Source organism: Alteromonas sp. ABV2_168 (genome assembly GCF_056161165.1).
Genome location: NZ_JBSWYQ010000014.1, coordinates 1 through 57,671, shown reverse-complemented (window position 1 = coordinate 57,671; position 57,671 = coordinate 1). Strand labels below are relative to the sequence as shown.

Here is a 57,671-nt window from a genome sequence, read left to right as displayed (position 1 = left end):
GGCATTCATGACAGCGGAATGGAAGGTACCAATTCACAGCAGCAAGCCAAAGACACTTTACAGCAGGCTATCAATACCCAGCGTGCACAACTTGAAGCGGTTTTTGGAAAGCCCGCTGAAACGCTTACGCAAATGTTTACGCCTTACAAAGAAGTACTCTCACTGTACGAAATGGGATTATCTGTGCCTGACGATGTCACACTGGTGTGGCCTGATGATAACTACGGTTATATCCGCCGGCACAGCAACCATGCTGAACAAACACGGTCAGGCGGAGCAGGGGTGTACTACCATTTAAGCTATTGGGGCAGACCCCATGATTATTTATGGCTGAGCAGTACCCACCCCGCGTTAATACAGTTTGAAATGCAACGTGCATTTGAAAATGGTGCTGACCGTATCTGGATAGCCAATGTGGGTGACATCAAACCCCTTGAATACAATATGGAATGGTTCTTACATCTCGGGTGGTACGGGCCGGATAAAGTGTCTGACGCAAAGATGTTCGCTTCTTATCAGTTGGGCAGAGACTTTGCGATTTCTGAACCCCGATATGCCGCAGAGCTATTATTTGACTATTACCATCTGGCCTTTATCCGTCGCCCGGAATTCATGGGATGGAGTCAAACCGAACCCACGACACAAACCCAATTATCCGGCTGGGACGGCAAAACCATTGAAAATCGTCTTCAGCAATACCAAAAGCTTGAGACATCCATTTTTGAACTGGGCAAAGGCATTCAGCCAGAAGAGCAATCAGCCTGGTTTCAACTTATGAGCTATCCGGTGCAGGCGGCATCAGAAATGAATAAAAAGTGGCTGTTCAGACACAAAGCTGCTTTTACAGTCTCACAATCTGTAGCTGATAAGCTGATGGAAAAAGCACTGGATGCACATAACACTATCGACGGGCTAACTCAGCAATATAACAGATTGTCTGACGGCAAATGGGCCGGCATGATGGATGCTGCACCGCGCAAACTGCCGGTTTTTAGCAAGCCGGAACTGATTACGTTGACGGATGACGAAAAACAAAAGCGAGAAAGAGTCAACAACGGATCCCAAAGTAAGCAAATCAAACCGGCATCAGTAAAGTTCATTTCACCTGAGGGTTACAGCTGGCAGGAAGTGAGAGATCTGGGCTATTCCGGCAAAGCATTAACACTTTATCCGCTGAAGCAACAATACTTCTCAGAAAAGGCCGCTGTTACTTACCAGTTCAACCTTGATATTGCACAGGATGTAACGTTAAACGTTGCCACGTTACCTGTGCATTCCAATGATTTTTCTCATGAGATTGCAATATCTCTGGCACAAAAACCAGTGACGATATTCACGCTGAACACCATAGGACGAAGCGAGCAGTGGAAGCAGGGCGTATTGAACAACCGCATTCACAATAGTGTCAATCTGGGAAGGCTGAGTAAGGGTGCTCACAATGTGACCCTTTCAGTGAATCAAAACGGTATTGTCATTGATGAGGTCTGGCTATCTGAACGTGGTTCTTAATAAGAGAATAGGGCACAATGCCGGCTGTTTTTCAAATAGCGGAGTTCTTATGTCTTTCAGTAGTGTTGAAGCGTTAACCTCTCAACTGGCCAGCGCACCGGATGAAATTGTATTCAGCGATGTGATTTCGTTTGTTGACGATAACTACATTTTCACGCCTTCGGCTTTTAGTAATGGCACAGTAAACAATGAAACGAATCAAAATAACGGGTCCTGTAAACTGTTGGCCCTCGGCCAGCTATTAGGGTTAACACAGGCGCAGACACTCGCACTTTTTGGCAGTTACTACCGTGATGATGTGCTTAAGCATCCTGAAGGTACCGACCACGCAAATATTCGCAATTTCATGGTCTCAGGATTCGACGGTTTGCAGTTTGATACGTTTCCCTTAGCGGAAAAATAAAGCGCCTGTTTATCTAACCCCGGCGCTTTTGTCCCTTGGTTAGTCTGGCCATGCCGCCTTGTTTAACAGCCGCCTGCTGGCCATAGTGACCGGGCATTTCCGGAGAGCGCCAGCCTCCGGCAAGCTGCATTTCAGGTAGCGTGGCGCCATTTTCTGCCAGTGAAACCGCCGCTCCCACACGACCGCTGTGAGGGGTGATATTTTCCTGAATACCAGCAAGTGCAGCAATGCGTTTCCAGGTGCGATAAATGCTCGAGTATTCCAGCTTCGGGGCCTGTTTGAAATTCGCACTTTCATCATAAGGCAACAGAGCGTGGCCTCTGTTTGAGACGCGGCGGAACAACACGCCTTTGTTTATCCTTCGCGGATCATCTTCACTTCGCTCAACTTTTTGCTGAGCGTCATAATTCGCTTCAGCAACATACTCGTCAATCATATCCAGCGTATTGGGAGAAATGTACCTGTACTGGCCTTTGCCGGTCTGGTCACTTTTTGATGTTAAGACGAGCAGGGCGTTAGTACGCTTATTAATGTCAGATATACAAACGCGAACGACTTCATCGGCCCTGAGCAGCGCGTCGAACATCAGATTAATCATGGCCAGATCGCGCATTTCCAGCAGTGTGTCCGGGATCACCCGATCATTAATTTTTTCCAGCAAATCCAGTGTCAGCGGTACCGCCTGATGGTGACTGAACTGGTATTTCTCATTTTCAGCCAGCGACAGCCGGATGAAGTCTTTAAGATAGACAGACTGCACAATGGGGTTCGGTAATTTGGCAATACCCAGAAATTTACTCAACGCACTGAGCCTGCGTTTGATGGTGCGGTAAGCCAGTGGTGACTGACATAACATCTCTACATAACGTTTGACACAGAGTTCGTTATTTTCAAATGAAGCATTGAATCCGCTCAATCCGGATTGCTCACAGAATATAACAAACTCGTTGAAATCGCTGATGTAAGCACGCTGCGTGTTACGGGGTAACCGTGAGAAAATATCATTGAAGTACTGATTCACAGCATCGCGGTAACAGTCTGTAAACTGTAACTGCTGAGATGCCGGCAACTTCATGTCAGCTCCTTAAAATATACAGGTATTTAAACGGATGGCACGCATGAAGGGTAAAAGCCGGCATACGTGGGAGTACGATGCCGGTAGTATATCTAAATTGATATTTGCTGTATATAAATACAGCTCTTGTGTGTTTCGGGCAGGGAAAGCCTATTCAGCGCTATCCCGTAAAGTAAAACCCGTCAGCCATTCAAGGATCAAATCTTTATGATTGTCAGCCCATTGTTGAGACACGGTTTCAATATCCTCACCATTTTCTACAGCGGAGAGCATTGTCACCAGTTCCGCGTCATCAATCACAAACCGGTTTAACAGCTTCAGCAGCTCGGGGGAACGCTCTTCCAGTTGTGAACGAAAACCCAGTTTGATTTCACTTTGCGGCCAGGAGGTACCTGTGCTGAGTTTATTGAGTCCCTGAGCTTTGAAAATGGCTTGCCATATTGCGGCGTCATGTGCAGGCTCTTCAACGAAATGTACATGGCGGTTTCCAAACAATGCATCAGGGTAATAGCAGAAGAATAAGCCCGGTTGTTCATTCTGATTGTTGCGGTTAATCAGCTGCTCCAGTAAGTCCAGGTCAAACACGTGATAGTCATAATACGCATCCAGACCATAGGCGTTGAGACGTCGCTCCTCAATTGCCACTGATGCCCAGCCTTTGGCTCCCACCCAAATATCACCACGTCCATTACCGGACAAGTCAAAACGTGAAGCGTTTTCCGGAGTAACCAGATCGTTTACTGCTAACGTTGCCGGCGCTGTAAAATCGGTATAGCAGAGGCCTTGTTTTCCCATGCCGGCGCTTTCACCCAATTTAACAGTTTCGAACGCCCGCACATACCGGCGGATCAGGTCGGCATTGTTAGCCAGCCAGATATCCGGATGCACATCAATGTCGCCGTCGTGCTGGCCCATCTGTTTAAAGGCTTGCTCATGAGTAACGTTGATGAGCTGTGCCCGCGACTCTGTGTGTTCATTAATAATCGTGGCAAGAATATGAGCTTTAACTTGAGCGGTCGGCCAGTCCAGTAAGGCAATATTCAGTTCTGCGTTATTTAAATCGCGCTTCGACAGAATGGGCGCTGACTCATCCCGTTTCACATCATCCAGCGTTTCATATAAAAAGCCGTAGCCGAATCCACAAAACAAAAACACAAAAATACTGAAAATCCAGTAACTGTGACTCACGGTTTCGGGACCGACCGTTTTCAGGCTCAAAGTACGCTCTACAGCTTCATGCTGCACGTCAAACTCCGGGGCGTCTGATTTCTGCTTAAATTCGTCTGCATATTCCAGTAAGTCACGGCACACCAGCGCGTGATCGTGGCGTATCTGGATATACTGATTCCGTTCATTAATAACCAGAATGAGAAATATAACCGAAGTAGCCAGAATGAGCGCAAACAATGCCGTGGAGAAACTTTCAGGACGAAATATGAGTGAGAAGAAGACGTTCGTTGCGCCAAGCAAGATGAGAATGACCAGTTCTTCCGGTGGAATTCTGTCACTTTCCATGGTCATCAGTTTCTGACCCACCTGGAAATTATCCAGCAAACGCTCTCGATATATCGGAGTATTTTCAGTACCGGCAATCAGTACTTTCTTAATGTCCTGAATTTCCAGCTGAGCATTGCGCATATCCTTTGCGCCGTTAAAAGCCCGTAAGAACACGTATAAATGTTTAACGATATAATTATTTATCAGTGCTTTGTACTTCTCAGCAGATACGCCGCCGGACGGTGAAGAGGAGGGGAGTTGCATCACCGAATCATTAAACTCTACCAGCAAACGTTCCCGTTCCCGGTTAAGGGAAGTTGTCCGCTCAAGAGCAAAGGTACCCAACAGAACAAAAAAGACCGTGGATACAGCGAGTAAATCGTAATACGAGTCAATGGGATAAGTTGGCGCGAATAACACCCATATCCCCACCATGCATACGGTACTGAAAAGAATGAGCAGCGATGAACGCAGAGGAAAGCGCAGCCCGAGAAAAATATTGGCCGACACAATAAGAACGGATGCAACCGCTTCATATTGATTGAGTAATCGGCCCTGTAACAGAGCAAGGATCACTACCGCGCCAACAGGCATGAAATACCAGAACACGCTGACAGACGCATTCGTCGCTGAAAACACGGATAAGTCGTAGAGCAAACTTCCCAGTGCCAGAATAGCGATACCGGCAAAGGCCACCAACGCATAATCCATATAATCAAACTGATTTGCCGTATCGCCAAACAAAAACAGGATGGAGAGCATACCGGGGGCAGCTACACAACGAACACCTGATTCCGTCAGTAAAGCTTTATTCAATGAACTGAGGTTGAGAGCATTTTTATCTGAGATAGCAGACCAGGCATCCATGCATTTCATGCGCATATAGCAGTTAATTGCCATAGCAAGCCCGCCTGATGCCGCCAGTAAAATGGTATTTATCATCGGACTTTCCAGCAGCAGCCAGTCTGCAATATCCAGATTCGGGCTCATCAGAACGATGAAACCGGCAAACGCTGCTGCAGAGAAAATATAATCGTTCGCCGTGGTTGTTCTGTGCTTTTTACGCAACGTGCTGTCTATGTAAAAAAATACAATTGGCCAGGCTTCGAATATGAGAATGGCAATAACATCAAATTCCTGCGACATGTTCAGTGCCGCATATAAAAGCAGATGGTTTGCACAGATAAGGGCACCGGAAAACAGCGTGGGTACAAGCAGCGCCGGTGTTTTGAAATGGACTGCAATATCAGAGAAAAAGCCTTGTTGCCGCTTTGCAAACATGACCATGACGACCACAAGCGTAGAAATAGCAGCCAGCGTATGCGAAGTAGCAGCGACAAAGATTGGGCTGGAGCGGTCTATCAGGTAGTTAACCACCGGCGGATAAAGCATCCACAAAAGAATAGAGGCGCACATTAACACTATGGGTGAACGCATAAATTGAATGACGAGATGCTGCAAGAAGATAGCTCCTTTATCCTGTATTTTAGCGGCGGGAGATAGACGTTTATCTACTCAATGACCTTTTAATCTGTTGAATAGTATCATGTTTTACTTTTGTTTATTTTCTAATTTCTTTGAATTGAAGGTGTATGTGTATGTGTATGTTCAAACGGGGGCTGAGAACTTTATGGATTTAAAGAACTAAAACTCACTGGAAGTGTATATGGTCGTTTTTGGTGTTGCAATCATGTTAAGTCCGACCTTGGCTTGTTCTTCAATTGTGTGCATATATTTTAAAATTGAACATTTCGTTTACATTAGCCATTCATTCACATATTATACCTTTGTCTAGGGTTAACGTTTTACCTTAGTTTTGCTCCCAGATTCGAGTGCTCAATTCAAACTGGGATCAATAAATTGTTGCAGAATACAAACCAGTTTCCGCTAATTTATTCAAGCGGTTCGCGGGACAGGTCAGACGCCGGACATGAAATCCATTTTTATATATAAAAATGAAAAATTTAATTTGCAAGGGTAAACGTATAACCTTGAGTCCTATTTAAATGCGGTGATGCATTCGAGTGATTCTGCACATATTTTTGACACATTGAGGAAGCGGGGCAGACGTTTGCCCTCTGAAGGAGACATACATGACTGCAAATACAAAATTCAATAAGAATAATAAAAAAAGAGTTTTTCTGAAAAGTTCTTTATATTTGGCAATACTTTCTTCTCTGGGCACGCCTCTGGCTATGGCGCAAAGTGATGAAGCAGAAGCGAATGCCGGAAACACTGAAGTCATTGAAGTGCGTGGATTCAGAAACTCGCTGAAAGAGTCTATGCTCAACAAGAAAGCGTCAGATGTGGTATCTGACGGTATTTCGGCAGAAGACCTGGGTAAGTTTCCCGATCAGAACGTCGCGGAATCGCTACAGCGCATTACCGGTGTAGCCATCGACCGTAGTGGTGGTGAAGGCCAGTTTATTACTGTTCGAGGATTTGGTCCGCAGTTTAACACCGTTCTGATCAACGGTCGCCAGATCGCCACGGAAAACCAGGGGCGAGAATTCAGTTTTGATACCTTACCGGCAGAACTTATTAGCGGCGCTAATGTATATAAAAGCCCGGTTTCTTCGCTGCAGGCAGGTGGTATCGGCTCCACGGTTAATGTAACTACAGCCAATCCATTCGATTTTGACGGGTTTGCCGGTGCAGCCAGTGTGAAGGGCATGTATGAAGAGATTTCGGAAGAAACCTCGCCTCAGATTTCCGGTTTGATCACTAACCGGTTCATGGATGACAAGCTCGGGGTGCTGGTAGCCGGTTCCCTGCAAAAACGTAAAGCGCAGACCAATATTCTTCAGGTACGCGACTGGCGCTCGAATGTCAGCCTGACCAATCGTTCTCAAACTGATGACCCTCAGTATGCAGATTCTGAGCAGTTCAACGGCGTATACGTTCCGCAAAACTTTGACCAGATTGTAGATCTGGCGGATCGTCAGCGCACTAGCGGGAACGTAGTGGTGCAATATGCGCCGCAAGACAACATGATGATCAAAGTCGACGCGCTCTACTCTAAATTTGAAGTAGGCTCCCGTCGTAACACCGTTGGTCACTGGCTGTCGGACAGCAACCTTGATAATCTTGAAGTGAATGAAAACGGCACCGTTACCTCTCTGGACAGCACATTAGTAGATGGCGTGGGTGGTGCAACCGACTTCATTCAGAGCAGCGACTCCCGTGACGTGGAGATCCAGGCGTACGGTATCAACTATGAATGGCTGGTAAATGACTACTTCACAGCAACCTTCGATATCTCAACGTCGACGGCGAAAAACAATAGCGGTGGTAATAACTACTTTACTGTAGTGGGCTACAACAACTCTTACAGCCTGGACTTTTCCGGTGAAACGCCCACGATTGATATCGAAGGCGGTACAGACGCGCTGACCAACATTCCGGCCGGTCGTATGCACGTCACCAACCGTGAAGGTTACGATATTGAAGACACTATCGATGAATATCGTGCGGATTTCACCTGGTTACCTGATTCCGGTAATGCGTTTTCGAAAATGGAATTCGGTGCGTACTATCAGGATCGGAACAAAGACAACAACAGTCTGACGTCCAGCCTGTGTAACGTGTACTGTGGTTATCAAACTGATATTCCGGATGACTTGCTGTACATCTACTCACCACAAAACTATTTCTCAAACGCCAGTCAGCAGTGGATTGCTTACGATCCTGAAGCGTATTTTGACTATGCCGTGTCAGACGAGGCAATTCAGCAGGTAGCGGATAACACCGGCCAGACTTTTGATGAAGTACGTGCCATCGTTGATGCTGAGGGCCTGAACAGCCCGTCGCTTGCCGGCAATTCATTCTCAGTGAATGAAGAAGTCATCAGCCTGTACGCACAGATGTATTTCAGCCTGTTGATTTCTGACATGCCAGTGGATATTAACTTCGGCCTGCGCTACAGCGAAACCGATACCACCACAACCGGTTACGGTCGTGAACTGCTGGACGTGGTGCCTGTGCCAAACGACCCGTCTGACTACAGCGATGTGTATGCCACCAACGAAGGTGTGCCGATTGCAGAGTCCAACAGCTATTCTAATCTGCTGCCTAACATTAATGCGAAGATGGATCTGACTGATGATTTGATGCTGCGCGTTGGCTTCTCTGAAACGCTGACCCGTCCAACCATGAGCGATCTGGTGCCGGTGTTCAATGTCTCGGTGACCCGTCCGAATAACCTGCAGGCAGATTCCGGTAACGCTGATCTGAAGCCCTTCCTGTCGACTAACTTCGACCTTTCACTGGAATGGTACTATGCCGATACCAGCTACCTTTCTGTAGCGGCGTTCAAGAAAGAAGTGGAAGACTTCATTGTGGCGTCGTTCGAAACCCGCACCCTGAATCTGGCAAGTGGTGCTTACGATTTCACCGTTCGTCTACCTGACAACGGCGAAACAGCTGACGTGAATGGTCTGGAAATCGCGTGGCTGCACACCTTCGACAGCGGTTTTGGTATTCAGGCTAACGCCACTATCGTAAACAGCGATGCATCACTGGATAGCGAAGACAACAGCCAGGTGTTCGCGCTGGAAGGTCTGGGTGATTCACAAAACATCATCCTGTTCTATGAACAGGGTCCAATGCAGGCTCGTGTGGCTTACAACAACCGAGAAGGTTTTATGCAGGATCTGGTTAGCCCGCTGGGTGGCACAGAACCGCGCTTCACTGAAACCTACGGTCAGTTCGATGTCAGTGCCAGTTACGATATCAACGAAAACTTCACGGTTTTTGTTGAAGGTATAAATGTAACTGGTGAAGAGTTACGTCGTCACGGTCGTTACAGCGAACAGTTCATTCAGATGATTGATAACGGAGCACGTTATACCGTGGGTGTACGCACCAGCTTCTAAGTTCTCAGCTCGACAAAGGCAGGCACAGCAATGCGCTTGCCTTTTTTAGTTTTTCTCCATGCTGCATTTCTGACAGGATAGCTATGTTTAAAAGATTCCTTATACTTTGTACTGTGTTGACGCCATCGGCAGCAGTTCTGGCTCAGTCCGGAAACGCTGACCTCCCTGACTGGCAAAATCCGCAGGTTTTACAAAAGAACCGTCTCGCGCCACGGGCGCATTTTTTCGCATTCTCAAAAGATCCCGGGAAATTTGTTTCAACGCCCTGGGATAGCAATGATTACCTGTCTCTTAATGGCACATGGCAATTTAAAATGGCGGAAAATCCGCAGGCCGCGCCGGATGATTTCATGCGCCCTGACTACGCTGAAAAAGGCTGGGGCGAGATCCCTGTACCGGGAAACTGGGAACTAAACGGCTATGGATATCCGAATTACGTGAATATCCGCCTCGATTATGGTCCGGAAACGCCTTCTGGCCAAATCCCTTCCGAAAATAACTCCACCGGTTTATATCGCAAGCACGTTACCTTGCCGGATGACTGGACCGGTGATCGTGTTGTCGCTTATTTCGGCGCAGTTAAATCTTCTTTTTCAATCTGGGTAAACGGCGAGTACGTGGGTTATTCCCAGGATTCAAAAACCGCCGCCGAATTTGATATTACTGACAAATTAAAAAGCGGCGATAACCTCATTGCGCTGAAAGTGCATCGTTGGTCTGACGGCACGTATCTGGAACTGCAGGACATGTGGCGGTTATCCGGAATTGAACGGGATGTGTATCTGTATCGCACGCCCAAAGAACAACATATCCGCGATATTGAAGTCGTGTCCACACTGGATGACAGTTACCAGCAAGGTGTACTTTCTCTGAGCACCGATATAGAAACCGATTCTGACGTCACGTTGTCACAGTGTAATGTCAGCTACCGTCTGCTGGACGATGACAAGCTGGTCTGGCAGGGCGACGGGGAAGGTGCTGACTGTTCGGCGTCAGCCACTCTTGCCAATGTGCAGAAGTGGACGGCTGAAACACCGAATTTGTATGATCTGCAAATTATCGCCGGCGAAGGTGAAACAGCACAATATGCCTGGCAACGCATCGGCTTCCGACGCAGTGAGCTGAAAAACGGCAATGTGTTGATTAATGGTGAGCCTGTTCTTATTAAAGGCGTAAACCGTCATGAGCATGATCCTCGCACCGGTCACGTAATCACCCGTGAATCGATGCGCCGCGACATATTATTGATGAAGCAACACAATATTAATGCCGCCAGGAATTCACATTATCCGAATAATCCTGCCTGGTATGAACTGGCTGATGAGCTCGGACTATACCTGGTTGACGAAGCGAATCAGGAAGCTCACGCGTTCGGTGCCACTGATAGTAATTACGATCCTGAAAAACACATCGTGAACAACCCTACATGGAAAGACGCCTTTCTTGACCGCGTTCGCAACATGTATGAAGCCAGTAAAAACCATGCTTCGGTGGTAATTTTGTCTGTTGGCAATGAAACCGGTGATGGCCCGAACACCGAACAACTTTATCACTGGCTGAAAACCCGCACCGATCGTCCGGTTATGTCAGATCAGGCGCGCACCAAATCTCACACCGACATGTACGCCAAAATGTATGCGTCTATTCCGCTGCTGGAAAATTATGCGCTGTCAGATCCAACCCGTCCGATGATCCTTTGTGAGTATGAACACGCAATGGGCAACTCGGTGGGCGAACTTTATGATTACTGGCAGGTTATTCGTAAATACCCGGCGCTTCAGGGCGGCTTTATCTGGGACTGGGTTGATCAGACTATCGAAACAACTGATAAGAATGGCAACACCTATCTGGGGTACGGCGGTGACTTCGAACCTGAAGGCGTTTACCACGATGAAAACTTCAGTGCGAACGGTGTAATGAATGCGAATCGCGAACCGCATCCCCACGCTGAAGAAGTGAAATATGTCTATCAGGATGTGGAAGTATCGTTTGCTGGTAGCAGCGAGCGTCAGGTCAGGGTGTTCAACCGCCGTTACTTTACCTCGCTGAATGATCTTTCATTAAACTGGACGCTGGAGGAGGACGGCAAAACAGTGGCTCAGGGCGACATTGATAATTTAGATATCGCTCCGCAACAGTCAGGCACGTTTACGCTTCCTGCATTTACCAGCAAAACCCGGGAAGGGAAGCGCTACTATCTGACGTTCCGATTCTATCCAAAGCAGAACAGCGAGCTTTATGCCAGCGATGTTGCGATAGCGACTGAACAGCTTCCATTGGCGATCAATGCTATGGCGGCCGCTCCGTCTCTCGGCGAAGGTAAATTACCAGCCGTGAACGCGGCGTCTGATGCCATTACTGTTACAGCCGGAAAGCAAGCCTTTACGTTTGATAAGCAAAACGGCTGGCTGAGTCAGTGGAAAGCAGACGGTGATAAACAGTTGGCATCCCCTATGGTGCCGTGGTTCTGGCGGGCACCTACAGATAACGATTTTGGTGAGAAGTATCCAGAAAAAGCAAAGGTATATCAGAAGCTTTATGAAGACGCGACACTGACTTCGATTTCCTCCGGAAAAGAGGGAAACCGGATTGTTATCAACACTGAACATGCACTACAAGCAATAGAAAGCCGTTACTTCACCCGCTATGCCATTGCCGGCGACGGTACAATGGAAGTCAGCGTGAATTTCTATGCGGCCGCGCACAAGAAATACCCTGAGTTGCCGCGCATTGGCTATCGTCTGGAGTTAATTGGAGAGTACGACGAGGTTAGCTGGTTTGGTAAAGGGCCCCACGAAAATTACCGGGACCGGAACCACTCGGCTGTGTTTGGTCGCTACTCACGCTCTGTTGAACAGTTAGGTCACGACTATGCCCGACCGCAGGAGAATGGTCATCGTGCCTTTGTGTATCAGGCAGACTTCAGCGGTGGTGATGCGGAAGGTTTCAGCGTATTCGGTGAACCAACATTTGGCTTTAACCTGGCGAAAGACAACCTGTTTGATTATGACCAGTTCGAAAAGCAGGGGCTTCACGGCTATCAGATCCCTGAGTCTGAAAATACGTTCCTGTATATCGACTACCGCCAGCGCGGCGTAGGCGGCACTAACTCCTGGGGAGAGTCGCCGCTGTATCGCTACACGCTGCCATGGCGTGATTATCAGTACAGTTTTGTGCTGAAGCCTTCTGCGAATTAACAAACGAGTAGATTGAGAGCGTTTGTAAGTAGTTTTCTAGGCTCCAGCTAAAAATTTTAAGCCCGCTAAAGCGGGCTTTCGTTTATCTGCGGATAAGCTGAACTTGTTCTAAAAATTACTTAAGTACATGATTAAAATAAATAATTATACACATCACGCATGATAACTGGAATTATCATGCGTGATGAATTCATAGATGAAAAGTACCTGTTTGCAAGGAGTCTGTATATCTATCCAGTATCTCGAAAATATTTGAATATCTCTGATTTCAGGCTTCGTACAAACGTTCAAGTGCCTGGTGAATGATTCAATAAAGAACTTTTGAAACAATTCAAATCAAGCCATCACACGCAAAACATCAGATTTACAGTAATTACCACATAACACCATTTTGCCGATATATTGGCACATCCACAGTTTATCGTATGGATCAGATTTACTTATACGGCGTTTACCGTGTATGAGTCTGGTAATGTCCGGAAAGCTCTTATCGGCATTAAACTTGGAAAACTCTTAAAATCCGGCAGCGCAGATTCTGACAAGCTGTTGGAAATTCATACTTCAAAAGTCATGTTTAACGCCTGAAAACGAATCGTGCGCTACGTGAAATCTGCAAGGTTTGTGGTCGCAATTTTTCTCAGATTTCACGTAGCGCCGCGTAACAATCAGGCACTTTGTTAACCAAAAATCCGCACATGCGGAGAATATCAATTTAGATAAGCTGCATGCTGAGTAATAGAAGGCTTTCAGGGAATCAAAAGAACGCTGAAGTCTGGTGTCAGAAGTTTCATTTATCGTAGACAACGGTAACGGCAATGGAAATGGAAATGGAACTAAGCCACTGTAAATCGCTAATACAAGCGAAAGGAGCATGTGAAGCATTCGTTTCAAATGCTTTCTGTTGGTGCGCATGATTCCTGCAGATATGTGAACCGCAACGAAAGGCCAACGAGCACAAAGCTGCACGGCTGTGTATTAGCCAATATCTCAACAGCCGGAAGCGACACTGTGCCGCCCCAATCCGCATTAACACTTAATTACGCATAATGTATATTTACTAGTCTGCCCTTGGGGACACAAAATAAGGACTCTTTTTGCGGATTTCTATGCCGTATTTTGATGCCAGTTCTTTGGCATGTCTGTAGTACGTTTCCCTGCTCATCAGAAAATACGGGTCAAACCCTAATAGCCATGTGATGTACGTCCCTCTTAGCCTGCAAGGCATGCGGACCAAAAGTAACTGTTGTTCAGTGGTTAAAGTGACGGGTTTATTCATCTCATTTTTTTGCGCATTTTTTGCTATGTAAATTTAGATGTTATGCGTAACCTGCTTAATAGCAAAAATAACACCTTTGGAAAATAATAAATTGGGTTATCATCAGATTGAATTAGATTTTACTTTTTGATGGCTTTCCAATGATTAAGCTATTGAATAATATAACTAAAAATATAATTGCTTAAAAAATCTACAGATTTGAAGGATAACCAGTAGTAAACTAGTTTTTCAGACAAAAAAAGAGGAGATATTTATAGATAATGACTCTAAATAAAGAGAAGCTTCGAGAGTTTAATGTTTCAGGAACGGCAATTCGATGAACATATTAAACCACGAAGCTTTGATAACGCTGTTTTTAAACGATACGCGTACTTACTACGCTCTCTTAGCTCTGATTCTAGCATTACGTCTGTGTAAACTGCTAGAGTCTTACATAAAGCGAAAAGAGAAATAATGTACAAAGGTCCTCAATATGAGGGCTTTTTTATGCCGCTTGCGGCATGTAGTGAGCTTTGCGAACGGTAGCCCTGCGATACTGAACAAAGGTACTATCCAAAATCGGACATCCCTGTTCTAAAACGGACATTAGCCCATCCTTGTCCTGCTAAACCAAGTTGCAGTGCATGAGCGACCTATCGAAAATCGGCTTTAAAGATAGTTCGTCCGTGCCACTGGCTTTAAGATTCTGGTTGTTTACTCTGTTCAATGAGTTTAGCAATTTCAACATCTGGGTCGAGCCCTTGCTCCTCATAAATCTTGCGGATCACTTCACCTCGGGGGTCTGGATCCTTTTTATAAATAGCATCAATCTTATCGATAAATTCTTTGTGGTCTTTAACTTCACGCCACACAATGACAGCTGTTCTCATGTCCATACCAGAACGGTAATCGATTGAGGCAATGAAATCCTCCAATGACATAATTTCGTGCTCTGGTTTATTAAACAGGTCATTTGCAGAGCAGCCTAATGCTTCCATCACCTTTTTAAGCGTTGATGATTTAGGGTCTGTATCGTTGTTCTCAATCCGCGAAATCTGAGTTAGCTGAATGCCAGCAGCATTAGCCAACTCAGACTGTGTATAGCCTGCACGAAGCCTTAAAGCCTTTACATTTTCACCTATAGACATTGTTTCCATCCTGATTTACACATATAGATGAAATCATACACCACGTTTATGCAATGAAATTGTTGATTTGCTCTTTATGTGAATTTATATTTCACATATAGGCGTATTGACAGGTTTTAGGATGCAAACCAAATTCACCAAGTCGGGGAGTCTAGTAATACCCGACTTTAGTCTCAAAATGAGACTCTGCAGGATACAACACGATGATTGATTGGGTGCGTGCCACACTCCCGATCGTTCACGCTCCGCTTAATGCGGGCGAAGTGTTCTGCACGAATGAAAACGGTGAAATCGAATGGCGCACCCCAAAAAGAAAGCAAGCTGTCGGCAGCTATGAAAAGAAAATCTCTATCAAAAGCGTAGGCGCTGACGGGCAGGGAAACGCAACGCATTTATGGATAAGCGGCAACCCTGCCAAATTCCTTCAAGGCCATAACGTGTTTGGCTCAGATGACCTTACGGCTCTGGTGTACGACACGTTCAAAATCATCATCCGGCAACTTGGTCTGACACCGCAAATATCAGAGATCGCACAGATCCGTGATGGTGCTTACGACATCGGAATGATTGACGTAAATTACTCATTCGAACTTCCAACGAAAGCTGACGTTCTGGCATTTATACGTGCTATGGAATTTAAAGCGAAAACCCGTCATGGACGGCCATCTATGAAAGGAGGAACACTTTACTTCGGAAAAACCTCTGAGCGCTGGGCAATTAAACTGTATTGCAAAGCCGAAGAAATCAGAACTAAAAACGGACAGTTACCTGAGCCATTAACCAACCAAGGCATAGAAAACTGGGTAGACAATAAACTGCGGATTGAGCTCCGGTTACACAGAAAAGAACTGGAAAAGCTCGACTTAATTACCGCTAATAAAGTGACGTCTTCCCAAGTGAAAACCGTGTTTAACGAATACTTAGGTAGAATCGAAATGACTGATCAAATCCGCTTAACCAATGATGTCACGGCCAAGTTACCAAACAATTTAGTTGCCACTTATACCTTATGGACTGAGGGCCATGACTTACGCGAAATGATGTCAAAAGCCACATATTACCGGCAGCGCAAAGCGTTGATGGAGTACGGAATTAACATCGATTTACGGCCATGTGAACCGGCAACGACGAACGTTGTGCCGCTGTTCAGAATCCTTGAAGCGAAGCCAGCACAAATACCTGAATGGGCATACAGTAAACAGCTGATTCATCAATCAGCAAGGAATGCATTATGAAAATAGAAGCAGCAATGGACTATGCAAAGCACGCTGATACAGACAAAGAAACGGTGGCTTGTTTATGCAAATGGCGCGGCAAATACTGCGCGTTCAAACTTAGCTATGAAGTGGTTGAAGATGAAGAACCTGAAGATAATGGCCCGAGGTTCAGCATTGAATATGTTGGCGGTAGTTTAATAGATATGTATGAAGTCGAAGGCGATACATATACCGGTGCAGATCTCGATGCGTTACAGGATGACATGATTGAATCGGTGATAGACCCGGTAAATCTGGACTTCCAGATTTACCCGGCAACAACAGACGCAGAACTTATCCCATACATCTACAACGAACTGATGCCGGAATACATGCCGGCAATCGACACAGTAAAAGACCTTGATGTTTACCAGCATCAGGTCGACCGCGTATTACATCATCTGAAACAAAAGTGAGTGCAGCTGACGCTGCGCTGTGATGCCGCGCAGAGCCTGCGGCGCGCGAGCGAACAGAAGCAGCGTAACCAGAGGCAACGCTCCAATCCACATTAATACTTAATTGCGCATAATGTATATTTACTAGTCTGCCCTTGGGGACACAAAATAAGGACTCTTTTTGCGGATTTCTATGCCGTATTTTGATGCCAGTTCTTTGGCATGTCTGTAGTACGTTTCCCTGCTCATCAGAAAATACGGGTCAAACCCTAATAGCCATGTGATGTACGTCCCTCTTAGCCTGCAAGGCATGCGGACCAAAAGTAACTGTTGTTCAGTGGTTAAAGTGACGGGTTTATTCATCTCATTTTTTTGCGCATTTTTTGCTATGTAAATTTAGATGTTATGCGTAACCTGCTTAATAGCAAAAATAACACCTTTGGAAAATAATAAATTGGGTTATCATCAGATTGAATTAGATTTTACTTTTTGATGGCTTTCCAATGATTAAGCTATTGAATAATATAACTAAAAATATAATTGCTTAAAAAATCTACAGATTTGAAGGATAACCAGTAGTAAACTAGTTTTTCAGACAAAAAAAGAGGAGATATTTATAGATAATGACTCTAAATAAAGAGAAGCTTCGAGAGTTTAATGTTTCAGGAACGGCAATTCGATGAACATATTAAACCACGAAGCTTTGATAACGCTGTTTTTAAACGATACGCGTACTTACTACGCTCTCTTAGCTCTGATTCTAGCATTACGTCTGTGTAAACTGCTAGAGTCTTACATAAAGCGAAAAGAGAAATAATGTACAAAGGTCCTCAATATGAGGGCTTTTTTATGCCGCTTGCGGCATGTAGTGAGCTTTGCGAACGGTAGCCCTGCGATACTGAACAAAGGTACTATCCAAAATCGGACATCCCTGTTCTAAAACGGACATTAGCCCATCCTTGTCCTGCTAAACCAAGTTGCAGTGCATGAGCGACCTATCGAAAATCGGCTTTAAAGATAGTTCGTCCGTGCCACTGGCTTTAAGATTCTGGTTGTTTACTCTGTTCAATGAGTTTAGCAATTTCAACATCTGGGTCGAGCCCTTGCTCCTCATAAATCTTGCGGATCACTTCACCTCGGGGGTCTGGATCCTTTTTATAAATAGCATCAATCTTATCGATAAATTCTTTGTGGTCTTTAACTTCACGCCACACAATGACAGCTGTTCTCATGTCCATACCAGAACGGTAATCGATTGAGGCAATGAAATCCTCCAATGACATAATTTCGTGCTCTGGTTTATTAAACAGGTCATTTGCAGAGCAGCCTAATGCTTCCATCACCTTTTTAAGCGTTGATGATTTAGGGTCTGTATCGTTGTTCTCAATCCGCGAAATCTGAGTTAGCTGAATGCCAGCAGCATTAGCCAACTCAGACTGTGTATAGCCTGCACGAAGCCTTAAAGCCTTTACATTTTCACCTATAGACATTGTTTCCATCCTGATTTACACATATAGATGAAATCATACACCACGTTTATGCAATGAAATTGTTGATTTGCTCTTTATGTGAATTTATATTTCACATATAGGCGTATTGACAGGTTTTAGGATGCAAACCAAATTCACCAAGTCGGGGAGTCTAGTAATACCCGACTTTAGTCTCAAAATGAGACTCTGCAGGATACAACACGATGATTGATTGGGTGCGTGCCACACTCCCGATCGTTCACGCTCCGCTTAATGCGGGCGAAGTGTTCTGCACGAATGAAAACGGTGAAATCGAATGGCGCACCCCAAAAAGAAAGCAAGCTGTCGGCAGCTATGAAAAGAAAATCTCTATCAAAAGCGTAGGCGCTGACGGGCAGGGAAACGCAACGCATTTATGGATAAGCGGCAACCCTGCCAAATTCCTTCAAGGCCATAACGTGTTTGGCTCAGATGACCTTACGGCTCTGGTGTACGACACGTTCAAAATCATCATCCGGCAACTTGGTCTGACACCGCAAATATCAGAGATCGCACAGATCCGTGATGGTGCTTACGACATCGGAATGATTGACGTAAATTACTCATTCGAACTTCCAACGAAAGCTGACGTTCTGGCATTTATACGTGCTATGGAATTTAAAGCGAAAACCCGTCATGGACGGCCATCTATGAAAGGAGGAACACTTTACTTCGGAAAAACCTCTGAGCGCTGGGCAATTAAACTGTATTGCAAAGCCGAAGAAATCAGAACTAAAAACGGACAGTTACCTGAGCCATTAACCAACCAAGGCATAGAAAACTGGGTAGACAATAAACTGCGGATTGAGCTCCGGTTACACAGAAAAGAACTGGAAAAGCTCGACTTAATTACCGCTAATAAAGTGACGTCTTCCCAAGTGAAAACCGTGTTTAACGAATACTTAGGTAGAATCGAAATGACTGATCAAATCCGCTTAACCAATGATGTCACGGCCAAGTTACCAAACAATTTAGTTGCCACTTATACCTTATGGACTGAGGGCCATGACTTACGCGAAATGATGTCAAAAGCCACATATTACCGGCAGCGCAAAGCGTTGATGGAGTACGGAATTAACATCGATTTACGGCCATGTGAACCGGCAACGACGAACGTTGTGCCGCTGTTCAGAATCCTTGAAGCGAAGCCAGCACAAATACCTGAATGGGCATACAGTAAACAGCTGATTCATCAATCAGCAAGGAATGCATTATGAAAATAGAAGCAGCAATGGACTATGCAAAGCACGCTGATACAGACAAAGAAACGGTGGCTTGTTTATGCAAATGGCGCGGCAAATACTGCGCGTTCAAACTTAGCTATGAAGTGGTTGAAGATGAAGAACCTGAAGATAATGGCCCGAGGTTCAGCATTGAATATGTTGGCGGTAGTTTAATAGATATGTATGAAGTCGAAGGCGATACATATACCGGTGCAGATCTCGATGCGTTACAGGATGACATGATTGAATCGGTGATAGACCCGGTAAATCTGGACTTCCAGATTTACCCGGCAACAACAGACGCAGAACTTATCCCATACATCTACAACGAACTGATGCCGGAATACATGCCGGCAATCGACACAGTAAAAGACCTTGATGTTTACCAGCATCAGGTCGACCGCGTATTACATCATCTGAAACAAAAGTGAGTGCAGCTGACGCTGCGCTGTGATGCCGCGCAGAGCCTGCGGCGCGCGAGCGAACAGAAGCAGCGTAACCAGAGGCAACGCTCCAATCCACATTAATACTTAATTGCGCATAATGTATATTATGTTAAATTAAGAGTAGAAATACTATTGTTAATCAAACCCTTGTGAATACTGCCACATAAAATGAGATTTTCTGCCAGCACGAGATTTTTGTGTGACTACCACATGACTTACTTGTGTTTTTTAAACATAGTCACCTTAATAAGGATTCTTACTGCGACTTGTTCTATCAGAAGTATCTTGAAGCAAATCCTATAGCCGGAACAACAGGCTGTGAAAAATTAATCTCGTTTTAAGTGACAGTGAATTTCCAGAGAATTTATAACTCATTGATGCGTTGAAGTTGTCGCTGGCAGAGATTCTCAAATTAAGTGGCATTCGCCAGTAGCGACCATCTCATGGTCATAGATTTCGCTGCCATTTATCCTGTTTAACCGGTGATGATCGTAAAGCCGCTGATGCTTTTGCTGCTTTACGTTACAAAAGCGATACAGCTAACAAATAATAAAAGGCACACAACAACAATGAAACTTCGCCACCTCTGTTCTCTTGTCAGTTTACTCAGTTGCAGCGCATTAGCAGCCAGCACCACTGAGCCTGCCAAACCTGCATTTTCGGATATGGATGTTTTTGAGCTAGAATGGGCTTCTGCGCCTGAGATATCGCCTGACGGAAAGCATATCGTTTACCGCCGTAACGGTATGGATGTTATGTCCGATGCACGTACCGGTAATCTGTGGATGATGAATGCTGACGGCTCTGAGCACATGAAGCTGACAACGGATGATATCAGTGAAGGCAATGCCGTATGGTCGCCTGATGGCTCACGGATTGCGTACACCAGAAAGGGTCAAAACGGCGCTGAGATTTTTGTTTATCGCGTCAGGGATGGCAAAGTTGCAAGATTAACCGAACTTGAGCGTGCTCCATCGGGTTTAAGCTGGTCTCCGGACGGTAAAACGATTGCGTTTTCGATGCTGGTGCCGTCTGCACCGCCGGTAATGGTTAAAATGCCGGCCAAACCTGAAGGTGCCAAATGGGCGGATAATCCGCGTATTACTGACCGTCTGAAGTACGAACAGGACGGTCGGGGTTACATTGAGCCCGGGTTTTCGCATTTATTTGTGGTGCCGGCTGATGGTGGCACTCCAAGGCAAATCACCTCCGGCGATTTTCAGCATCGTGGTCAGCCTCAATGGACGCCTGATGGTCATAATCTGGTTTTCTCAGCAAACAGACAACCGGATGCAGAGCATAATTTCCGCAATACCGATATCTATTCTGTAGAAATAGAGAGCGGCACTATAAAGCAGCTAACCACACAAACCGGGCCTGATCACCACCCTGTCCTTTCGCCTGACGGCAAAAAAATTGCCTGGCTTGGCTATCCTGATAAATTGATGGCTTATCAGACAACCCGTTTGTACGTAATGGATGTTGACGGTTCTGATAAAAAAGAAATTGATTTAAAGCTGGATCGCTCTGTCAGCAATCCGGTCTGGAATAAGCAAGGGATCTATTTTCAGTATGATGACCATGGCAACACGAAAATTGCTGTTACCGGATTAAATGGCAAAGTTAAAAAACTGGCTGACAATGTGGGTGGAACCACCGTGGCAAGACCATATGGCGGCGGCAGTTTCAGCGTAAATAACAAGGGTGTCATTGCCTATACCCACACTACCCCTTACCGTCCTGCTGATGTTGCCGTGCTGGCTAAGAACGACGCAAAGCCTGAACTGGTGACCGGATTAAATGAAGATATTCTGGCCTACCGTAATCTGGGCCGCACTGAAACCGTATGGTACAAGTCTACCGCCGATGGCCGTGACATTCAGGGGTGGGTGACGTTTCCGCCTGACTATGAAGAAGGTAAAACCTATCCGTTGATTGTTGAAAATCACGGTGGCCCTATCTCAAATTACGGCGATCGTTTTTCTCCGGAAATTCAGCTCTATGCGTCAGCAGGCTACGTCGTGTTTTATCCGAATCCCCGTGGCAGCACCAGCTATGGCGAAGAGTTCGGAAACCTGCTGTTTAATAACTACCCCGGTGAAGATTATCAGGATGTCATGGACGGCGTTGATGAAATGATTAAACGCGGTTATACCAGTGAAGATCAGTTGTACGTTACCGGAGGCAGTGCCGGTGGCATTATGTCAGCCTGGATGATTGGTAAGAATAACCGCTTTGAAGCTGCTGCAGTCGTGAAGCCGGTGATGAACTGGATAAGCAAGTTGCTCACGGCAGATAACTACTATGGTTATGCTGATTACCGCTATCCCGGTCAGGTGTGGGAAAATCCCGAAACCTATTGGAAGTTCTCGCCGGTTTCTCTGGTCGGTAATATTCAGACACCGACGCTGGTAATGGTTGGTGATGCGGATATGCGTACACCGTTGTCTGAAGCTAAACAGTTATACAGCGCCCTGATTTTACGGAAGATTGATACCGCGCTGGTTGAAATGCCGGGGGCTTATCATTTCATTTCAAACCGTCCGAGTCAGATGATCAGTAAAGTAAAACATGTACTGGCCTGGTTCGAAAAATACCCCGCGGAAGCGGAGGCACCTGTTAAACAGGAAAAATAATCCTAATTGTTCTATTAACAGGCCGTTTGCTTCAGAGGCGCGGCCTTTTGTCTTATTCCGCATTGACTCCCCGCTGACTTCTTCGCATTATAGCCGCCTGATTGTCTATTGATGTTGCTATGAAAAAGTTTCTTCCTCTGTTAACGCCTGTTTTTTTATTTGCCTGCCAGCCTGAAAATAATATGGCCGGTTTAGACCGCGTTTATGTTACCCCGGTTACACTGTCCTGTGTGGCGGAAACGATTCAAAGTGAACCTTTTGTATCCGGGTTTAAAGCCACTGATGATGTGTTCCATTTTAATATTGATGGCTACGAAACCCGTATGCTGAATAAAACGCTTGGCGGCAAAATTTCCGGCTATGCCATGACAATAAATGGCATGCACAAGGGAGACGAACCCAATGCGTTCTATAAAATAGTGCGGGAATTTGAAACGCAAATCTATACCCATATTACAGAGCGTTGTTACGGAAGATCAAAGTCGTAAGGTTAGGATAAATATCCTTTTTATAGCCAAAAACACAGATAATCCGGTTAGGATACCTTTTAACATGGTGTAATTCTGTTCAGAATGGTATTTCACACACGCATTCAACCCGGAATTTCATCATGGACAGACCTTTTTCTTTTCTGCGTAAGTCGCTGCTCAGTGCGGCGATTGTCAGTATTTTCTCAGCGCCGGTATCTGCCGGCACCGAAGATGCTGTAAAACACATTCTTCCTGAATATCTTAAATACCTGACATTACCCAACGTAGCGAAAGAATCGCCGTCTGATATTAAAGCGGTGGCTGAATGGACCCGCGATACTTACCGGAAACACGGGCTGAATGCCAAGCTTCTTCCTGATGGTCAGACACCTATGGTATATGCCGAATACATGGAAGCAGGTGAAGATGCGCCGGTCGTCCTGTTCTATGCACATATGGACGGACAGCCGGTAAATCCGGAACAGTGGGATCAGGAAAGTCCGTGGCGGCCAGTGCTTAAAACCCTCGAAGGTGACAGCTGGCAAAGTAAACCTATGACTGCCCTCACCTTCACAACGGATCCTGACTGGCGCATTTTTGCCCGTTCAGCCTCTGATGATAAAGCACCCATTATGATGTTGCTGGCTGCTATTGATACATTGAAAGCGGAAAACAAAAAGCCGGCTGTGAATATCAAAGTGCTCCTTGATTCACATGAAGAAGGCGGGCCTCCTACCCTAATCGATGTGATTAACCGTAATAAAAACCAGCTTCAGGCCGATGGAGTCGTTATGCTGGACGGACCAATGCATCCGTCAAACAAACCTACACTGGTTTTTGGTCACCGTGGTGCTTCTATGGTGAGACTGACTGTATTTGGTCCGGCATCCGACAGCCATAGCGGCCATTATGGTAACTACGCTGCCAATCCGGCTTTCCTGCTGGCTGATTTGCTTGGCAAGATGAAAGATGATGATGGCCGGGTGACGATTCCCGGCTACTATAGTGCAGTTAAATTTGATGATGATTATGCCACCGCACTGGATGCCGTTCCCGCAGATGAAGCGGCTTTAATGAAGCGGCTGGGCATTGCAACAACAGAGAAAGTGGCCGGAAACTACCAGCGGGCAATTAACTACCCGTCTTTAAATATTAACGGGCTTTCTGCTGCCAGCACGGAAGCGACCCGTACCATTATTCCCGCTACAGCAACGGTGACAATGGATATCCGTACAACAAAAACATCGACTGCAGAACGTCAGATAAAACTGGTTAAAGATTTTGTTATCGCACAGGGCTATCATCTGGTTGAAGATGCGCCGACAGCGAAAGAACGGGCGGAATATCCCCGTATTGCCCGCTTTATCTCGCATACCGGAACGGCTGCATTGCAAACGCCCCTGGATGAACCATTGGGACAATGGGCATTAACAGCCTTGTCTCATGTCAGTGATTCTAAACCGGTTATTATTCCCATGATGGGAGGCACTGTACCTACCTCACCGCTGGTATCCGGTTTGCAAAAACCGGTCATTCTGCTTCCCCTTGTGAATGCAGACAACAACCAGCATGCACCGAATGAAAACCTCAGGCTGGGCAACTTCTTCAGCGGTACTGAAACCCTGTATCAAATGTTCACAACGCCGTTGACGCAGGATTAACAGATAAAAAAAAGACCGCCTTCCGGCGGTCTTACTTTCTGTCCTTGCTTCCGGTAGATCAGAATTGTACGGTGACTGACAGTTGCAGTCTGCGCGGATTGTAATAATCTCTTGGCTGACCGAACTCTTCAGAAACAACGTACGGGTTATAGTTGTAACCTGTTTGCTTATTAAACACGTTGAACAGATCTGCACGGAACTTCACGGTATAGTCGCTCACATCCCAGTTTTGCGTATAATTCATATCCAGCTGCCAGTGGCTTGCACCACGGCGGCTTCCCGCAGGTTCTGCATAACGGCTGACCCCTGATGTATAACCGTAAGGTGTGCCATCCCATGCTGTCCAGGCTTCACCGGACTGGAAGATAAAGTAAGCACCGATATTGGCATCCCAGTCAGTGGTGTAATAACCGAACACTTTCACTTTATGGGGTTTGTCGCCTATCAGCTTGCCGTAGCGGTTGTCCCAGGGCATACGGCCTACACCGTCACCGTAGTACGAAGAACCGATGAAGTTGTTCGCATCGTTAGTCGTGGTGGTGCTGTCCTGGTCGAAGTTACCATAGTAATGACTCCAGGTATAAGACGCATTCAGGTAAGTACGTTCACCATACCATTCTGCTTCAGTGCTCCATTCCCAGTATTTGGTCTGGCCACCGTCTACTTCTGCGACCACATAGGAAGAGCCGCCTACTTCTGCACGTAACTCATCCAGATTGTCGATATATAGCCCTTTCGCGGCGATATCTTCAGGTACTGCGCCACCTTCATATTCACCAAACAGGCGGGCGTTGTTTGGCATATCTTCCCAGAAATGGCTGCCGTAACGGAAACGTACGTGTGAACGCAACATCAGATTATTGCTCACAGCACGGGTCGTTCCTACAGTGTACTCATCAATTCTGCGGGGACGCATGTTATCGGCAAAGAACTTACCGGATGAGCCGGCTTTGTTACCTGATGCCAGATAATCGCCATTTTCATCAAACTGAACCTCAACCGTTGCACGGGAATTTCTGTCCCAGGACGCGGCACGGGCCAGGGAGCTGGCACTGGGGTTATAACTGGCATAGTTGGCGAAGACAGTGCTCTCATCTTCGTATTCCCAGGTTACGCCTAACCGGGGCTGCACCATGTCTTTCCAGTCTACAGTGTACATTTTATAAGGGTTTCCCGGCGCAACTTCATATCCGGAAATATTCTCACTGTTTTCAGCAAGGCCCTGCCCGTACAGTACATCTTTTGAAACCAGTAAGCCCACGTTATACGTAAAATCACCGTGTTCAATGGTATCGTTGATTTCAAAATTGAAAGACTCTGCCGAAGACACAATGGACGGTGTAACCGATCCGTCTACCGCAAGACTCATCTGCTGAACCTGCGCAACGTAGTAGGCACCGGGATACTCGGCATCTATACCACCAACGTACTCTATGAAACCCCAGCCGTTAGATAGCCTTGCCAGATCTTCGGAAATTTCCTCCCACTTAAAGCCGGCATGAATGGTGTGATAAGTGTTTCCGAACATGGACTCTGTATCCAAAGCAAGCTCAAAACTTTCACGTTCGAAAGACTGCCGGTTATACTGTGAATAAGCACCGACACCACCGCCACCTGTCATTTCACCGTCGTCGCCCACGTAGCCGTATTGTTGCACCAGTGGTAACGCACCAGCATTAAACTGAATATCATCAGCAGTCAGGTCGCCAGTACGGATACTGGGTACGCTGAAATACCCCATTTCATCCAGTGCACTAATATCAATAGAGTCGCCGATAACCGGTGTAACTCCGGTTAGTTCTGTGTCCGGCGTGTCGATGAAGTCTTCTTTATATTTACCGTATTTGAAGGAAATGCTGGAATCACCAATCAGCCAGGAACCATCCAGCGAGTAGATACTCAGGTTAGAGTCTGAACCCACTGATACACTGTCTGCTTCGAATTCACCAATTGACGAGCCGGACACGTTCCTTTCAGAATCACGGATACTGGCATTTAACAGCACATCAGCGGTAGGTGCCCAGGTGAGCTTACCAAAATATTCATTCCGTTCACTTTTATAATCTTTTGTGGCGCCGTAGGCTGTTTCTTTGCTGCTGCCATCGACAACCGGGCGGTAAAAAGACCCGTAGAAATATAACTCATCTTCAATAAGCGGACCGCTCACAGAAGCAACAATCCAACTGCTGTCTGTATCTTCAATGACACCGTCTTTGGGCGTTGCTGAAAACGAAGAAGGCTGAATACGGTATTCCACGCTGCCATGGAATTCGTTAGTCCCAGATTTAGATACCGAGTTAACTGCGAAACCGCCTGAACGGTTAAAGCCAACAGCTTTTGCGCCTCCGCGATCTACCGATACGCTGGCAATGTCATGGGTTGAAGGTTCTGACGACAAGTTCCCGAACATGGGCATAGAAAGGTCGACACCATCAAAGCCGTAACTGTTATCAACACCGGAGCCACCTGCAGACGGACCGAGGGTACCGTTTTCAGAATACTCCACGCCGGGCAGAATTTTCAGCATGTCACGGTATGTCTGACCGGTCGGCAGAGACTGAATGACTTCTGCACCGAAGGAGTTGGTGAGAGATGAATCGCCGGTAGTCACAAAGGGACTGCCGGTAATGGTGATCACCTCTGTGTTGTCCGGCGAATAAACGAAGTTGATTGCTGAAGCCTGCTCTAGCAACACTCTGGTGCTGAACTGCCGGGTATCGCCATTGGGAAGCGTAAATGTGACCTCGTACTCTCCCGGTACAAGAAATGGCATCGTGAATGTACCGTCTTCCCGGGTTGTGGCAGAGCGGTCTTTTGGCATGACGGGACTGCTGGCTACTACCTGAATACCCGCGACGCTGGTACTGCCGTCGCCGGCGGTCACCTGCCCCTTAATGCTACCTGTTTGTTGTTGCGCTAAAGCGGGTGAAGATACGGCGGCTACAGCAAGACATAAAGGCGCGGCGAAAGATGCGGTCTTCCATGTTTGCCGGATTTGTCTGGTGAGATAGCGTGCCGCGAAACGTGCTTTTTCCTTTTTCATAGTGACACCTGTTGTAATGTGTGAATTATTATTACCGGAACGTTACGTTTTTATTATGACTGAACATTTAACAGACAGGATTGTGCCCAGTCAAGAATACTTTGTTCAAAAATATTTATTATACAGTAATAATTTATCACAATAATTCAAATGTCAGATCTGAAACGAAGGGCAAGAAGAATCAGAAGCCGCCGGCATATCCATAGCTAACACGCCATTTTAAGGCTATTTAAGCGTTAAACAGCGTTTTAGGTAATGAAAGAAGCCGGTCATGAATCATAACCTGAGGTTATAGACTTTAGAATGAAATGAATATCTGTATAAATGGGAAGTACGCAAGTATTTTTTTATTCCGTATGTCCGGCATTATTTATAACGTAATTATTCAACAAGAATAGCAAATGCAGCAAGAAATCAATCTGTTTTCGTTATCATGCCGTAGCAAAAGTAACTGCAAACAGGAGCTATTACTATGTCATCGGAAATCAAAGAAAAACACGCTAAGTTGCTTGCTGAAGTCGTTACCCAGTCGTCACACTGGAAGCTTCAACCTGAGAAAAAGTCACCCTTCCATTCTGCTGAAGAGGTATTCACGTACATTGAATCCCATAATGAACCGCTCTACGTTGTAGTGCCGGTGAACGGTGACGATAATGACGTACTGGTGAAAGTGTCGAGTGAAGAAGATGATCTGTTGTTTGAGACCGTGTCTAATGAAAACAAAAAGCAGGCGAAAGTGCATCACTCCCATCTTAAGCTTATTGAAAGCACAGTTACAGAACTGGTTAACAGCCAGTTGGAAGAAGGAAAGAAGGCGGCGTCAATGTGACACCGCCCGGGTGTCCTGACGTTAAACTTTCACGGCCAGCACGTCTGTTTTCACACCGTGCAACACCGCATTCGCTGTGGATCCCAACAGTAACCGCATGCCACTGCGACCGTGTGTACCGATGACAATTAAGTCACTTCCCAGTTTTTCCGCTGCGGCATGGATTTCATCGGCTGCAGCGCCCACAACCACATGAGTGTGAGAAACCGGAATGTTATGCCGGTGCGCGATCCCTTCAAGTTTCTCTTTTGCCTGCTGGCAGATCTCATCAGAAAAATCACTTTCGAGAAACAGCCCGTAAGGCTCGATACTGGTTTGGGGATAGACAACATAAAGCAGATTCAGCTTCACGTTGTTACCCGCCAGTTGCATAGCCCGGTGAACCACGCCTTCATAATCAGAATAAATATCGATAGCAACTAGTATTGAGTCATAAGCAGCCATAAATGTCTCCGGTTTTTCTTTCACTATAGAGCAAAGTCAGACAACAATCTTGATACGCATCAAATTTAAACCGCTTTGGTGTCTTCTTCTATTTTTGCCAGATGACTCACAGGCATAAAACTCATAGGGCTGGCTTCTGCCACATGCAGTTTGAATGCATCAGCAATTTTATCCGTTAAAAAACTGCCCCGTTTTACCAGCGGAAAAATCTCGTCGTAGCGCATTACCTGTGTCTGGTTAACCCTGCGGAAAATATGCGTGCGGTTCAACGACGAATGAGACTGATGGCCGGTGGAAGACAGAATATCCATAAAAGCAGTAACCGTCTTTTTATGAAATCGGTACACGCGCTCGTATTTGTCTTCAACAACCAGCCCTCTTGCCAGTTTCGGATCCTGGGTGGCTACGCCGGTAGGACACTTATTCGTATTACAGGACAAACTTTGCACACAACCTAGAGACAACATCATTCCCCGGGCACTGTTACATAAGTCTGCTCCCAGGCTCAGGTTTTTGACCAAATCAAATGCAGTAATTATTTTCCCTGAGGCAATGAGTTTTATTTCCCGCCTTAAATCAAATCCGGTGAGACAGTCATCCACAAATGCCAGAGCTTCACGCAGCGGAAAGCCGATAGAGTTGGCATATTCCAGCGGCGCTGCACCCGTTCCGCCTTCACCGCCGTCTACGGTGATAAAATCCGGACATATACCGGTTTCCACCATAGCCTTACAAATGGCGATAAACTCGCTCTTTCGTCCCAGTGACAGTTTAAAACCCACCGGCTTCCCCTCTGACATATCCCGTAAATCGCGGATAAAATGCATCATTTCAAGAGGCGTTGAGAATGCGGTATGTCTTGGCGGCGAGTCCACCTGAGTGCCGGGTTCAACACCTCTGACTCGGGCAATTTCCGGTGTGTTCTTATGTGCAGGCAAAATACCGCCGTGGCCCGGCTTAGCCCCCTGAGACAGTTTTATTTCTATCATTTTCACATTCGGGTGACGGGCTTTCTCTTCAAATAATTTCGCATTAAAGGTACCGTCATCATTACGGCAACCAAAATATCCTGTACCGATTTGCCATACCACATCGCCACCATTGTCCAGATGGTACGGTGTCAGACCGCCCTCACCTGTATTGTGGCTGAAACCACCTTTGGCTGCACCTTTATTCAGCGCCTGTACAGCGTTAGCACTGAGTGCGCCAAAACTCATGGCTGAAATATTCAGCACACTGGATGCATAGGGCTGTTTACAGGCTGAAGAGCCGATTACTACTCTGGGATCCTCTTCCATTTCATCAATTTCCATTGCTGAAAGAGAATGTCCAATCCATTCATACCCATTTTCATAGGTGTCCAGCTGAGTACCGAATGGTGAACTGTCTGTAGCATTTTTTGCGCGCTGATACACAATTGAGCGGTGCATGCGACTGATGGGCTTACCGTCAGTTTCAGACTCAAGCAGATATTGCTGGATGAAAGGACGTAATCCTTCTACCAGCCAGCGGCCTCTGCCGATAAAAGGAAAATTCCGCAAAATTGAATGGTGATTCTGCGTCAGATCATAAAGTGCAATGAGAAGACAAAGTCCGGTGAGAGGAAGCAACCACAAGAGATAATGCCAGATCACTGCCAGAGCGGCATTAATCAAAAAGATAAGGGTTAAACTTACAATAATTCGTTTGTGCATAGTGCCTGTTCCGGTAATAACTGCGCCGTATTACGCTTTTAAGCGCAAGACCATAACAAAGATCATGAAAAGAAAGGCATTTTTTCGCTCACAGGGTATTTATTTTATGCCGCCATCTTACCGTAAAGAACCATCGTTATCGTTGAGGCAGATCAGATAAATAAGCACAATCAAAGATTTACAAAATGATGCTGTTATCGCATCCTTTTATCAGGCTTTTTTAAACCGGAATAGATCAGCGGGTTTCATGGAATATACATTTCTTCTCTTTGCTTTCGTATGTGGACTCTCAGTGAAAATGATAGGCATACCACCTCTGGTAGGATATCTGGTTGCCGGTTTCGCGCTGAATGCAGCGGGACAACAAATGACCGGCGAGCTGCAACATATTGCAGATCTCGGGATCACCATCATGTTGTTTACCATCGGCCTGAAGCTTAATGTTCGCGATCTCAGCAAACGTGAAGTCTGGGCCGGCAGTATCGCCCATACCCTTATCTGGGTTGGTATCGTTGCCGGAGCGCTCTACATACTGGCTGCTGTCGCTGCTTTCTGGTTTGGTGACATATCTTTTGAATCAGCTCTACTGATTGCCTTTGCGTTAAGTTTCAGCAGTACCGTTTGTGTTATAAAAGTCCTGGAAGAAAGCGGAGAAAGCAAAACCCGCCACGGAAAACTGGCTATCGGCATACTTGTTATGCAGGATGTGTTTGCTGTGGTGTTCCTTGTCGCTGCAACGGGTAAACTGCCGTCTGTTTATGCGCTGGGCTTACTGGCTGTATTTCCGCTGATGCCGCTGCTTAACCGTATTATCGATAAATCAGGTCACGGCGAGTTACTGCCACTTACCGGGTTTGTGCTTGCGCTGGGCGGATACCACCTGTTTGACCTGGTGAATATTAAAGGGGATCTCGGCGCCCTGCTCACCGGAATCATTCTGGCTAAAAACCCCAAAGCCACAGAGTTGTCCAAATCATTGCTGGCTTTTAAGGATTTGTTTCTCATCGGCTTCTTTCTGTCTATCGGCCTCACGGCCCTGCCGGATTTCAATATGATCATGGCTGCACTTATTTTGTGTGTATTCCTTGCCGTTAAAGCCGCGCTTTTCTTTGGTTTATTCACCTGGCTGCGCTTACGGGCGAGAACCAGCTATCTCACTTCACTGGTGCTGGGGAATTACAGTGAATTCGGCCTCATAGTCGCCGCATTAGCAGTAAGTCTGGGAATGTTGAGCGAAAGCTGGCTGGTCATTATTGCGCTGGCCGTTTCTATTTCATTTGTAATCACCAGTATCATGTACCGGAACAGTCACAGCCGGTATCTGCGTATCAAAAACGGCATTCAGAAATTCGAAAGTCCTGTCCGCCTCAAAGAAGACATTTATCCGGTGGTCACCAATGCCGAGTTCCTTGTTATCGGTATGGGCCGTGTAGGTCTGGGTGCATTTAACTCTCTGCATAAACTGGCCGACTCTGCTGTATGGGGAATGGATGCCGACAGAGTTAAAATTAACCGCCTGCAACAGGAAGGACTCAATGTTATCTGCGGAGACGGTGAAGACGTGGACTTGTGGGAAAACCTTGATACCTCCAATGTAAAACTGATCCTGCTTGCTTTACCTTCTATTGAGGACGCGGTGAATATTACCCGACAGCTTCAGTTCTCGGGATACACCGGTAAAATCGCTGCCATCGCCCGCTATGAAGATGAGGTGGAAACCTTATTAAGTAAAGGTGTAGACAAGGTATTTAACTTTTTTACCGAGGCAGGCCTGGGTTTTGCCGAAGAATCATTGGCTTATGTTAATGATTCATCTGGTAAATAGAGGACTAATAAGAACACAGGACGACATGGAAATTGTTATCATTTGCATATTATTGATTTATAAAGATTTTTTTGATTTAACGCAAAGATTGCCATATACTGTGTGTAGTTAATTTAAGGAATACCGTTATGAAAGGCGATAAACAAGTCATCGCGAAACTCAACGAAGTATTGACCAGTGAACTGACGTCCATTAATCAGTATTTTCTGCATGCACGGATGTTTAAAAACTGGGGCTTCGGCGAGCTCAACGAAAAGAATTACAAGAAGTCCATCAAAGACATGAAACAGGCTGATGCTATCATTGAGCGCGTACTGTTTTTAGAAGGACTTCCGAACCTGCAGGCACTGGGCAAGCTGTATATCGGTGAAGATACCGTAGAGATGCTTAAGTGCGACAGTCGTTTTCAGCTGGAACAAATTCCCCTGCTGAAAGATGCCATCAAGCTTTGTGAAGAAAAGCAGGATTACGTAAGCCGTGACCTGCTCGAAGATATTCTGGAGTACGAAGAAGAGCATCTCGACTGGATTGAAACCCAGGAATATCAGATTGATGCAATGGGTCTTGAAACGTACCTGCTAAAACAGATTGAGGGAGATGACTAATGAAAGGTAACGCGAAAATTAATGACGCGCTGAATGAGCTGTTGTCTTATGAACTGGCAGCAATGGATCAGTATTTCATTCACTCTCAGATGTATCTGGACTGGGGCCTGAACAAGCTTTACGAGCGCATCAACCATGAGTTTGATGACGAAAAAGGCCATGCCACGAAACTGATTGAACGCATGCTGTTTTTAGAAGGCACGCCTGACATGGTTACCCGTACCGGCTATAAGGTTGGGCACGACGTACCATCAATGCTGGAAAGTGACTTACGCGTTGAATACGAAGTCGATGCGAAATTGAAAGAAGTTATCGCTTTGTGTGAACAGGAAAATGACTACGTTACCCGTGATATCCTGGTTGAATTACTTGACGACACGGAAGTAGATCACGCTCACTGGCTGGAACAGCAACTGGGCCTGATTAAGCGCCTGGGTCTGCAACTTTACATGCACTCGCAGATGTAAGCCGGATTGTTTCGATAAATGCCCTGACCTGTTCAGGGCATTTTTGTTTCAAAGAACATCACGTAGGGGTCCGGTTTATCTTCTACATGGATCAACATTTTCCAGCGCATCTGTGGCTCAGAACAACTACCCAGCATAAACCATCCGGACCAGCTACCTTCTTTTATCCGTTCAGCCAGCACCGGCACCTTGCCCATATACATGTTTACCCCTTCAATCCAAACACTCTCAATTTGTTGAGAAAAGGGTAAAGAAAAGTTAACTGTTATCGATTCTTCTGCCTCCGGTATACTTTCAAATGTGGCAGAAACCTTATTTTGTTCATGGCCAATTTCACAGGTCAAATTGACAAATGTACACGGATTGCCTAAACCGTTATCTGTGTCAGTTGTTGTTACCTGTTGCTTTGAAAGATACACACCCAGCGCCAGGATCAGAATGAGTGTGGGGATGATGAATTTTTGCGCTTTTTTTGTTGTTTTCATGTGAAAATTATACTGTAAATAGCGACGGTTTATTACTACCTTTGACGGAGATCAACCCCGACTAGTTTATGGTATCTTTTTGTAAATAAAAATCTTATTATCCGCGTACCAGCTGACCTGTCTATAATTACAACAGAATTAAAAAGGTCAAGCGTTAAGCCTGCAACTTGCGCAAAACCGGAATCCGGCAGTTGGAAACCCATTTACCATTGAAGTGGAATATCAATCAAATGAGTGAAATAAGCCAAGCACAACCTGATTACAACTATAAAGTAGTCAGGCAATTTACCATCATGACAATTGTCTGGGGTATTATCGGCATGGGGCTGGGAGTATTTATTGCTGCGCAATTGTTTGCTCCTGCACTTAACTTCGATACACCCTGGCTGACGTTTTCCCGATTAAGACCGTTACACACCAACGCAGTCATTTTCGCTTTCGGCGGATGCGCACTGTTTGCAACGTCTTATTATATTGTTCAGCGTACCAGTCAGGTACGTTTATTCAGCGACAAACTTGCTGCCTTTACCTTTTGGGGCTGGCAGGCCGTTATCGTTCTTGCTGTTGTCACTTTGCCCTTCGGCATTACTGCCAGTAAGGAATACGCTGAACTTGAATGGCCTATCGATATCCTTATCGCGCTGGTCTGGATTGCTTACATCATAAACTTTTTCGGTACCATCATCATTCGTAAGGTATCGCACATTTATGTAGCAAACTGGTTCCTAGGCGCGTTTATGCTTACCGTAGCAGTGCTCCACATCGGTAACAGTATGGCGATTCCGGTTTCTTTCACGAAATCTTATTCACTGTATGCAGGTGCGGTGGATGCTATGATGCAGTGGTGGTATGGACACAATGCGGTTGGCTTTTTCCTGACAGCGGGTTTCCTTGGCATGATGTACTACTTCGTGCCTAAACAGGCGGGACGCCCGGTGTACTCTTACCGCTTATCCATTATTCACTTCTGGGCTCTGATTTCGCTATACATCTGGGCCGGTCCTCACCACCTTCACTTTACGGCGCTGCCAGACTGGACACAGTCACTGGGTATGGTGATGTCGGTTATCCTGTTCGTGCCCTCCTGGGGCGGCATGATTAACGGGATCATGACGTTGTCAGGTGCATGGCACAAGCTGCGTACTGACCCGGTGCTGCGTTTCCTGATTGTTTCGTTGTCTTTCTACGGCATGTCGACCTTTGAAGGTCCGATGATGGCCATCAAAACCGTCAATGCGCTGTCTCACTACACAGACTGGACTATCGGTCACGTTCACTCAGGCGCACTGGGCTGGGTAGCCATGGTGTCCATCGGCTCTGTATATCACCTCATTCCTGTATTGTTCGGACAACGTGCAATGTACTCCACCAAACTGGTGAACGTGCACTTCTGGCTGGCTACTATTGGTGTGGTGCTTTACATCGTTGCCATGTGGATGTCCGGTGTACTGCAAGGTCTCATGTGGCGTGCAGTGAACGCCGACGGAACGCTGACCTACAGCTTCGTTGAGTCACTGGAAGCCTCCAAACCCTTCTATGTGGTGCGCTTTATCGGTGGTGTGTTTGTGGTTGCCGGCATGCTGGTGATGGCCTACAACACCTGGAAAACTGTACGTGCGCCCAAGGGCAGCATTGCAGCTGAACCCGCCGCACAGGCAGCATAAGGAGTCGTTGTTGTGAAGAATCCACATGAAATAATTGAGAAAAACATTGGCCTGATGACTGTGCTCATTTTGATTGCCATCAGCCTGGGAGCCCTGGTTCAAATTTTGCCGTTGATGTTCCAGCAGCAGGTACTTGAGCCGGTAAAAGGATTAAAACCTTATACAGCACTGCAACTGGAAGGCCGCGATATCTACATCCGTGAAGGATGTGTTGGCTGTCACAGCCAGATGATTCGTCCGTTCCGTGCTGAAACAGAACGTTACGGCCACTATTCAGTAGCCGGTGAGTCGGTATGGGAGCATCCCTTCCTGTGGGGTTCAAAACGCACCGGTCCTGACCTGGCGCGTGTTGGTGGCCGCTACAGTGACGAATGGCACCGTGTTCACCTGATTAATCCCCGCAACGTGGTACCGGAGTCTAACATGCCCGGTTTCCCGTGGCTGGCAGAGAATACGCTCAGCGGTGAAGATACCGCGAAGAAAATGGAAGTGTTCCGCGGCTTTGGTGTGCCTTACACCGATGATGATATCGCCGGTGCACAGGCGGCAGTAAAGGGTAAAACAGAAATGCAGGCCCTGATTGCTTACCTTCAATCCCTCGGCACATATCTGAACTGATATGGATCAGGGAATAGCGGGCAGCATTTTTACTGTCGTAGTGTTTGTTTGCTTCATTGGTGTGGTCTGGTGGGCGTTCAGCGGTCGCAATAAAAAGCGGTTCGATGAAGCGGCTAACCTGCCCTTTGCCGACGAAGTGAAAGAGAAATCTCAAAAGAATAAGCAGGAGTCTTGAACTCATGAGCACGTTTTGGACAATTTGGATCTCAGTGATCACACTGGGTACCATTATCGGCTGCTTCATCCTGTTACGCTGGGCACTGGCTAATAAAACCGGTGTAGCAGAAGGTGAAGGCATGGGGCACGTCTTCGATGGTATCGAAGAAATTAATAACCAGTTACCCCGCTGGTGGACTATTTTATTTTACGTTTGTATCGTCTGGGGCTTTGTGTATCTCGCTTTGTTCCCGGGGTTAGGTGCATGGCAGGGTTTCCTTGGCTGGAAAAGTTCGAACCAGAACATCCAGTCACTGGAAGAATCTGCTCAGGCCCGTGCTGATGCGAAAGAGAACGGATTACTGGTTAAATACGACCGCGAGCTGGATCAGGCTGCGGAATTGTATGACCCGATTTTCGAAAAATACGCGGCAGTACCGGTTGAAGAACTGGCCAATGATCCTGAAGCAGTAAAAGTAGGACAGCGTCTGTTTTTACAAAACTGTTCACAGTGTCACGGTTCTGATGCAAGAGGCGCCAATGTGGGCTTCCCTAACCTCACCGACGACGACTGGCTTTACGGAGGCAGTGGCGCAAAAATTGTTGAAACCCTTACACTGGGTCGTCAGGCCGCTATGCCTGCATGGATTGCTTCCATGGGTGAGCAAGGTATCAAAGAGACGGTTGCCTATGTACTCAGTTTGAGTGGCCGGGAACAGGAGCCTGAAATGACTGCGCTGATTGATGACGGAAAAGCCCGCTTTATGGTGTGTGCTGCCTGTCACGGCATGGACGGTAAAGGTAACCAGTTACTCGGTGCGCCGAATCTGACGGACAATATCTGGCTGTACGGTTCTTCTGAACAATCGGTCACTGAAACGCTGACTTACGGCCGTAATGGCGTGATGCCTTCATTCAAGAAAACCCTTGGTGATGACAAAATTCACGTTGTCGCCGCCTACGTGTACAGCCTGTCTAACTGACCCTGGTTAATTACACTGCTGTCATTCAAAAAGCCCTGTTTTCAGGGCTTTTTTGTGTGAAAATACAAACAGAACTTGATGGAAATCATCATAGTAAGTTTTATTTCCTGTAATCTTGCACCTTCAGATGTGCGCAGTTAAATAAGTGGTGATATGCAGACGCCCTGGTATAAACAATTCTGGCCCTGGTTCCTGATCACGGTACCTGTGCTGACAGTCATTATGAGCGGTTTTCTCATCCATTTTGCCACTTCCGGTGAAGACAGTCTGGTCATTGACGACTATTACAAAGAAGGAAAAGCCATCAATGTGCGTCTGGACAAAGTCGAACGGGCGAAAAAGCTGAATATCACCACCGATCTCACCATTGAAGGAAGCCGCGTCGCGCTGAAGTTTCATTCCGGTATTCCCCAATCCGGTGCCGCACTGAAACTGACCTTTTTCCACGTAACCCTGGAATCACTGGATACCGAATTATTACTTACCCGTGATGCCGGTGGCGTGTACCGCGGCACAACGGATACCGTTTTGTCGGGTAAATGGCGCGTTTCACTCACACCGCTGGATGAAGAATGGAAAATCCAGAATACACTCCAATTACCGGCCTCCGGTATCATTAAGTTTAACCCGTGAGCGACGACTCTTCTTGTTACCACTGTGGCGAGCCTAATATACCCGGTAAGCCGTATACTGCATTTGTACTCGGGCAGGAACGTCATTTTTGCTGTCCGGGCTGTCAGGCCGTGGCTCAGGCCATCACCGGGAACGGACTGGAAGACTATTACCGCTTCCGCACTGAACCGGCCTCTAAAGGTGATGCAGCATTAAGCGAAACACTGGATAAACTGTCTGTCTATGACGAGCCTGCCTTACAGGAAGAGTTCGTCGTTGATAACGGTAATAACAAGCATATTGAGCTAACTCTTGAAGGCATAACCTGTGCGGCCTGCGGCTGGCTGATTGAAAAGCAATTGTCGCGTATCACCGGTGTCAGCCAGATTGCGGTGAATGTAGCACAGCGACGCGCAGTGGTTATATGGCAACCTGAGGCAGTATCGCTCAGCAGCATCATGGCTACGCTACGGCGTATTGGTTACCCGGCGCTGCCGTTTCAACCGGACCAGCATGAAGCTTCATACAAAGCGGAAGATAAGCGCTTTTTGAAAAAACTCGGCCTCGCAGGTCTGATGACCATGCAGGTAATGATGCTGGCGGCGGCCCTGTATTTTGATTTATTCGATGCAATGGATGCACAGACACGGTCTTATTTTCACTGGATAGCGTTGGTTCTGACCACACCGGTGGTGCTGTATTCCGGCAGTACGTTTTACGTTGGCGCGCTTAAGGCTTTGTCGGCCCGGACCGTGAATATGGATGTACCGGTGAGTATTGCAGTGTTGGGTACCTGGCTGTCCGGTCTGTTTGCAACGGTTACCGGTCGCGGCGAAGTGTATTTTGAATCAGTTTGCATGTTTATTTTCCTGCTTTTACTGAGTCGTTTTCTGGAACACCGGAGCAGGCACCGCGCCGCGCAGATCTCAGCGAATATGTTGCAGTATATTCCGGTAACCGCTAATCAGGTGGCTGCGGATAACACCGTAACACAGGTACTGGCGAAATCGCTCAAAACCGGCGATGTTGTTGTGGTCAAAGCCGGAGAGACCATTCCCGTAGACGGTATTGTGACTGACGGTGCCAGTGAAACCGATGAATCGATGCTTACCGGCGAGTTTAATCCGGTGCGTAAACAAACCGGCGATACGGTGTTCGGGGGTACGGTAAACCGTACCGGCGTAATAACGGTAACGGTAACCAGGGCGTTAAAATTTGCGCTGGTAAATCAGATCATCCGTCTGCAATCCACCGCTATGGCTGCGAAGCCCCGGGTCGCTCTTATGGCTGACCGCTTTTCCAGTTATTTTGTCGCCGTAGTACTGATTACGGCTGCATCTTCATGGGCTTACTGGCACTGGCAGGGTAATGATAATGCCTTTTGGATCAGCATCGCGGTACTGGTAGCAACCTGCCCCTGTGCGCTGGGGCTGGCTACGCCATCTGCCCTCACCTGCGCAATGGCAAACCTTAACCGGCATGGCATTTTATTGAAAAGAGCCGATGCACTGGAGCAAATCAACCACGTAGATACCCTGGTGCTGGATAAAACCGGAACGCTGACCGAAGGAAAGTTTGCTCAGATAAACAGCTGGTTTGCTGAACCGGCACGGGAAAATGAAATCCGTGCTTTGATGGGAGCAATAGAGTCCCGTTCAGAACATCCGGTTGCCGCTGCCTTTGTTTCTGATAACAATCAGGGATTAATTCTGAGCCAAGTTGACGTTGTGGCCGGAATGGGCATCAGCGCGCAATGCAATGGCCGCAGTTATAAAGCCGGTTCGGCTTCTTTCACCGGTGTTGATGCCGGCCTGTCGCCCTTTCCCGCTAACGTGTTTCTTACCGAAAACGGTGTGCCCGTTGCCGCCTTTCGTGTAGCAGATAAAATTAAAGCGGATGCCGCAGACAGCCTGAGCAAATTGGCGCAACTGGAGCGGATAATTCTGAGTGGCGATATTCAGCAAAATGTTGACGACATTGCAGCGAATTTACCTGTAGACAAAGCCACAGGCGGGAACAGCCCTGAAGATAAATTAAATGCCGTGACAGCCCTTCAGCGGCAGGGCCGTCATGTCATGATGCTGGGGGATGGTATTAACGACGCGCCGGTGATGGCAGCGGCTGATGTTGGCATTGCAGTGGGTAATGCCACGGATATCGCAAAAAGTGCCGCGGATGTGATTTTATTAAATGATAAGCTGGCTGTACTCGGACACCTTACTCTGATGGCCAGAAGAGTAAAAGCGACAGTCAGGCAGAATATGGGATGGGCCGTAGGCTACAATCTGGTTATCCTGCCGTTTGCAGTGTCCGGCATCCTGACGCCGTGGATGGCGGTGATTGGTATGAGTCTGAGTAGTATTCTGGTAGTAACAAATTCGACGAGACTGTTAAAGTAACGCTATGAGTATAATTTACGTCCTTATTCCCCTTGCTGTGATCATTGTGGCCATTGCCATCGGCGTATTTTTTTGGGCAGTAAAATCTAACCAGTTTGAAGACCTGGATCGCCAGGGCTACAGTATTCTTTTCGATGATGATTTATCTCCTGAAGAAAAAAAACTGGCCGAAGAACGAAAAAAACTCAATGAGTGATCTGTCGTTTTTTTCTGCCTTGCTGGTCGGGCTGGGCGGAGGCGTTCATTGTGTGGGAATGTGCGGCGGCGTATCGCTGGCACTGTCTGCCGCCACGCCGGCAGGCTCATCGCCTTTACCCTATGCGCTTAGCTACAACTTTGGTCGTATATTCAGTTACATACTTGCCGGCGCTGTGACCGGCGGCATCGGGCAGATAGCGAAAGAAGCTGTACCCGTGACCGGCCCCGTACTCGCCGTCATCAGTGGCATTATGCTGATTGCCATGGCCTGCTATCTGGGTAACTGGTGGCGTGGCCTGACCGCTGTTGAAGCCCTCGGCAGTAAACTCTGGCAAAGAATTCAGCCGTTGTCGAAACGGTTTTTACCTTTCAGGTCTCCTACTAGCGCCTTTCCCTATGGTATGATTTGGGGATGGTTGCCCTGTGGACTGGTTTATTCCACCCTGACATGGGCACTGGCTTCAGGGACGGCAATATCCGGTGCTGTAATCATGGCCGGTTTTGGTTTAGGAACGCTACCGGCGTTGCTGGCTGTCCGGGCTGGTGCAGACTGGCTTTCCTCAGGTTTCAGACAACCCGTAGTTCGTCAAATCATTGCTTTGAGTTTGCTGTTGTACGCATTATTGCTGTTGTGGCGGGCTTTAAGTACTATACATTAGAATTATCGCAAACAGCGGAAAGTGAGCATGCAAAAACGTTCGGATTTTTCTATACACTGCCAGAATTGCAGTTTCAGTCATTTGTGTCTGCCCGTGGCCCTCAATAAAACTGAGATTGAGTCACTGGATGACATCATTGAACGCAAAAAGCCTTTGCATAAACACGACACCCTGGTAGAAGCCGGCGATAAATTTACCTCTCTGTACGCTGTGCGGGCAGGTTCATTTAAGTCTTTTGTCACCGATAAAGAAGGTGAAGAGCAAATTATCAGTTTCCACTTCCCGGGCGATATTATCGGTTTTGACGGTTTACGTGACGACACTCACCAGAGTTACACTCAGGCGCTGGAAACTGCCATGGTGTGTGAGCTGCCCTATTCCACCCTTGAAAAAATGTCTGAGCAATTCCCGAAATTGCGCCATCAGATCATGCGTTTTATGAGTGCTGAAATTAAGCAGGATCATGAAATGATGATGCTGCTGAATAAAAGGACGGCAGAAGAACGTCTGATTTATTTTATCGCCCATCTGTCCGGTCGCTTCGAAGAACGGGGTTTTTCTCACCGTCAGTTCAATCTGAGTATGACCCGCAACGAAATCGGTAATTATCTCGGATTAACGGTAGAAACGATCAGCCGCTTGCTGACCCGCTTCCAGAAAGAAGGCATTATCAAAGTAGACGGGAAGCTCATTACTGTTCTGGATTTTGCGGCTATGGATAAAAAGCTGCACTCTATGGACATTCCTACTCTTTGCGTGGATTAATATCCCGTTGAAATATTGATCTGAAACAAGGTCTCTCCTGCTGTAAGTCTTATACTAAAGATGAAGGCAGTATTTATTGTCTGCATCAATAAGGAGAGACGCCATGATCACCTGCAAACGTATTCTCGCCGTCGTTCAGGCCGACAACCCTGAACAACCTGCCCTTTCAAGAGCCATCGAAATTGCCCGTAAAACCGGTGCAGAAGTACACGCACTGCTTGTTGTATACGACTTTTCTTATGACATGACAACAATGCTCACCCGCAGTGAGCGTGAAGCCATGCGTGATGCGGTAACCAAAGACCGCATTGCCTGGGCAGAAAAAAATCTGACCCGCTACGATGATTATGATGTAAAGGTTGCTGTTGAGTGGAGTGATAAACGTTACGAAGCCATTACCCGCTACACCATTAACCGTCAGGTTGACCTGGTCGTTAAAGCTACCCGCAAACACGATGATTTTGCATCAGTGCTCTTTACACCAACAGACTGGCACTTACTAAGAAAATGTCCGGCTCCGGTTTTACTTGTCAAAGCTCATGCCTGGCCTGAACACGGTAATATTGTTGCGGCAGTCAATGTGGGTACAGAAGACAAAGAACATGCACAACTGAATGACAAGTTGACCGGTATCGCAAAGGATTATGCAGAGTTACTGAGCGGTCAGGTACATCTGGTTAATGCCTATCCTTCTGCCCCACTGAATATCGCCATTGAGATCCCCGATTTCAATCCTGAGACGTATCATAACGCTGTGCGCAATCATCATGTTCAGGAAATGGAAAACCACAGCGCTAAATTTGGGATCGGCGTAGCAAATTGCCATGTTGTTGAGGGATTACCTGATATAGCCATTCCGAAAGTGACTGAACAGCTGGATGCAGAACTCGTCGTCATCGGTACCGTGGGACGTACAGGCATATCAGCCGCCTTTTTGGGCAATACTGCAGAGCATGTTATTGATAACCTGAATTGCGATGTGCTGGCGGTTAAACCTGACGGGTTTACGTCTCCGGTTAAGTAAATGCGCGATAACGGAATGCTGCTTGTGTAGCAGCATTCCGTCTGCTTTTGTATAATGGTACTTTTATTTTTCCAGCCAATTCTGAAGTGCCATGAATCAAGTAACATCTACGCCATCTGAGAACGCCAGTCACAGTGCGCAAAGTAAACAAAAATACAACTTTAACAAGTTGCAGAAAAGACTTCGCAGACATGTTGGCAAAGCCATCGAAGACTTCAATATGATTGAAGACGGCGACAAGGTCATGGTGTGCTTATCCGGCGGAAAAGACAGCTATACCTTGCTGGATATCCTGCTATTTTTACGCAAAATTGCACCGGTCAATTTCGATATCGTCGCGGTTAACCTCGACCAGAAGCAGCCCGGCTTTCCGGAGCATGTGTTACCTGAATACCTGAATTCTCTGGGTATTGACTACAAAATTGTAGAAGAAGATACCTATTCCATTGTTAAAGATAAAATCCCTGAAGGGAAAACCACCTGTTCACTGTGTTCAAGATTAAGACGCGGGATCCTGTACCGTACTGCAAAAGAACTCGGCGCAACCAAAATAGCCCTCGGTCATCATCGTGATGATATGTTGGAAACATTGTTTCTGAACATGTTCCATGGCGGAAAGCTAAAAGCCATGCCCCCCAAACTGGTAAGTGATAATGGTGAACACATTGTTATTCGCCCGCTGGCTTATTGCAGTGAGAAAGACATTCAGAAATACGCTGACGCCACTGAGTTCCCGATCATCCCCTGTAATCTTTGCGGTTCTCAGGAGAATCTGCAAAGACAGAATATTAAAATGATGCTGCAGGACTGGAATAAGCGTTTTCCGGGTCGCATTGAGTCTATGTTCCGTGCAATTCAGAACGTTGCCCCATCACACCTCGCTGATGGCAATTTGTATGATTTTAAAGGGATCAAGGCCACAGGCGCACCGGTAGAAGACGGTGATACAGCCTTCGACAAGCCGGATTTTACCAGTGCGGTCAGTGATGATGCACAATCCCCTGTTCAAATTGTTAATCTGACGGAATAAACCATGAAAATCGGACTCGCACTCGGTGCCGGCGCTGCAAGGGGCTGGACACATATTGGCATCATTGAAGCACTTGAACGGCTGGGCGTTAAGATAGATGTGGTTGCGGGTTGCTCGATAGGTGCTTATGTGGGTGCAGCCTATGCAAGTGGTAAGCTTGAGCCCCTCAAAGAGTGGGCTTGCTCGTTAACAGAATGGCAAATCCTGTCTTTAATGGGTGTTGGCATCCGCAAAGGTGGCATTGCCAGCGGACAAAAAGTGTTTACCAAACTGGCGGAAGAATTTTGCGCCCCGTCTTTTGAAGAGATGAATAAACCCTTTGCTGTGGTTGCCACGGATTTATACTCCGGCCGCGAAGTCATGTTCAACCAGGGGCCCGTTGATAATTGTATTCAGGCATCCTGCGCAATTCCTGCCCTGTTCAGTCCGGTTGAATATAATGGCCGGTGGCTGGTGGATGGTGCTGTCGTCAATCCTGTACCTGTAAACCTTTGCCGTCAACTGGGCGCAGATTTTGTGATTGCGGTGAATCTCAACGCTGATTTCAAGCCTCAGCGCCTGGAAAGACCAGCCGCAGAACATGAAAAAATCCAGAAAAAAACCGATGACTTTTTCTCTAAAGGTTCAAATATTGTCAGGCAGTGGTTTTCACCGGAATCCAGGTCAGATAAACCGGAACCGCCGGGGATCCTGAGTGTCATGAGCAGTTCTCTTGAAATACTGCAAGCCCGCGTGACCCGCTCCAGACTGGCCGGAGATCCGCCTGACGTACTGATAGAGCCTCATCTTTCAGATGTAGGACTGATGGAGTTTCACCGTGCTGGTGAATTATGTCTGGAAGGGGAAAAAACAGTAAACCGGCTGGCGGAAGAAATTAAATATCAGTTAGTCATTGAAGATAATATCGAAGAAAATACGACAATCGGCACCGCTTCATAGGAAGCGGTTCCTTTACATTTTCTGCTTACCGGCTCAGCGCACGGCTTTTGCCGTTATCCTCATCGGCACATCCGGCAAAGTCAGGCCTTTACTTTGTTCTATCCAGTCAGCAGGTAACGTCACGATGCCCATATTGATAGAAGGCGCATCTTTAAGAGGCATACTGATGTTATCATCGGCAAACTGTATATTCAGCCCGTCGACAGTAGGCATCATGAATGACAAAAAACTGCCCATAGCATTGAAGAATGATTTGTATTGTTCGAGCAGAAATACCAGTTCTTCTTTCGTGTAGGTTTTGGAAAGATAAGCCGGCTTCGTCTCGAGCTGAACGGACATATCACACAAGTTCGCCGCTTCCGCCAAATCAATTTCAACCACTGCTTCTGCCATTTTAAGTATCTTATCATCAGGCACGGTGAAGCGGTTTTCCGGCGAAACAGTAAGTGGCATCACCTGTTTTTCTGTGATGATTTTCGCATCGTTAATACCACACAGATACCCTTCCCCTACACGCACAAAACCAAATGCAAATTGCAGAGCTTGCGTATCTTCACCATCGAGCTTTTTAACATGGCTATAGAAACGGCTGTACTCAACCTGAATGGTTTCAGCCGACGCCTGATACATGTTCAGACAAAGAAAGCTTGCTGCCAGTAAAGCCTTTTTCACTACATATAATCCTTGTTATAACGGATCATCGCCTGTAATTCCTCAACATAAGCGACCCCGCGTTCCGAGTAATTCATCAGTCCTTCAGCCAGCGCAACGCCGGTAACAGGAAGCTGATTGCTGCGCAGTGTATTTCGAATATCGCGCAGTTCCTTGTAGGCATAATGGCGGTTGATGTTTCGCATATAGGTATAAGTGGCTTTCGACAGGTTCGGGAACCTGGCCACTTCATGATCGAGTCCGTCACTTCGCCGTGACGGGACAAAACCGCATCCTTTTCTGAAACACCATAGTCCGAAGAAGTTATATCCTTCAGTAGCAAAGCGGCTGGTTCCCCATGCAGATTCATTTGCTGCCTGAGCAAGAACCAGTGATACCGGTAAAATATCTACACGGCGCATCAGTACCTGAAGTTGTTCTGTTAAATCTGCGCCTTCGTCCACTTTGTACTCATTGACCAGCCAAGCTATGCGGTTGGTGTCGTCTTCACTTAACGTTTCACCCAACGATAACTGTCGCTGCAATGTTTGAATATAATGACGCAGAGACAGAAGATATTCGTTTTGTTTCTCGACTTCAGGCTTGAGATACGAGAAGAAAGCTTCCTTTTTCTCCTGCACATTTTCAATCTCTTTGAAGTCCGGTACCGGCTTTCTTGCCTGTTCTGTCACCGGAATATCCAGAATATCCGGCTCCCTTGAGGACATGATCCAGGCATTGATAACAATTACCAGTAATACGGCAACTGTGATCAGTACAATTTTCATCGTTTCTCTTTTATGCATCGAACGTCGACTCCTGTCCCGCTGATTCGTTAACCTGATGATTTTCCGCAGTATCAAACAGTGTGGTATACAGCATACCAGTCACCACAAAATATAGCGGCATAATCACTAAAAAGGCTAACCCGAATGTAAAAATGCTTAACAGGAACAGTACGAGAAAAATAACAAAAAGAACAATAAACGATAGTATAAATTGATTCACTGCTTTGCAGGATGTGATGATGGCCTGCAATACCCCCAGCTTCTTATCTGCAATCAGAGGTAAGGTAAAGGTGGTGGCTACGAAGAGGTACAAACCGGGCAGGATGAGCACAGTCAGCCCTATTTGTACCAGAATTGTAACCAGCAGCTGTGCCAGAGCCAGCGGTAAAACCCAGGACAAATAACGAAATACATCACTGGTTTTAATTCTGTTACCCCTGGCGATATTAACTCCCATCAGTGACAACCCGGCTGACAACGGCGCAACAATCAGGATCATCGCGATATCAAGAATACCCTGTTGTTCAGCGGGCATTGCAGTAAGTTGCTCTATGGGATAAATACCGGAGATCACCATGGCAAACGCAAACACGACCAGTATGATAAGCGCGCACGCCTGAAAAATCGGCCAGAAGTTACTTTTCAGCAGGTTTACTGATGTGGAGGCCAGTTTTCTGAAATCAAATAACCCTTTGCCGTTCAACAGGTTAAAACGGTCATTGTACAAGGCTTTTTTGTTGTCAGGTTGCATATCAGGCACTCAGATACTTCTTTAATTCAATAAGTTGTGGCGATTATACCCCAATGGGCCAGATTGCCTACTACGCTAAGACTAACTTCACAGCCAGCCCGATGAGTAAGACGCCCATGGCCCGGTCGAGCCAGTAGCCTTTTGACCGGATAGCACCTGCAACACGACTGGTGCTGAGCAAATAGGAAAGCAGACAAAACCACGCCCCCGTCGCGAACGACAGATAAAGCCCGTACATTAACCGGATATCTGAAGGCGTTTGTGAGTCAATGATGACAGTGAACAGTGACAGGAAAAATAAAGTGGCCTTAGGGTTAAGGCCATTGGTAAGAAACCCCTGAATGAACGCTTTTTTAGCGCTGATAGCCGGTTGTTTAGCGGCGATTTCAGCACCTGCTTCATTGTTTGTCTGTGCAGGGCCGCTTCTTAGCGCTCCCGAAGCGAGATATAACAGGTAGGCAGCTGCAATATAGGTAAACGCAGTATAAAGCCAGGGTGTGGTTTTCAGTAGTACGCTAATTCCGACGAGTGAATAAGCCACATGGACCAGAATTGCCACGCCAATCCCCACACTGGTGAACATGGCTGTCCTGCGACCATAAGCAACACTGTTACGCACGACTACAGCAAAATCAGGCCCCGGGCTGGCTACTGCCAGCAGGTGTACCAGAGCGATAGTAATAAATTCATCGAAATACGGCGACATTTACAACGTGGCGGTCAATGATAACTCTTCAAGCAGACTGTCGACAAAGTTAGGAACAACTTTAGATGCCGGGCCGTGGTATGACTCATCGAACATGTCGCAGCGATCACTGGGTTGAAGATTCAGCTCCACAGTTCTGGCTCCGCTGTCCTTCGCAACCTGCACAAAGCCGGCTGCCGGATAAACCTGACCTGATGTCCCCACTGAGATAAACAAATCCGCTTTAGTCAAAGCCAGGATTATATCGTCCATTTGTAGCGGCATCTCACCAAACCACACAATATCAGGACGAAGACCTGCAGAAGGTGTGCAACACGGGCAAGGGGTTTGATCATCAAAAGACTCATCCCAGGAGTGAGACTGGCCGGAACCAGTACAACGGGCTGAGAGTAACTTTCCGTGCATGTGAATCATGCGCTGACTGCCGGCTCGTTCGTGAAGGTCGTCCACGTTCTGGGTTACAAGCAGAAAGTCTTTACCAAGCTGCTTTTCAAGTCTGGCCAGTGCACTGTGTGCAGCATTAGGTAACACACCGGGTTCCTGTAATTGTGCCCGCCGTGCATTATAAAAGCGGTAAACCAGTTCAGGATTTGTGGCAAACGCCTCAGGTGTCGCAACATCCTCAACTTTATGGTTTTCCCATAAGCCATTGCTGTCGCGGAATGTCTTCAAGCCGGATTCCGCTGAAATACCTGCCCCGGTTAACACGACGACACGTGGTTTATTGCTCATCATTTAACCTCCACAGGAAAGTGTGAATTAGCTCCCCACTCTGCCCATGCGCCATCATAAACGGATACGTCTGTGGCACCACATAACAGAGCGGCCATGCCGGTAATACATGCTGTAACACCGGAGCCACAACTGCAGATGATTGGTTTATCAAGGTCTATCCCTTTGTCTGCAAAAATCTGTTTGAGTGCTTCCGGTGATTTAAAACATCCGTTGTCTAAGACACATTGAAAAGGCAAATTAAACGCGCCGGGCATGTGACCCCGACGTAGTCCTTGTCTGGGCTCTTCTACTTCGCCATAAAAGCGGGCTTCGCTTCTGGCGTCGATAATCTGGATATCTTGTGAAAGTGCGTTGCTGACTTCTTCAGCATTAACAAACCATTTGCGGGCAGGCGAAGACGGATTGTAAAGTGCATTCCCGCTTTGCGGGACCGCTCCGGAATCAGGATAGCCCGCCGCTTGCCAGGCTGGCCAGCCGCCGTCTAATACAGTCACTTTATCATGGCCTGCTGCTTTTAGCATCCACCAAAGCCTTGGTGCCGTAAACATGCCACGATTATCATAAATCACAACATCACTATTTTCGGTAATGCCTAAGCTTCCCAGTAATACCGCCAGCGCATCAGGAGAGAGATTTGTATGCGGCAAATCTCCTGAATGGTCACTGCCTTCTTCATCAAGATTAATATCAAGGGCGCCGGGTATAATTTGTGAACCGGTAATATCAGCAGTACCGTTTACAGGATCCGACATAATGGCACGGAGTACGCAAATGGCATTTTCATCAAGAGTTTGCCGAAGTGTACCGGCTGAGATTAAGAATCGATTCATTACGTCCCTGCTTAGAACGGCTGTAAATAAAACTGCACGATTCAATCACTATACGAAGATTCATCCTAAAAATACAGCCAATTATCGTCACAAATTTGAAAATTTACGGATTTAAACTAAGGATGCTAAGAATATGAAGTCATTAAGAAATGGTGCCCGGGGCCGGACTTGAACCGGCACGCTGTTACCAGCGAGGGATTTTAAATCCCTTGTGTCTACCAATTTCACCACCCGGGCTTGGGTTGTCTTTCGACTGGTACAGGTTGGAACCTGTTATCGCTGTTGCGATGATGGAGGCGGAACCCGGAGTCGAACCGAGATCCACGGATTTGCAATCCGCTGCATAGCCATTCTGCCATTCCGCCAATTTGGAGCGGGAAACGAGATTCGAACTCGCGACCCCGACCTTGGCAAGGTCGTGCTCTACCAACTGAGCTATTCCCGCATTTTTGCTACCGTTTCAGTTCGCTGCTGCTCTCTGAAACGTGGGGTGCATTCTACCTGCACGGACAAAACTGTCAACAGCAAAAACCATCAAAATACACCTAAATACCTAATTTGCTGTCTGTTTGCCTTTTTTTTATTCGTATTGCACAACAACCAGCCAACCCTTATGGCTTATGACGTCCGGAGAGATGCTTCCAGGCCGCACCGGTATACACAAGCATGGACCAGACTGACAAAACTGCCGCTATATAAAGCAGAATATGCCCCAGCGTTACCCAATAAATGGGGAAGCCCATAAACGTTTCCAGGCCTGATAACAATCCGATTAATGCCAGCATCTGCGCCATGGTTTTCGCTTTACCGATAAAGCTGACTTTTACCGTATCGCTGTAACCCCGCTGTGCCATCCATTCACGTAATGCAGAAATATAAATTTCGCGCACCATCAAAGCGATAGCCGGCAACGTGATCCACAAAGAACCATAGGTATGGGTAATCATGATCAATGCCGTTGCAACAATGAGCTTATCTGCCACAGGGTCAAGGAAAGCACCGAACGGTGTTGACTGTTTCAGCTTCCTTGCCAGATAACCGTCAAACCAGTCAGTTATGGCTGCGAGCCAGAATACAAATGCACCGGCTTCTTTTGCCCAGCGCCAGTCAAGAAAATACACCACCACGAATACAGGAATAAGCACAACACGAAAAAGCGTGATGATATTTGGTACCGTCCACATATTATTACTTCTCAATTTTCATCAATGACATCACACAGGTAAGCATGGTAACACGTCCCTGATTATTCACCTGCTTAAAGATGCAGATGATCGTAAATGGTTTCCGCCAGCTCAGCACTGATCCCGGGGACGTTTGCAATCTCGTCTTTGCTGGCTTTTTTCAAACCCTGCAAACCGCCCATGTATTTAAGCAGGCTTTGTCTGCGCCTTGCTCCGATACCGGGAATCGATTCAAGACTGGAGGTCGTTTTAACTTTTTGCCGGCGGTTTCTGTGCCCGGTAATGGCAAACCGGTGAGACTCATCCCTGATATGCTGTATAAGATGCAGCGCAGGTGAGTGACTTTCCATAGGAATGGTTTCATGAGAACCGGCCAGGATAAGCGTCTCCAGTCCGGGTTTCCGGGTTGTGCCTTTCGCCACACCGATAAGCATGGGCTTTTTATCTTCCGGCCAGTCTTCAAAAAATGACTCAGCCTGTGCCAGTTGCCCTTTACCGCCATCAATAAAAAGGATGTCAGGAATTTTACTGACCTCTTTGACGTTCTTATAACGGCGTCTGAGCGCCTGAGCCATCGCGGCGTAGTCGTCACCCGGCGTTATACCTTCGATATTGTACCGGCGATAGTCGCTTTTATGGGGCCCTTCACGGTTAAACACCACACAGGACGCCACGGTTTGCTGACCGGATGTATGACTGATGTCGAAACATTCCATACGCTGTACCGGCGTATCAAGTTCAAGAATATCTTCCAGATCGAGGTACCTGGCATGCACAGATTTCTGCTGACTGTACTGGGCATCCAGTGCATTTTCAGCATTGGTTTGAGCCAGTTTCAGATACCGGCGCTTTTCTTCCCGTGCACCTTTAAATATCTTAACTTTGCGTTTTGCTTCTTCGCATAACACATCAAGAATACTGTCTTCTTCGGTTAATGCGCGGGGCAACACAATTTGTTTCGGAATAATTTTATTACCTGAAAGATAAAACTGCAGAAAGAACGACTCAAAGATTTCATCTTCACTGGCAGATGCAGGGACTTTAGGGAAATAGGCTTTCGAGCCCAGCAACTGACTGTCGCGGATAAACATAACCTGAATGCACGCCATATTCCCCCGCACTGCGAAGCCGAAAACATCCATTTCATCCTGTGTACCGGACACCCATTGCTGTTCCTGCACTTTACGCAGTACATTTATCTGGTCACGGTAACGTGCAGCAGCTTCGAAATTCAGTTGCTCACTGGCCTTTTCCATTTTATCAACCAGCGTGCCGATGACCTGCTGATTTTTCCCGTTCAGAAATAAGCGCGCAAGCTGGACCTGCTCCTGATATTCCTCATCACTGACATAGCCTTCCACACAAGGGGCGCTGCAACGCTTCATTTGATATTGCAGGCAGGGACGGCTGCGGGCACGGTAATAACTGTCTTCGCACTGTCTTACCGGGAAAATCTTTTGCATGGTACGCAGGCTTTCGCGAACAGCCCATGCACTGGGATAAGGGCCGAAATATTCACCTTTCTTTTTTTGCGGGCCCCGGTGAAAAGACAACCTGGGATGCTCGTGGGCAGAGAGGAAAATAAACGGATAAGACTTATCATCCCGCATGACCACGTTATAACGGGGTTTGTACTTCTTAATGAAGTTATTTTCCAGCAGAAACGCTTCGGTTTCACTGTTCACCACAGTGACGTCCATTGAAGCAATGTTCGCCACCAGAGAACGGGTTTTAGCGTTATCTACGTTTTTGCGGAAATAACTGGATACGCGGTTTTTAAGATTCTTTGCTTTACCGACATAAATCACATCGCCCTGCTCGTTGTACATCCGGTAGACACCGGGCTGACTGGTCAGGTTTTTAAGAAACGCGTTGTGATCAAATGCCGGCATTGAAATTAAAGCAAATTAGAATCGATGAGTTTGTGTCGTAGCGCCAGGTGAGTCAGTTCCACATCAGTGGATACCCCCAGCTTTTCAAACATCCGGTAGCGGTAACTGTTAACAGTTTTTGGGTTAATACAAAGTTCGCTGGCGATTTCAGGTACCTTCTGACCTTTGGTCAGACGCATAGCAATATTCAGCTCACGGGTAGAAAGCGAATCGAAAGGATTGTCGCTTTCCGGAGTAATACGCCGCATAGCAATACTTTCAGCGATGTCCGCAGGCAGATACTTCTGACCGGAATGTACCTTGTAGATAGCCCGGATCATCTCTTCCGGATCAGCGTCTTTGGTTAAAAATCCGAATGCACCAAGTTGCATAACCTGCGTGGGAATGGGGTGTTCTGTATGCATAGACAAACAAATCACCCGCGTATTCTCAGACATTCGTACAATTTTTTTAGTGGCTTCCAGTCCGCCCATGCCGGGCATATTGACGTCCATCAGGACAATGTCGGGCGCATCAGTTCTGCAATGTTTAACAGCGTCTTCCCCGTTTTTCGACTCGGCTACGACTTTGAAGTCGGATACATCGTCCAGAATACGTCGAATCCCTGTTCTGACCAGTTCATGGTCATCTGCCAGGATAATCTTAATCACGTTTTTTGCTCACTGAATCATCGTTATTATTGATTTGATTAGCGGTCTGTTTACCACCACGGGCATAATAACATGATATCTGCGGCTGTGAACATGCTGCCGTCAGAAAGGCGATCAAAGCTGTGGTAAATCAAACCACAATGCTTCTGTGTCAGTCCCGGCAGTGAGTTTAAGCATGTCATCCTGATAGACGCCGATGCCGTCACCGGCTGAAAATTCATCACCTTCCAGTGTCAGGTCACCTTTAATCAGATGCAGATAGCCAAGCCGGCTGCCTGTTGACAATGTAATGCCCTCACCTTCTTTTAATATTAAGCGGTGTAACGACATGTCCTGATGTACCTTTACTGTACCGTCAGCACCGTCCGGTGTCATCAGAGCTGTGAGCGCCCCTTCCTGAGCGATGGTTTTCTGTTCATAACCCGGCGCGATACCTGTTTCTGCAGGCAGCACCCAAATTTGTAAAAAGTGTACCGGGTCAGTTTGCGACGCATTGTATTCGGAATGCCGTATCCCTGTACCTGCAGACATGCGTTGAATGTCTCCGGCCGGAATCGTATCACTGTTCCCTGTGCTGTCTTTATGTGCCAGCGCACCACGGGTTACATAAGAAATAATTTCCATATCGCGGTGACCATGCGTATCGAAACCACGTCCCGGCGCGACGTTATCGTCATTTATGACTCTGAGTACCGAAATTCCCATGTGCTCAGCATCATAGTAACGGCCAAAGGAAAAGGTATGTTTTGATTGCAGCCAGCCAAAATCAGCTTTGCCTCTGGCATCTGCTCTGCGAATGTAACGCATACTAATACTCCGGAAAAATTGGACAGGCCTAGTGTAGTCCTGTTAACCGGGATTAATACTCCATTATCTACAACGAAATGTTCTATTTATTAGAACTAATAGTGAGCAGCAATTCGCCAACATGCTTTATCACCTCGCTTGAGGTGGCAAAATTAAGCCGGACAAAACCGGGAGAACGAAAGTCGGCTCCGTCATTGGCAGCAATGCCGGTACATTTGAACAGGTAGTCAGCGGCAACGCCCGGAGCAACATGATTCAGATAATCGCGAAGATCCAGCCAGAGAAAAAAGGTCGACTGAGGTATACAGGCGAGTAACGATGAGTTGTGCAGTAGTCCGGTGAGAAGAGCACGGTTTTCACTGATCTTTTCCCCCATAGTCTGCAGCCATAAATCGTTAAGCTCGTCGTATGCCAGAATTAATGCCTGTCTTGCCAGTGCGCCTGCAAACAAGTGGGAACGCGTGATCGCTGCGCGGACTGCATCCCGCCATTGCTGATTAAAAATGATGGCGTAGGCTGCCGCCGGAACATGGGTGAGATTGTAAGATTTAGATGGCGATTGCAGCACAATGATATTGCTTTGATATGCTTCCCCGATACTGACCAGAGAAACAAATTCGTTTCCCTCAGCAATAAAACCGCGGTGAACTTCGTCACAAATTAACGGAATGTTTCTCCGAGTACACCACTCAGCCAGCGCCTCCAGTTCGTCCCGTTGCCAGAGCCGGCCGGTTGGATTATGAGGATTACAGAGCAATACCGCAGATAAGTCATCCGGCAGTGACGATAAATCTATGTGAACATTGCCATCGCTGATATCCAACGTCAGCGGGCAAACTTTGCGTCGTGTTTTTTCTGTCACGGCGAAAAACGGCCCGTAAGAAGGTATGAATATCCCCACCTTATCGCCGGGCCGCGTCAGACTTTCCAGGGCAATGCCCATTGCAGCGATAATACTGCAGCAATCTACAATGGAAGATTCATCTATATATTCCCCTCTCCGCCAATGCCACTGACTGACAGCGGCAGTAACAGCCAGTTGCTGATAACCAAAATGAGAAGACAGGAAGCGGGAAAGACCATGATTGACCATTTCCGGTGGCGGAAAATCCGTATCCGCCACCCACATGGGAAATACCGGTTTTTCGGATGCGCCATAACGGTTTGTCACATCATCAAATTTAAGTGAACCACTGTTAAAACGCTGCTGAAATTCCTGCACTATTTTATCCGTTCAAAGACATTAAATTCAGATAGTGAATGCTGGAATTTTCTCTTCGTTTCTCTTATCACAAAGGGAATATCCTGTGGGGCAGCCACACGACGGAAATCATCACCTAAGGCTTGCTCCAGTGCCATCGTCGACGTGAGTGTTTCACCATTCGCGTCTTTATAGCCACCGAGCCAGTTTTCTCTGGCAGTATATTCTTCTAACCAGGTAAACGGCGATGCAATGATCAGCAATCCTCCCGGATTTAACCGTTCACGAATGCTTTCGAGTAACCGGGCGGGTTCGTAAACACGGTCAATCAGATTGCTCATAAGGATAAGATCATAACCAGTAAACTGGGGCTTCAGGTTACAGGCATCGCCCTGGGCAAAATGCACTCTGTCTTTATTTTCGCTCAGGCCAAGATCTGCCAGTTTTGCCACTTTAAATTCGGTCAGCTCCCCTTCTTCAATCAGGTTGTAACGGATCTCACCGTGTTCCTGCATGGCAAAAGCGGTCTTAATAAAGCGTGCAGAAAAATCAATGCCGTCAACGTGATCGAAGTATTTAGCCAGCTCAAATGAAGCGCGGCCTGTTGCACAGCCCAAATCTAACGCCCTGGCTTTGGGTTTAGCACCGGTAAACTGCATGGCAAAAGCTACAGATGCGGCACCAAAATTTGGCACACCGTAATATGTACTGCCATAGTGGAATTCACTGTACTGTGATACCTGCGTGTCACTCTCGTAATCGAGATCGTTCACTTTAATTACCTCGGTAGATTCAACATAACGGAAACCCGCATGCTGGAAAAAATGACGACGGAAGGCATAACGACTGTGCGCCATGGCTTCATTTCCCGTCGAAATCCATGAACCACCTTTAAATAAATTGTGCTTATTGTCAAAAGTCGGCGTGGTGAAATCATCATACAGAGGATGCACCTTGAAACCGTCGAAGGGATAGATGGGCGTTTCTGTCCACTGCCACACATTACCCGCCACATCGTAAAAGCCCCCCATTGAGAACAGGTTCACCGGTGCTGATGATGCACCATGATGCAGACCCGTGTTCCACTCTTCGCGCCATAGTGACTCTTTCATCCCTGCGTGTTCACACAAACGCAACCACTCATCTTCTACCGGTAACTGAATATGCTTGCCACTGCGCTTTGACAGCCAGTTACAAAAGGCCTTTGCTTCATGGTAATTGACGTCCACAGGCCAGTCTTCCGGCAGCGGAATTTCTGTTGCCAGCGTGCGGTAAACATAGCTATTTCCCTGCTCCCGCCAGAAAACAGGGTGCCTGGCGCCGGTATAGGACAACCATTGTCTGCCCTCTTCCTCCCACAAACGAGGCTGAGCGTAACCACCATCTTTCACAAACGCCAGAAACTCACCGTTACTGACCAGGTACTGTGACGCAGAAAAAGATTTTACTTCTGCACTGTGCTCACCGTATTCGTTGTCCCAGCCATAGTAGTCTGCGTTAAATGGTTTACCTGCTGAGACTTTTCCGCCGGGCACGGGAAGCAAAGTATTCTCAGGGGCTTCACCGGACTCCGGATACGGTGCCCATTCTGGTTGGGGTTGTACAAATCGCAGAGGTAACTGGCGGATGAGAACAGAAGACGTTTCAAGGTGAATGCCTTCATGCTCAATGCCCATCAGAACAGGCCACATAGGGCTTTCCCAGTCTATGGGTAATGAAAAATCCATTGTCAGAATCAAGTCGCTGACCAGGCGTCTTACCTGAGCACGGTAGGCAGTGACTTCTTCAACGGCAGGCCAGTCATAGTGAGCGTCATTGAGGTCATCCCAACTCATCTCATCTACACCGATGGCAAACAAAGATTCAAAATCAGGATTGATACGGTCATTAATAAGTTTCGCCAGTACCAGTTTATTAATAAAAAAAGTGGCAGTGTGACCGTAATAAAAAATAAGCGGATGACGTAATTTTTCCGGCCGCTGATAGTAACCGTCATCTGATTTTAATAACGAGAAAAGACTTTCGTAACGGTCAAAAGACTGTTGAAAATAAGCCAAGATTTCTTTTCTTTTTTCTTCAACAGTTCCCTGTTTCAGATGTGGTGTGTGAAGAGCGTTCATGAAAACCCCGGATGGTGAATTTTTATTAGGTGTTTCTCTGTTATGGATATCTTTGTTACGAATCGAGGCCGGTACCTGACAACACTGGCGGGAGCCATCTGATCTTTTGTACAGAAAACAGTAGCAGAATTCCAGACCTTACCGTGGGAATACGGAAAGAGCACCACTGAGATCAATGAATTAAATGTAATGGAATTGTGTGACCGGAAAGTTTCAACCGTTTACACGGTGCGAAAAGTAAAAAGGCCCGCTTAAAATAAGCGGGCCTTTTTGGAATGTGGCGGAGAGAGAGGGATTCGAACCCCCGGAAGGTTTGACCCTTCGCCTGATTTCAAGTCAGGTGCATTCAGCCGGACTCTGCCAT

General features: G+C 46.9%; 47 protein-coding genes and 3 tRNA genes (1 of these 50 running past the window's edge). 27 read left to right on the top strand and 23 right to left on the bottom strand.

The features are described 5' to 3' along the window. Positions 1-1,509: the 3' portion of a glycosyl hydrolase 115 family protein gene (locus tag ACXAH4_RS18405; protein WP_474882928.1), read on the top strand. The gene continues 906 nt to the left of window position 1, outside the view; the window shows 1,509 of its 2,415 coding nt (coding positions 907-2,415); the start codon falls outside the window, past its left edge; it ends in the stop codon at positions 1,507-1,509. Between the two features lie 49 nt (positions 1,510-1,558). Next, a complete protein-coding gene (locus ACXAH4_RS18400) occupies positions 1,559-1,912 on the top strand; it encodes a HopJ type III effector protein (RefSeq protein ID WP_474844202.1) in 354 nt (117 codons plus the stop codon). Positions 1,913-1,925: 13 nt separating this feature from the next. On the opposite strand, the gene ACXAH4_RS18395 is transcribed toward ACXAH4_RS18400, so the two are convergent. Both ACXAH4_RS18395 and ACXAH4_RS18390 read right to left on the bottom strand, forming a co-directional pair. Then, the gene (locus tag ACXAH4_RS18395) at positions 1,926-2,987 is read right to left on the bottom strand and encodes a tyrosine-type recombinase/integrase (RefSeq protein WP_474882926.1); all 1,062 of its coding nucleotides are present in this window, start codon (positions 2,985-2,987) and stop codon (positions 1,926-1,928) included. 150 nt (positions 2,988-3,137) lie between these two features. Continuing rightward, entirely contained in the window at positions 3,138-5,945 is a 2,808-nt protein-coding gene (locus ACXAH4_RS18390; RefSeq protein WP_474844204.1) for a glycine betaine ABC transporter substrate-binding protein, read from the bottom strand. 698 nt (positions 5,946-6,643) lie between these two features. Here ACXAH4_RS18390 and ACXAH4_RS18385 point away from each other — a divergent pair. Then, positions 6,644-9,358, top strand: coding sequence for a TonB-dependent receptor (locus tag ACXAH4_RS18385; RefSeq protein ID WP_474882924.1), 2,715 nt, complete (start codon positions 6,644-6,646; stop codon positions 9,356-9,358). An 83-nt stretch (positions 9,359-9,441) separates the two neighbouring features. Continuing rightward, positions 9,442-12,555, top strand: coding sequence for a glycoside hydrolase family 2 TIM barrel-domain containing protein (locus ACXAH4_RS18380; protein ID WP_474882922.1), 3,114 nt, complete (start codon positions 9,442-9,444; stop codon positions 12,553-12,555). Between the two features lie 1,953 nt (positions 12,556-14,508). On the opposite strand, the gene ACXAH4_RS18375 is transcribed toward ACXAH4_RS18380, so the two are convergent. After that, positions 14,509-14,958, bottom strand: a complete 450-nt coding sequence (locus tag ACXAH4_RS18375) for a helix-turn-helix domain-containing protein (protein WP_474882921.1) — start codon at positions 14,956-14,958, stop codon at positions 14,509-14,511. Positions 14,959-15,161: 203 nt separating this feature from the next. On the opposite strand from ACXAH4_RS18375, the gene ACXAH4_RS18370 reads away from it, so the two are divergent. Both ACXAH4_RS18370 and ACXAH4_RS18365 read left to right on the top strand, forming a co-directional pair. Further along, positions 15,162-16,193: a phage/plasmid replication protein, II/X family gene (locus ACXAH4_RS18370; protein ID WP_474882919.1), complete on the top strand. Its 1,032-nt coding sequence runs from the start codon at positions 15,162-15,164 to the stop codon at positions 16,191-16,193. Beyond that, positions 16,190-16,630 carry a hypothetical protein gene (locus tag ACXAH4_RS18365; protein ID WP_474882917.1) on the top strand — a complete coding sequence of 147 codons (441 nt, stop codon included), beginning with the start codon at positions 16,190-16,192 and terminating at the stop codon, positions 16,628-16,630. Before ACXAH4_RS18370 ends, ACXAH4_RS18365 begins: the two co-directional genes overlap by 4 nt. A 1,019-nt stretch (positions 16,631-17,649) precedes the next feature. Here the strand turns inward: ACXAH4_RS18365 and ACXAH4_RS18360 are convergent. Then, positions 17,650-18,099, bottom strand: coding sequence for a helix-turn-helix domain-containing protein (locus ACXAH4_RS18360; RefSeq protein WP_474882921.1), 450 nt, complete (start codon positions 18,097-18,099; stop codon positions 17,650-17,652). A gap of 203 nt (positions 18,100-18,302) precedes the next feature. Here ACXAH4_RS18360 and ACXAH4_RS18355 point away from each other — a divergent pair, with 203 nt between their 5' ends. From ACXAH4_RS18355 to ACXAH4_RS18335, 5 genes are all read left to right on the top strand, one after another. Continuing rightward, positions 18,303-19,334 (top strand): phage/plasmid replication protein, II/X family, encoded by a 1,032-nt coding sequence (locus ACXAH4_RS18355; RefSeq protein WP_474882919.1) that lies wholly within the window; start codon positions 18,303-18,305, stop codon positions 19,332-19,334. Next, complete coding sequence (locus ACXAH4_RS18350; RefSeq protein WP_474882917.1) at positions 19,331-19,771, top strand: hypothetical protein; 441 nt, start codon at positions 19,331-19,333, stop codon at positions 19,769-19,771. The genes ACXAH4_RS18355 and ACXAH4_RS18350 overlap by 4 nt, the downstream gene beginning before the upstream one ends. Before the next feature lie 584 nt (positions 19,772-20,355). Further along, entirely contained in the window at positions 20,356-22,422 is a 2,067-nt protein-coding gene (locus tag ACXAH4_RS18345; RefSeq protein ID WP_474882915.1) for a S9 family peptidase, read from the top strand. Positions 22,423-22,541: 119 nt separating this feature from the next. After that, on the top strand, positions 22,542-22,910 hold the full coding sequence (locus ACXAH4_RS18340; RefSeq protein WP_474844208.1) for a hypothetical protein: 369 nt from the start codon (positions 22,542-22,544) through the stop codon (positions 22,908-22,910). A gap of 122 nt (positions 22,911-23,032) precedes the next feature. Further along, a complete protein-coding gene (locus ACXAH4_RS18335; protein ID WP_474882914.1) occupies positions 23,033-24,553 on the top strand; it encodes a M20/M25/M40 family metallo-hydrolase in 1,521 nt (506 codons plus the stop codon). A gap of 58 nt (positions 24,554-24,611) precedes the next feature. Here ACXAH4_RS18335 and ACXAH4_RS18330 read toward each other — a convergent pair whose 3' ends face one another. Beyond that, complete coding sequence (locus ACXAH4_RS18330) at positions 24,612-27,596, bottom strand: TonB-dependent receptor (protein ID WP_474882912.1); 2,985 nt, start codon at positions 27,594-27,596, stop codon at positions 24,612-24,614. Between the two features lie 472 nt (positions 27,597-28,068). Here ACXAH4_RS18330 and ACXAH4_RS18325 point away from each other — a divergent pair, with 472 nt between their 5' ends. Then, positions 28,069-28,425: a hypothetical protein gene (locus ACXAH4_RS18325; protein ID WP_474882910.1), complete on the top strand. Its 357-nt coding sequence runs from the start codon at positions 28,069-28,071 to the stop codon at positions 28,423-28,425. A 21-nt stretch (positions 28,426-28,446) separates the two neighbouring features. Here ACXAH4_RS18325 and ACXAH4_RS18320 read toward each other — a convergent pair whose 3' ends face one another. Beyond that, a complete protein-coding gene (locus ACXAH4_RS18320; protein ID WP_119501386.1) occupies positions 28,447-28,869 on the bottom strand; it encodes a universal stress protein in 423 nt (140 codons plus the stop codon). A gap of 65 nt (positions 28,870-28,934) precedes the next feature. Next, positions 28,935-30,563, bottom strand: a complete 1,629-nt coding sequence (locus tag ACXAH4_RS18315) for an FMN-binding glutamate synthase family protein (protein ID WP_474863748.1) — start codon at positions 30,561-30,563, stop codon at positions 28,935-28,937. A gap of 247 nt (positions 30,564-30,810) precedes the next feature. On the opposite strand from ACXAH4_RS18315, the gene ACXAH4_RS18310 reads away from it, so the two are divergent. The 3 genes from ACXAH4_RS18310 (at position 30,811) to bfr (ACXAH4_RS18300) (ending at position 33,460) form a co-directional block, all read left to right on the top strand. Continuing rightward, entirely contained in the window at positions 30,811-32,388 is a 1,578-nt protein-coding gene (locus tag ACXAH4_RS18310; protein WP_474851538.1) for a cation:proton antiporter domain-containing protein, read from the top strand. A gap of 128 nt (positions 32,389-32,516) precedes the next feature. Next, complete coding sequence (gene bfr / locus ACXAH4_RS18305) at positions 32,517-32,993, top strand: bacterioferritin (RefSeq protein WP_119501389.1); 477 nt, start codon at positions 32,517-32,519, stop codon at positions 32,991-32,993. Then, complete coding sequence (bfr, locus tag ACXAH4_RS18300) at positions 32,993-33,460, top strand: bacterioferritin (RefSeq protein WP_119501390.1); 468 nt, start codon at positions 32,993-32,995, stop codon at positions 33,458-33,460. The genes bfr (ACXAH4_RS18305) and bfr (ACXAH4_RS18300) overlap by 1 nt, the downstream gene beginning before the upstream one ends. A gap of 32 nt (positions 33,461-33,492) precedes the next feature. Here the strand turns inward: bfr (ACXAH4_RS18300) and ACXAH4_RS18295 are convergent, their stop codons facing one another. Beyond that, positions 33,493-33,945, bottom strand: coding sequence for a hypothetical protein (locus ACXAH4_RS18295; RefSeq protein WP_474882909.1), 453 nt, complete (start codon positions 33,943-33,945; stop codon positions 33,493-33,495). Positions 33,946-34,175: 230 nt separating this feature from the next. On the opposite strand from ACXAH4_RS18295, the gene ccoN reads away from it, so the two are divergent. The 12 genes from ccoN (at position 34,176) to rssA (ending at position 44,992) form a co-directional block, all read left to right on the top strand. Then, positions 34,176-35,609 (top strand): cytochrome-c oxidase, cbb3-type subunit I, encoded by a 1,434-nt coding sequence (gene ccoN / locus ACXAH4_RS18290; RefSeq protein WP_474844215.1) that lies wholly within the window; start codon positions 34,176-34,178, stop codon positions 35,607-35,609. A gap of 12 nt (positions 35,610-35,621) precedes the next feature. Continuing rightward, entirely contained in the window at positions 35,622-36,227 is a 606-nt protein-coding gene (ccoO, locus tag ACXAH4_RS18285) for a cytochrome-c oxidase, cbb3-type subunit II (protein WP_303574681.1), read from the top strand. 1 nt (position 36,228) lies between these two features. Further along, entirely contained in the window at positions 36,229-36,402 is a 174-nt protein-coding gene (locus tag ACXAH4_RS18280; RefSeq protein WP_119501393.1) for a cbb3-type cytochrome oxidase subunit 3, read from the top strand. Positions 36,403-36,406: 4 nt separating this feature from the next. Then, on the top strand, positions 36,407-37,366 hold the full coding sequence (gene ccoP / locus ACXAH4_RS18275) for a cytochrome-c oxidase, cbb3-type subunit III (RefSeq protein WP_349586571.1): 960 nt from the start codon (positions 36,407-36,409) through the stop codon (positions 37,364-37,366). Between the two features lie 153 nt (positions 37,367-37,519). Further along, complete coding sequence (locus ACXAH4_RS18270; RefSeq protein WP_474844216.1) at positions 37,520-37,999, top strand: FixH family protein; 480 nt, start codon at positions 37,520-37,522, stop codon at positions 37,997-37,999. Next, complete coding sequence (locus tag ACXAH4_RS18265) at positions 37,996-40,377, top strand: heavy metal translocating P-type ATPase (protein ID WP_474844217.1); 2,382 nt, start codon at positions 37,996-37,998, stop codon at positions 40,375-40,377. Before ACXAH4_RS18270 ends, ACXAH4_RS18265 begins: the two co-directional genes overlap by 4 nt. Before the next feature lie 4 nt (positions 40,378-40,381). Then, the gene (gene ccoS, locus ACXAH4_RS18260) at positions 40,382-40,573 is read left to right on the top strand and encodes a cbb3-type cytochrome oxidase assembly protein CcoS (RefSeq protein ID WP_119501397.1); all 192 of its coding nucleotides are present in this window, start codon (positions 40,382-40,384) and stop codon (positions 40,571-40,573) included. Then, positions 40,566-41,234: a sulfite exporter TauE/SafE family protein gene (locus tag ACXAH4_RS18255; RefSeq protein WP_474844218.1), complete on the top strand. Its 669-nt coding sequence runs from the start codon at positions 40,566-40,568 to the stop codon at positions 41,232-41,234. The genes ccoS and ACXAH4_RS18255 overlap by 8 nt, the downstream gene beginning before the upstream one ends. Before the next feature lie 21 nt (positions 41,235-41,255). Further along, positions 41,256-41,999, top strand: coding sequence for a fumarate/nitrate reduction transcriptional regulator Fnr (gene fnr / locus ACXAH4_RS18250; RefSeq protein ID WP_303574686.1), 744 nt, complete (start codon positions 41,256-41,258; stop codon positions 41,997-41,999). Positions 42,000-42,102: 103 nt separating this feature from the next. Beyond that, entirely contained in the window at positions 42,103-43,023 is a 921-nt protein-coding gene (gene uspE / locus ACXAH4_RS18245) for a universal stress protein UspE (protein WP_303574687.1), read from the top strand. A gap of 91 nt (positions 43,024-43,114) precedes the next feature. Next, positions 43,115-44,053: a tRNA 2-thiocytidine(32) synthetase TtcA gene (gene ttcA, locus ACXAH4_RS18240; protein WP_474844220.1), complete on the top strand. Its 939-nt coding sequence runs from the start codon at positions 43,115-43,117 to the stop codon at positions 44,051-44,053. Positions 44,054-44,056: 3 nt separating this feature from the next. After that, positions 44,057-44,992: a patatin-like phospholipase RssA gene (gene rssA / locus ACXAH4_RS18235; RefSeq protein WP_119501402.1), complete on the top strand. Its 936-nt coding sequence runs from the start codon at positions 44,057-44,059 to the stop codon at positions 44,990-44,992. A 33-nt stretch (positions 44,993-45,025) separates the two neighbouring features. Here rssA and ACXAH4_RS18230 read toward each other — a convergent pair whose 3' ends face one another. The 15 genes from ACXAH4_RS18230 to ovoA all read right to left on the bottom strand — a co-directional run bounded on the left by ACXAH4_RS18230 (position 45,026) and on the right by ovoA (position 57,307). Continuing rightward, complete coding sequence (locus tag ACXAH4_RS18230) at positions 45,026-45,664, bottom strand: DUF2987 domain-containing protein (protein ID WP_474844222.1); 639 nt, start codon at positions 45,662-45,664, stop codon at positions 45,026-45,028. Next, entirely contained in the window at positions 45,664-46,449 is a 786-nt protein-coding gene (locus ACXAH4_RS18225; protein WP_474844223.1) for a glucosaminidase domain-containing protein, read from the bottom strand. Before ACXAH4_RS18225 ends, ACXAH4_RS18230 begins: the two co-directional genes overlap by 1 nt. Then, positions 46,442-47,191 (bottom strand): hypothetical protein, encoded by a 750-nt coding sequence (locus ACXAH4_RS18220; RefSeq protein ID WP_474844224.1) that lies wholly within the window; start codon positions 47,189-47,191, stop codon positions 46,442-46,444. Before ACXAH4_RS18220 ends, ACXAH4_RS18225 begins: the two co-directional genes overlap by 8 nt. 61 nt (positions 47,192-47,252) lie before the next feature. Beyond that, the gene (locus ACXAH4_RS18215) at positions 47,253-47,888 is read right to left on the bottom strand and encodes a LysE family translocator (RefSeq protein WP_303574693.1); all 636 of its coding nucleotides are present in this window, start codon (positions 47,886-47,888) and stop codon (positions 47,253-47,255) included. Further along, positions 47,889-48,623, bottom strand: coding sequence for a Sir2 family NAD+-dependent deacetylase (cobB, locus tag ACXAH4_RS18210; RefSeq protein WP_474844226.1), 735 nt, complete (start codon positions 48,621-48,623; stop codon positions 47,889-47,891). It lies immediately after the preceding gene. Continuing rightward, on the bottom strand, positions 48,620-49,453 hold the full coding sequence (locus tag ACXAH4_RS18205; protein ID WP_474844227.1) for a sulfurtransferase: 834 nt from the start codon (positions 49,451-49,453) through the stop codon (positions 48,620-48,622). The genes cobB and ACXAH4_RS18205 overlap by 4 nt, the downstream gene beginning before the upstream one ends. 150 nt (positions 49,454-49,603) lie before the next feature. Then, positions 49,604-49,690, bottom strand: a tRNA-Leu gene (locus tag ACXAH4_RS18200). A gap of 54 nt (positions 49,691-49,744) precedes the next feature. Continuing rightward, a tRNA-Cys gene (locus ACXAH4_RS18195) sits at positions 49,745-49,818 on the bottom strand. A 4-nt stretch (positions 49,819-49,822) separates the two neighbouring features. Beyond that, positions 49,823-49,898: transfer RNA gene (locus ACXAH4_RS18190), tRNA-Gly, on the bottom strand. Between the two features lie 166 nt (positions 49,899-50,064). Then, entirely contained in the window at positions 50,065-50,637 is a 573-nt protein-coding gene (gene pgsA / locus ACXAH4_RS18185) for a CDP-diacylglycerol--glycerol-3-phosphate 3-phosphatidyltransferase (protein WP_119501408.1), read from the bottom strand. A gap of 74 nt (positions 50,638-50,711) precedes the next feature. Further along, positions 50,712-52,529 (bottom strand): excinuclease ABC subunit UvrC, encoded by a 1,818-nt coding sequence (uvrC, locus tag ACXAH4_RS18180; RefSeq protein ID WP_474882907.1) that lies wholly within the window; start codon positions 52,527-52,529, stop codon positions 50,712-50,714. A gap of 5 nt (positions 52,530-52,534) precedes the next feature. Continuing rightward, complete coding sequence (gene uvrY, locus ACXAH4_RS18175) at positions 52,535-53,179, bottom strand: UvrY/SirA/GacA family response regulator transcription factor (RefSeq protein WP_119501410.1); 645 nt, start codon at positions 53,177-53,179, stop codon at positions 52,535-52,537. Between the two features lie 114 nt (positions 53,180-53,293). Further along, entirely contained in the window at positions 53,294-53,986 is a 693-nt protein-coding gene (locus ACXAH4_RS18170; protein WP_474882905.1) for a pirin family protein, read from the bottom strand. An 82-nt stretch (positions 53,987-54,068) separates the two neighbouring features. Continuing rightward, the gene (locus ACXAH4_RS18165; protein ID WP_474851520.1) at positions 54,069-55,208 is read right to left on the bottom strand and encodes an aminotransferase class I/II-fold pyridoxal phosphate-dependent enzyme; all 1,140 of its coding nucleotides are present in this window, start codon (positions 55,206-55,208) and stop codon (positions 54,069-54,071) included. Further along, positions 55,208-57,307 (bottom strand): 5-histidylcysteine sulfoxide synthase, encoded by a 2,100-nt coding sequence (ovoA, locus tag ACXAH4_RS18160; protein ID WP_474851518.1) that lies wholly within the window; start codon positions 57,305-57,307, stop codon positions 55,208-55,210. The genes ACXAH4_RS18165 and ovoA overlap by 1 nt, the downstream gene beginning before the upstream one ends. Positions 57,308-57,671: the final 364 nt, after the last annotated feature.

Excerpts from the sequence above, each read along its gene's own strand:
- ACXAH4_RS18320 (WP_119501386.1), bottom strand. The coding sequence starts at position 28,869 with ATGGCTGCTTATGACTCAATACTAGTTGCTATCGATATTTATTCTGAT.
- ACXAH4_RS18310 (WP_474851538.1), top strand. The coding sequence starts at position 30,811 with ATGGAATATACATTTCTTCTCTTTGCTTTCGTATGTGGACTCTCAGTG.
- ACXAH4_RS18345 (WP_474882915.1), top strand. The coding sequence starts at position 20,356 with ATGAAACTTCGCCACCTCTGTTCTCTTGTCAGTTTACTCAGTTGCAGC.
- ttcA (WP_474844220.1), top strand. The coding sequence starts at position 43,115 with ATGAATCAAGTAACATCTACGCCATCTGAGAACGCCAGTCACAGTGCG.
- ACXAH4_RS18255 (WP_474844218.1), top strand. The coding sequence starts at position 40,566 with ATGAGTGATCTGTCGTTTTTTTCTGCCTTGCTGGTCGGGCTGGGCGGA.
- ACXAH4_RS18335 (WP_474882914.1), top strand. The coding sequence starts at position 23,033 with ATGGACAGACCTTTTTCTTTTCTGCGTAAGTCGCTGCTCAGTGCGGCG.
- ACXAH4_RS18325 (WP_474882910.1), top strand. The coding sequence starts at position 28,069 with ATGTCATCGGAAATCAAAGAAAAACACGCTAAGTTGCTTGCTGAAGTC.
- ACXAH4_RS18315 (WP_474863748.1), bottom strand. The coding sequence starts at position 30,563 with ATGCACAAACGAATTATTGTAAGTTTAACCCTTATCTTTTTGATTAAT.
- rssA (WP_119501402.1), top strand. The coding sequence starts at position 44,057 with ATGAAAATCGGACTCGCACTCGGTGCCGGCGCTGCAAGGGGCTGGACA.
- ACXAH4_RS18355 (WP_474882919.1), top strand. The coding sequence starts at position 18,303 with ATGATTGATTGGGTGCGTGCCACACTCCCGATCGTTCACGCTCCGCTT.
- ACXAH4_RS18375 (WP_474882921.1), bottom strand. The coding sequence starts at position 14,958 with ATGTCTATAGGTGAAAATGTAAAGGCTTTAAGGCTTCGTGCAGGCTAT.
- ACXAH4_RS18205 (WP_474844227.1), bottom strand. The coding sequence starts at position 49,453 with ATGAATCGATTCTTAATCTCAGCCGGTACACTTCGGCAAACTCTTGAT.
- uspE (WP_303574687.1), top strand. The coding sequence starts at position 42,103 with ATGATCACCTGCAAACGTATTCTCGCCGTCGTTCAGGCCGACAACCCT.
- ccoP (WP_349586571.1), top strand. The coding sequence starts at position 36,407 with ATGAGCACGTTTTGGACAATTTGGATCTCAGTGATCACACTGGGTACC.
- cobB (WP_474844226.1), bottom strand. The coding sequence starts at position 48,623 with ATGATGAGCAATAAACCACGTGTCGTCGTGTTAACCGGGGCAGGTATT.
- ACXAH4_RS18270 (WP_474844216.1), top strand. The coding sequence starts at position 37,520 with ATGCAGACGCCCTGGTATAAACAATTCTGGCCCTGGTTCCTGATCACG.
- ACXAH4_RS18365 (WP_474882917.1), top strand. The coding sequence starts at position 16,190 with ATGAAAATAGAAGCAGCAATGGACTATGCAAAGCACGCTGATACAGAC.
- ACXAH4_RS18340 (WP_474844208.1), top strand. The coding sequence starts at position 22,542 with ATGAAAAAGTTTCTTCCTCTGTTAACGCCTGTTTTTTTATTTGCCTGC.
- ccoS (WP_119501397.1), top strand. The coding sequence starts at position 40,382 with ATGAGTATAATTTACGTCCTTATTCCCCTTGCTGTGATCATTGTGGCC.
- ACXAH4_RS18215 (WP_303574693.1), bottom strand. The coding sequence starts at position 47,888 with ATGTCGCCGTATTTCGATGAATTTATTACTATCGCTCTGGTACACCTG.
- uvrC (WP_474882907.1), bottom strand. The coding sequence starts at position 52,529 with ATGCCGGCATTTGATCACAACGCGTTTCTTAAAAACCTGACCAGTCAG.
- ovoA (WP_474851518.1), bottom strand. The coding sequence starts at position 57,307 with ATGAACGCTCTTCACACACCACATCTGAAACAGGGAACTGTTGAAGAA.
- ACXAH4_RS18170 (WP_474882905.1), bottom strand. The coding sequence starts at position 53,986 with ATGCGTTACATTCGCAGAGCAGATGCCAGAGGCAAAGCTGATTTTGGC.
- ACXAH4_RS18395 (WP_474882926.1), bottom strand. The coding sequence starts at position 2,987 with ATGAAGTTGCCGGCATCTCAGCAGTTACAGTTTACAGACTGTTACCGC.
- pgsA (WP_119501408.1), bottom strand. The coding sequence starts at position 50,637 with ATGTGGACGGTACCAAATATCATCACGCTTTTTCGTGTTGTGCTTATT.
- ACXAH4_RS18350 (WP_474882917.1), top strand. The coding sequence starts at position 19,331 with ATGAAAATAGAAGCAGCAATGGACTATGCAAAGCACGCTGATACAGAC.
- ACXAH4_RS18280 (WP_119501393.1), top strand. The coding sequence starts at position 36,229 with ATGGATCAGGGAATAGCGGGCAGCATTTTTACTGTCGTAGTGTTTGTT.
- ACXAH4_RS18370 (WP_474882919.1), top strand. The coding sequence starts at position 15,162 with ATGATTGATTGGGTGCGTGCCACACTCCCGATCGTTCACGCTCCGCTT.
- ACXAH4_RS18400 (WP_474844202.1), top strand. The coding sequence starts at position 1,559 with ATGTCTTTCAGTAGTGTTGAAGCGTTAACCTCTCAACTGGCCAGCGCA.
- ACXAH4_RS18380 (WP_474882922.1), top strand. The coding sequence starts at position 9,442 with ATGTTTAAAAGATTCCTTATACTTTGTACTGTGTTGACGCCATCGGCA.
- ccoN (WP_474844215.1), top strand. The coding sequence starts at position 34,176 with ATGAGTGAAATAAGCCAAGCACAACCTGATTACAACTATAAAGTAGTC.
- ACXAH4_RS18295 (WP_474882909.1), bottom strand. The coding sequence starts at position 33,945 with ATGAAAACAACAAAAAAAGCGCAAAAATTCATCATCCCCACACTCATT.
- ACXAH4_RS18360 (WP_474882921.1), bottom strand. The coding sequence starts at position 18,099 with ATGTCTATAGGTGAAAATGTAAAGGCTTTAAGGCTTCGTGCAGGCTAT.
- bfr (WP_119501389.1), top strand. The coding sequence starts at position 32,517 with ATGAAAGGCGATAAACAAGTCATCGCGAAACTCAACGAAGTATTGACC.
- ACXAH4_RS18330 (WP_474882912.1), bottom strand. The coding sequence starts at position 27,596 with ATGAAAAAGGAAAAAGCACGTTTCGCGGCACGCTATCTCACCAGACAA.
- bfr (WP_119501390.1), top strand. The coding sequence starts at position 32,993 with ATGAAAGGTAACGCGAAAATTAATGACGCGCTGAATGAGCTGTTGTCT.
- ACXAH4_RS18225 (WP_474844223.1), bottom strand. The coding sequence starts at position 46,449 with ATGCATAAAAGAGAAACGATGAAAATTGTACTGATCACAGTTGCCGTA.